A 50,327-nucleotide genomic window follows, 5' to 3' on the forward strand; every position below is an offset into this window, starting at 1 on the left:
GCCCGAAAAATGGCCTGAAAGTGTCATAAACTTACACAGTTTCACATTTGCAGCCCGTATTCGCACGTGGAGCCCGTAATTTTTCGGGTTGCCAGTTGTCGGGTCATCAGTTGTCGGGTTGCTGGTTTTTCTACTCTTCCCCCCCCCCGGGCTGTAAAAAATCGGCGTGAGGTCGATTGACCGCACACCGATTAATTAGCCGCGTTAGCTGAGCTAGCAGGTTGCCAGCTTTGCCAGTTTTAGCCGCGAACCGGCTTTTCAGCCCACTGCTTTAGCTCAGTGTTCTTCTCGTCGACACGAGCGAGCTGCTCTGCAACACGGACACCCGCAGTGCCGCCGCGAGTATCGCGGGAAGCGACAGCGCCGTCGATAGTAAGCACTTCACGGACCTTTGGAGTCAGTGCCGGGTGGACACCGGCGAGGTCCTCGTCGGAAAGCTCGTCCAGACCGATACCGCCCTTGGACTCCGCGATGCGGACGCACTGGCCGGATGCCTCGTGAGCGTCGCGGAACGGTACGCCCTCGCGGACCAGCCACTCGGCCAAGTCCGTGGCCAGGGTGTAGCCCGCCGGAGCGAGCTCGCGCAGACGGTCTTCATGGAAGGTCAGCGTTGCCACCAGGCCGGTCAGGGCCGGCAGCAGCAAGGTTAGCTGCTCAACCGAGTCCACCAAAGGCTCCTTGTCCTCCTGGAGGTCACGGTTGTAGGCCAGCGGCTGCGCTTTCAGCGTGGCCATAAGACCAGCGAGGTTACCGATCAGGCGACCGGTCTTACCGCGGGTCAGTTCTGCCACGTCCGGGTTCTTCTTCTGCGGCATGATGGAGGATCCAGTCGACCAGGCATCAGCCAGAGTGACGTAACCGTACTCCGGGGTGGCCCAGTAGATGATTTCCTCTGCCAGGCGAGACATGTCCACGGCAATCTGGGCGAAGACGAATGCCGCCTCAGAGGCGAAGTCACGCGAAGAAGTGCCGTCAATGGAGTTGTCCGTGGCAGAGTCGAAGCCGAGCTCTTCAGCAATGGCTTCCGGATCCAAGTGCAGCGAGGACCCTGCGAGCGCACCAGAACCGTACGGGGACACAGCCAGTCGACGGTCGAGATCGCGGATGCGGTCCAGATCGCGCAGCAGCGGATGCGCGTGAGCCAGCAACTGGTGTGCCAGCAATACCGGCTGCGCTGCCTGGGAGTGGGTCTTGCCCGGCATGATGGCATCCGGATGTGCCTTGGACTGAGCCACCAGGGCGGCAACCAGGTCAGTGACATCCAGTGCAACGCCGCGCACGGCATCGCGCAGCCACATGCGGAACAGAGTTGCCACCTGGTCATTGCGGGAACGACCAGCGCGCAGGCGACCGCCGACCTCCGGGCCGACGCGATCAATCAGACCGCGCTCCATGGCACCGTGGACGTCCTCATCCGTCGGCTCCGGACCAAATTCGCCGGAGGCAACGTCGCGACCGAGCTGATCAAGGCCTTCGATCATGGTGTCAAAGTCGGCATCGCTGAGCAGCCCACGGGCATGCAGCACTCGGGCGTGGGCCTTGGACGCAAGAACGTCGTAAGGCGCGAGCACCCAGTCAAAATGGGTGGACTTGCTCAATGCGGCCATCGCCTCGGACGGGCCACCGGCAAAGCGGCCGCCCCACAGGGAGCCTTCGTTGGTACCGTGCTTTTCGACCATTGTCTTTTCCAATAGGCCTTTCGCTCTAGTCGCTCTGGAGAATCTTTACAGTTTGAAGTCGCGCTTTGCGGCCATCTTCGAGGACAGGCCGTGCAGCTCGACAAAACCGCGAGCCAGGGTCTGGTCGAAGGTGTCGCCCTCGTCGTAGGTAGCCAGGTTGAAGTCGTACAGCGAGGTGTTCGAACGACGACCGTTGACGTTGCAGTGACCTGCGTGCATGACCATGCGGATGTCACCGGAAACGCCCTTCTGGGACTCCTCGATGAAGGCATCCAGCGCGCGCTTCAGCGGCGAGAACCACAGGCCGTCGTAGACCAGGTTGGCCCACTCGCCCTCGACCTGGCGCTTGTAACGAGCCAGCTCACGCTCAACGGTGACGTCCTCGAGCGCTGCGTGTGCGGTCATGATGGCAATTGCGCCCGGAGCCTCGTAGATCTCGCGGGACTTAATTCCGACCAGGCGGTCTTCAACCATGTCCAGACGACCGATGCCCTGAGCACCAGCGCGGCGGTTCATCTCTTCGATGGCCTCAAGCACGGAAACCTTCTTGCCGTCGATGGCAGTCGGCTTACCGTCCTCGAAGGAGATGATGACCTCGTCCGGGGAGCTGAAGTTCAGGGTCGGATCCTCGGTGTACGCGTAGACATCCTTGGTCGGTGCGTTCCACAGGTCCTCCAGGTAGCCGGTCTCAATGGCGCGACCGAAGAGGTTCTGGTCAATGGAGAACGGAGAGGACTTGGACTGCTCAATTGGCAGACCCTTCTCCTCAGCGAAGGCAATAGCCTTGTCGCGGGTCCAAGCGAAGTCACGAGCCGGTGCAATAATCTTCAGATCCGGGGCGGTGTTGGCGAAACCAACCTCGAAACGGACCTGGTCATTGCCCTTACCGGTGCAGCCGTGTGCGACGTGAGTGCCACCGAACTCCTCTGCGGCCTTCGCCATGTGCTTAACAATCAGCGGGCGAGACAGTGCAGAAACCAGCGGGTACTGCTTCATGTAGAGACCATTGGCCTTAATGGTCGGCAGGCAGTACTCCTCGGCGAACTCGTCCTTAGCGTCGACAACGACAGCTTCGACAGCGCCGGCGTCCAGAGCGCGCTGACGCACGGACTCCATGTCCTCGCCGCCCTGTCCGACATCGATGGAAACTGCGACGACCTCGCCGTCGGTCATTTCCTTGAGGTACGGAATAGCAACGGTGGTGTCGAGGCCACCAGAGTAAGCAAGAATAACCCGGTTGGTCATAGGGTAAGCGCTCCTTTAATCGGTGCTTTAAAGCATTTCGTGGAATAGTTTACTGGTTCGTTCCGGCGGCTAGACGCTGGGCTAGGTCAGCGCCGGAAAGTGGTTCTCTAGCCAGGCACATTACGGTGTCATCTCCCGCAATTGTGCCAACGATTTCTTTGAGTCCCGCACGGTCAATCACACTGGCTAGATACTGTGCGGCTCCCGGTGGTGTACGCACAACCGCGATGGTGCCCGAATGATCAATAGAGACCAGCAGCTCGTCTAAAACGCGCCGCATCCTGGCCACTGCCCCGCTGGAGACAGCGAGTGCATCTTCGACGATGGAATACCGCGAACCGTTGGCTCCATCGCGAATCTTTCGGGCTCCCAGCTCATCGAGGTCTCTGGACAACGTCGCCTGCGCAATCTCAATGCCTTCGTCGGCAAGCAGCTCGACGAGCTGAACCTGACTGGACACGTGATGCTGCGCCAGCAGGTCAGCGATGCGCGTCTGCCGAGCTGTGCGAGATCCTGGTTGTGCTGCGGTCATGACCTTACTGCCTCTCCACCAGCCAGGTCAGCAACGCCTTCTGAGCGTGCATGCGGTTTTCCGCCTCGTCGAAGACTACCGACTGCGGGCCATCGATGACCTCGGCAGTAACTTCGTTGCCACGGTATGCCGGCAGGCAGTGCAGGAAGATGGCATCCTCATTTGCCTTGGCCATCAGCTCAGCGTTGACCTGGTACGGCAGGAACGGAGTACGCCGATCCAGGCCGTCGTTCTCCTGACCCATGCTGACCCAGGTATCGGTGATGACAACGTCAGCACCGGCAATGGCCTCATCGACGTCCGCGGTCACGGACACGGCCGCACCGGTCTGCTCCGCGACCTTCTTGGCACGGTCGACGTAGACCTGCTCCGGCTGGAAGTCCTCCGGTGCACAGATGGTGACGTCCAGACCTGCGGTGGCGAAGCCCACGAGGTAGGAGTTGGCCATGTTGTTGGCACCATCGCCGAAGTACACAGCCTTCTTGCCACGCAGTCCCGTCTGGCCTTCCTCCGGGCACTTGTGCTCGATGATGGTCTGTAGGTCAGCGAGAATCTGGCACGGGTGGAACTCGTCGGAAAGCGCGTTGACAATCGGCACCGTCGCGGTTTCAGACATGGCTTCCAAACCGGACTGCGCGTAGGTGCGCCAGACGATTGCCGAGACAAAGCGGCTGAGCACAGCAGCGGTGTCCTGGTAGGTTTCGCCCTTGCCCATCTGCGAGTTTCCGGTTTCGACCACAATCGCGTTGCCGCCCAGAGCCGCAATACCAGCGTCGAAGGAGAAACGGGTACGAGTCGATGTCTTGTCGAACAGCACCGCAACCGACTGTGGCCCTTCAAACGGACGGCGGGAGTACGGCGCTGCCTTCAGCTCTGCAGCCAACTGCAGCACCTCAGCCTGCTCCTGTGGAGTCAGGTCATCATCGGCGAGAAAATGACGGAGCATCAGTTCCTAATTCCTTCCATTGTTGGCGACAGCCTCGGCGGCGTCGTTCAGGCAGGCATCAATCAACTCGACGGCACGGTTGACTTCCTCATCGCTGAGGTTCAACGGCGGCACAATACGCAGCACATTCGCCTGCGGAGCGTTCAGAATGACACCACGCTCATAACCGGCGTTAACCGCTTCTTTCGCCAGGTTCTCGCGCAGCACCAGTCCAAGCATGAAGCCGCGACCACGCACGTGATCGACATGGCTTAACGACGCGAGCTTGCGAGCCAGGACCTTGCCCTTCTCGGTGACTCGATTGAGCAGCTTTTCTTCTTCCAGCGTCTCGATGACGGCCAGGCCGGCAGCGGCACAGACCGGATTGCCACCAAAGGTGGTGCCGTGCGCACCAGGAGTAAACAGTTCCGCTGCGCGGCCGTTGGCGATGACAGCACCGAGCGGTAGGCCGCCGCCGAGGCCCTTGGCCAGGGTCATAACGTCCGGCACGATGCCATCGTGCTGGTGGGCAAACCACTGGCCGGTACGGCCGATGCCGGTCTGTACTTCGTCGACAATCATGAGAACGTCGAAGCGCTTGGTCAGTTCGCGGACGGCAGCGAGGTATCCCTCTGGCGGTGCGACCACACCGGTCTCACCCTGAATTGGTTCCAGAATCACCGCAGCGACACCCAACGGATCGGATTCGATGGTCTTGGTGAGGAAGTCAATGTCACCGTACGGCACGAACTCGACTCCACCCGGCATCGGTTCGAACGGGGTGCGCTTGTCCGGCTGACCGGTCATGGCAAGTGCGCCCATGGTGCGGCCATGGAACCCATGGTGGGTCGCGATAATGCGATTGCGTCCCGTCAACCGCGCCAGCTTGAACGCGGCCTCATTGGCCTCGGTGCCGGAATTGCAGAACATAATCCGGGTGTCATCAGTGTCCCAGCCAGTGAGCTCAATGAGCTTCTCGCCCAGTGCCAGCGGCGGCTCAGAGGCGAAGATGTTGGACACGTGCCCCATCGTGGAAATCTGCTTGGACACAGCTTCCACGATTGCCGGATGTGCGTGACCCAACGCGTTGACTGCAATACCGGCGAGCAGGTCCAGGTATTCCTTGCCCTCGGAATCCGTGACAATAGCGCCCTTACCCTGCACAAGCTCAATGCGCGGCGTGCCGTAATTGTTCATCATCGTGTGTTGCCACTGCTGCTTGAAGTCGCTCATGTCGTCTTTCGACCTGCCTAACGTGTGTAGCTAAATTCTTGTCAGTCTTTTCTGCCTTATCCGGGCTCTACCATTGTGCCGATACCGCCGGAAGTCATCAGCTCCAGCAGCACCGAGTGCGGCTGGCGGCCGTCGATAACGTGGGCCGCAGGCACTCCCTGATCCACTGCGTTCAGGCAGGACTCCATCTTCGGAATCATTCCGGAATCCAGCGTCGGAAGGATTTCTCGCAGATGAGAAGTGGAAATCCTTGACACCAGCGAATCGCGGTTCGGCCAATCCGTGTAGAGACCCTCGACATTAGTCAGAATCACCAAACGGTTCGCGTTAATTGCCGATGCCAGTGCACCTGCTGCCGTGTCGGCGTTGATGTTGTAGACCTCTTTGCCATCAGCGGACGGCGCAATCGTAGAGACCACCGGAATACGTCCGGCATCAATCAGATCCAATAGCGTTTCCGAGTGCACCTCGGTGATATTGCCAACCAGCCCGATATCTGTCTCCTTGCCACCGACATTTACCGTGCGTCGGGTACCAGTGAACAGTCCACCGTCCTCACCAGAGGTACCCACTGCATATGGGCCGTAGGCGTTGATGAGGTTCACCAGTTCGCGGCCGACCTGCCCGAAGAGCACCATGCGGACAATTTCCATGATCTCCGGAGTCGTGACACGGAAACCGCCTCGGAACTCTCCCTCCAGCCCCAGGCGCTTGAGCATCGACGAAATCTGAGGGCCGCCACCGTGGACAACCACCGGCTTCACACCCACGGTGCGCAGAAAAACCATGTCCTGCGCGAAGGCCTTCTTCAGTTTCAGGTCGGTCATCGCGTTACCGCCGTACTTGACCACCACAATCTTGTCGCGGTGGTGCTGCAGCCACGGTAGTGCTTCCGCCAGCACATGTGCCCGCTGTTCGAAGGACAGCCCTTCGGTCAACTGGTGAACCATTGCAGAGTCTCCTCAAAACCTTTACGACGAATAAGCCGAGTTGATGTGAACGTAGTCGTGGGAAAGGTCAGTCGTACGAATCGTGGCCTCTTCCGGATTACCAGTACCGAGGTCAACCTCAACGGCAATGTCCTTGCCGGAGAGATCCACTTCACGTGCATCTGGCGTGCCACCGGTATCGCGACAGACTACGTGACCATTGAAGGAAACCGTGATGTGCTCCGGATCCATATCCACCGGCGCAGTGCCGACAGCCGCCAGCACACGACCCCAGTTCGGGTCCGAACCGAACATCGCACACTTGAAGAGGTTGTCGCGGCCGATAATTCGAGCAGCTACCAGGGCATCTTCCGCGCCACCGGTGCCACGCACGGTCACGGACACACGCTTGGTCACGCCTTCGGCGTCCGACTGCATCTGGCGTGCGATGGAATCACACACACTGAGCACTGCCTGGTCGAGCTCCTCCTGCGAGGGTTTCACACCAGAGGCACCGTTGGCCAAAATGATGACGGTGTCATTGGTGGATGTGGAGCCATCAATATCTAGGCGGTTAAACGTAACCTCGCTAGCTTTGGCAATAGCCTCGTGCGCCATTTCTGCGCTTACCGACGCATCCGTCGTAATCACACCGAGCATCGTGGCCATCGACGGGCTAATCATGCCAACACCCTTGCCCATGGCACCGACAGTGAATCCGTCACCATGCGCAACGGCCTGCTTTGCCACCAAGTCAGTGGTCAAGATGGCTTCTGCTGCAGCCGTACCTGCGGCGGCATCGCTGCCCAGATTCTCACAAAGCTTCGGCACACCTGCCAGCACAATGTCCATCGGCAACCGGTCACCAATCAAGCCGGTGGAGCAGGTACCAATCTCGGTTACATCGACGCCGAGCTCATCTGCGACCTTCTGGCAGACTTCGAGGGCGTCGGCAATACCCGGCTGACCATTGCAGGCGTTGGCATTGCCCGAGTTCAGCACCACAGCTGACAGCTTGCCGTCAGCGATGTGCTTCTTGGATACCGTCACCGGCGCAGCCTGGACACGGTTGGTGGTAAAGACAGCCGCGGCAGTCTTCTCCGGCCCCTGGTTTACGATGAGCGCCATGTCCGGGTTTCCGCTGACCTTGATGCCTGCAATGACACCACTGGCCGCGAACCCCTGAGGTGCGCATACGCCGCCTTCGTCACCAGCGACGTTGACGAGACCTTCTTTTTCTTCCTTCATCATGGGGCAACTCCTACCAGTGGAAGTCCTGCAGTTTCATTCTGTCCAGTAACCAAATTCATGCACTGAACTGCGGCACCACCGGTGCCCTTTGTCAGATTGTCAATCGCCGAGGTCAACACTAGACGCTTGGCGCGTTCATCTACCTCAACCTGAATCTGAACCAAGTTAGAGCCAATTACCGACTGAGTCTGCGGCTGCAGCCCTTCGGCCAACACCTGCACAAACGGCTCATCCTTGTAGAACTCGAGGTAGGTCTCCCGTGCGGCTGCCTCCGTCACCCCGTCGACAAGCGGGGCGGTGATGGTGGTGAGAATGCCGCGTGACGTTGGGGCGAGCACCGGTGTGAAGCTAACGGTGAGATCCTCTGCGTACGGCTTGAGGTTTTGCAGGAATTCTGCGATGTGGCGGTGCTTGCCCGCAGTGTTGTAGGCGCGGAGATTGCCCATAACCTCGGACCCGAGCAGGGGCACAGCTGCCTTCTTGCCCGCACCGGAGGTACCGGTGACGGAAACAACGGACAGCTCCGGCTTGACCAGCCCCTTTGCAACTGCTGGCAGTGCCGTAATAGTACCGCCAGTGGGGAAACAACCCGGCACAGCAATACGCTTGGAAGCAGCCACTACTTCCCTGTTGCCCGGCAGCTCTGGAATACCGTAAGTCCAGGTACCGGCGTGCTCCGAGCCGTAGTAGTGCTCCCACTCAGCGGCATCCTGCAGGCGGAAATCCGCGCCGCAGTCAATAATCACCGTGTCATCGCCCAACTGCTCTGCAATCGCAGCCGAATGACCGTGGGGCAGGCCGAGGAACACCACGTCATGCCCGGCGAGTGTGTCACCATTAGTCGGCTCAATACGGCGGTCAGCCAAAGGTGCCACATGAGGCATAATGTCGCCCACACGAGCACCCGCGTTGGATGCTCCCGTTAGTGCGCCGATGGTCAGTTCGCCGGAAAGATACGCCGGGTGCGACAACAGGAGGCGGAGGATCTCTCCTCCTGCGTAACCGGTCGCACCGGCAATGGCAACGGAAATACTCATGCCAAACATTCAACACTTTTATTCACTGTGTTGCAAGATATTCATAGAATTCGTTGTCAAAGTGCTGGAACTCTACCGATGTGACTGGAGTGAATTATGAATATAACGCCGTCATCGGTACATACATCGCGTCCGCCGAGCACGGCAGATTACTCAACGAACGCGACGCTTGGCTCCTGCCTCATCACGCCATCTGCCCACTGCGCCACCGATGACGTCGTGGTGTAGAGATAGTAACCCGACTCCTCCGGTGCCACGCTGCCATCAAAAGCCACCGCGCCCGAGAACACCGCCGCTAGCTGGCCGTCGATAAAGAGCGGTCCGCCCGAATCGCCTACCTGCAACGCCGCGGGGCGCTCCATGCGCGCCAACACCGAGTCTTCCCGCACGCACTGTTGAAACTTCACCGGACACATCGAAGCGGTGACGGTCGCCGACGGCAGCGTGCCGTCCGCAACATCGCCGAGCAGCGAGCGTCCATAGACCGTGCCTGCCGTTTCTTGCTCCGAAAACGCTTGACGACGTTCCATTGCGGGATACCCCGGAAGAGCTGCGTCGCCCGCAAGGTGAACAAGCGCTACGTCACCGGTGGGCGCAATTTCCCAGCTATCGATAGGAACACGGTGGGAATCCTGACCGAAACCGACCTCTACTTCCCCAGCCTGCTGCGGGACATCACGCACGCAGTGGGCGGCGGTCATTACCCACTGCGGGGCGATTGCAGTTCCCGTGCAAAAGTTTCCGGTATGGGGACTGGTCTGGACCATGATTGACACCACGGAGTCCGCCGCCACACTAGGCGCAGCAGCCTCCCCGCCAACCAGCGCAGCCGCACTCGGCGCGCCGGTGAGCAACAGACCTGCCGTGACAGCAGCTGCAGCCACAGTCGCCGCAGGCTTCGCGCTGCTCACCGCGCGCACTCCAACGCGCTGCTCTCGTGCCTCTGCGCTATTCAGCCTGTTGCCGCGGTGCCGCAAGATGCCAATCATGGGTATCTCTCCCTGTGGTCTCCCCTTTTAGCCACGCAGCTGAGCGCCGTGACGGGTAGTGGCCAGCTCAATGGCCGCCTCGCGAGCCGCGGAAGCTTCCTCTTCCTTCAGCGTACGGTCCGGCGCGCGGAAACGCAGGGAGTACGCCAGTGAACGAACGCCTTCGCCCATCTGCTCGGAACGGTAAACATCGAAGATACGAATGGATTCGAGGAGCTCACCGGCACCCTCCACCAGAGTCTTCTCCACTTCTGCAGCGGAGACCTCATCGCTGACAACAAGCGCGACGTCCTGGTGGACAGCCGGGAACGGGCTGAGTACCGGCGCCGGCAGATGCCCAGTAACTGGCAACGCATCGAGATTAATCTCCATCGCGCAGGTGCGCTCCGGCAGACCAGCATCCTTGCATACCTTCGGGTGCAGCTCACCGGCGTGGCCGACGACCTCGCCGTCGACAAGCAGCTCAGCGCAGCGGCCCGGGTGCCACGGCAGCACCTCAGCATTGCGAATCTCCAGCTCGACATTGGCAGCGCGGGCAACAATGCGCGCGGCTTCGATGGCGTCCGCGACGGTGTACGCGGCCTCGTCACCCCACGGGCTATCCAGGCGGATACGACCGCAGGCGACAGTGGCGACGTGCAGCGGCTGCTCCGGCAGCGAGTCCAGCAGCTCGGCGCGCTCGGCCTCGCTCGGCAAGTCGGCAGTCGACGGCATCGGCGAGACACCGTTGCCACGCTCGATGGATACCTGCTCCACACCGTAGAGCGACAGGTCGACCTGGCCGCGAGCAACATTGCGCTTCAGCGATTCAAGCATGGACGGCAGCAGAGTCGTGCCCAGCTGAGCGTGGTCGGACTCCAACGGGTTGATGACCTTGACGGTGTTACGACGCGGGTCATCAGCGTCCAGGCCCCAGACGTCGAAGACATCGTTGGCAATGAACGGTGTCGGCAGAATCTCCAGGTAGCCATTGTGAGCCAGCGCGTGACCGACGAAGCGGCGGCGCAGCTGACGCTCGGTCAGACCGCGACCGGCCGGGGCGATTGGGAGGATAACCGGAATGTCTTCCAGGCCTTCCAGACGCAGGATTTCCTCAACCAGGTCAGCGGACATGGTCAGGTCCGAGCGCCAGGTCGGCGGAGTGACAGCCAGGCGGTCACCGTTGTCGACCACCTCGCAACCGACCTCGCGCAGGCGACCAATGACGGTCTCACGCGGGTAATCAACGCCCGCAACTTCGCTGGCGCGGTTGACGGCAAAGTCAATAGTCGGCATGGTGGCAACCTCACCGAGCAGGGTGCGACCAGTGTCGATAGTGCCGCCGGCGATGTCAGCGAGCAGCTGGCAGGCCAGATCCAGAGCCGGCTCGACCAGAGCGGTGTCCACGCCGCGCTCGAAACGTCGTGAAGCCTCGGAGCTCAGCTTGTGGCGGCGACCACTGCGGAAGACATGCAGCGGCGACCAGTTGGCGGCCTCGAAGACAACATCGGTGGTGTCGTCGGCGATCTCGGAGGTGAGACCACCCATGATGCCGGCCAGCGACTGAATACCATTGTCGTCGCAGATGACAACGTCTGCCGGGTCGAGCTTGCGGTCCACGTGGTCGAGGGTGGTCAGAGTCTCGCCGGCCTTAGCGTTGCGGATGTGCAGGCCACCAGCGATCTTGGAACCATCGAAAGCGTGCATCGGCTGACCGAGCAGCAGCATCACGTAGTTGGTGACGTCCGTGGCCACGTTGACCGGACGCTGACCAGCCAGCAGCAGGCGGCGGCGCATCCACCACGGGGTCTCGGCGTTCGGGTCGATGCCGGTGACACGGCGCAGACCAAAGCGGCGGGTGTCGGTGTCCTCGTCGATGGTGACGTTCAGGATCTCACCTTCGACCGGCAGCTCCTTGACCTTGGCCGGATCGGCGAAGTCGAGGTTGAAGGCGGAGCAGATCTCGCGGCCCAAACCGCGGGCCGACAGCGCGTAACCGCGGTCCGGAGTGATGTTGACCTCGAACTTCTCGTCATCGAGACCGATGAACTCCTTGGCGCACGAACCCAGCTCAGCCGGGGCCGACGGCAGCCTGAGAATACCGGCGGAGGAATCGGTCATGCCCAGCTCAGCTTCGGAGCAGAGCATGCCGTTGGAAACCTTGCCGTAAGTCTTCCGTGCGGAAATTTCGAACCCACCCGGCAGCACGCAGCCCGGCAGCGCGACGACGACAATGGAGCCCTCTTCGAAGTTGCGGGCACCACAAATAATCTCCTGCAGCTCGCCGGTGCCATTGGCATCACCGACATTGACCTGACAGAAGCGAATTGGCTTCTTGAAGCCCTCGAGCTCCTCAATGTGGTCGACGCGGCCGAAAACCAGCGGCCCCTCGACCTTCTCCAGCGGCTCGTGCCCCTCGGTTTCAAAACCAACGCGGACAAAGCCCTCATCCAGCTCGTCCGGAGTGACAGACCAGTCCGGGTTGATGGTGTTCTCTGGGCCGCGAACGATTTCAGTGACCCACGACTGTGGAATGAACATGTAAGTAAAACTCCTATCTGTAGGTCAGTGAATTAGCCGCGGATACCGAACGGCTGCGTGAAGCGGACGTCGCCTTCGACCATGTCGCGCATGTCGGTCAGGCCATTGCGGAACTGCAGGGTGCGCTCCAGACCCATGCCGAACGCGGAGCCCGAGTACACCTCCGGGTCAATACCAGAGGCACGCAGCACGTTCGGGTTGACCATGCCGCAGCCGCCCCACTCAATCCAGCCTGCGCCGCCCTTCTTGTTCGGGAACCAGACGTCGACCTCAGCGGACGGCTCCGTGAACGGGAAGTAGTTAGTGCGCATGCGGGTCTTGGTCTCCGGACCGAACAGCGCCTTTGCCATGTGATCCAGCGTGCCGCGCAGGTGCCCCATGGTCAGCCCCTTGTCCACAGCGAGTCCCTCCACCTGGTGGAAGACCGGGGTGTGGGTGGCGTCGAGCTCATCGGTGCGGAAGGTACGGCCCGGGCAGATAACGTAAATCGGCAGGTCACGTGACTGCAGAGTACGAACCTGAACTGGCGAGGTGTGCGTACGCAGCACCTGCTTGGACCCTTCCGGCGCAATGTGGAAAGTATCCTGCAGAGTACGAGCCGGGTGATCCGGCAGGAAGTTCAGTGCGTCAAAGTTGAAGTACTCGGCTTCGACCTCCGGGCCCTCGGCAACTTCCCAGCCCATGCCCACAAAGATGTCACCGATCTGCTCGGACAGAATGGTAATTGGATGCATGCCGCCGCGCTGGCCCCGCGTGGTGTCCACCGACACGTCGATACGCTCCGCGACCAGACGGCGCGCGTTTTCCTCTTCCTCCAGCACGGCAAGACGCTCTGCATAGTGCTTTTCGACGGCTCCGCGAACAACGTTTACGCGACGACCAGCATCCTTGCGCTCAGCCTTCGGAATGGAGCCCAGCGCGCGGCGAGCCTGCGGAATGTAGCCTTCATCCCCCAAGTGCTCACGGCGGGCGGCAGAAAGCTCATCCAGGTTGCCGGCAGCATCAAAGGCATCCGTGGCCTTCTGCGCAGCCGCCTGGAGGGCGTCCTCGGAAAGATCGATAGGATTTGGCGAATCGCTCACGTGTCAACCACTTCTATATAGGACTATCAGTTCTTGTGATGGAACAATCATAGTCGAGGATAACTGCACACGTGCATGCACCTCACCATCGAGGTTTCCTACTTACCCCGGACCGTCTCCCACAGACACATGGCCGCTGCGGTGGCGAGGTTCAACGACTCTGCCTCGCCCTTAATCGGGATGGACACACTTGCCCCCGCCGAGGCCGTAATCTCCTCCGACAGGCCATGGGCTTCGTTGCCGAAAAGCCAGGCGACGGGACCATCGGGAAGCGCATCAACGCCGAGCGTGAGAGCGCCATCCATCGCCGTGGCGAGGGTGGTAAAGCCCGCTTCCCTAACTTTCTCCATAACGACGTCAATATCGCGCTCGCGTGCGACAGGGGTATGAAAAACAGAACCTGCCGAGGAACGCACGGCCTTAGAATTCAACGGGTCAACCGAATCGCCAGCAAGGATAACCGCGCCAGCGCCGAGAGCATCAGTCATACGCACAATCGTGCCGACATTACCCGGGTCATTGCACTCCACCGGAATCACCAAACAGCCGGACTGCTTTCCAACCTCAATGGCCTCTTCCAACGAAGTGGACACCGCATTGGTGTCGCAGACGGCGAAGAGTCCGGTGGTGGTGACAGTTTCGCTCAAAGAGCGGGCAGCGGAGTCGTCGATAAGCGAAACAGACTTACGCTGCGTCCCAGATTCGAGATACCCCGTGAGCAGCTCTCGGAACTGCTCGGCGGCAGCAGCGGTGACGAAGATTTCCACGACAGCCTCTGCGCGGATAGCTGCATCGACGGAATTGAAGCCCTCAATGAGGAAGCGACCGGCCTTCTTCCGCTTGGCCGCACGGTGGAGCTGAATAGCCGCCGAGACTCGCGGAGTGCGAGGAGTAAACGGCTCGTCGTTGAAGTACAGCGCAGAGTTCATAATGATTAATCCTAGTGATGCGGCTCGGGATTCATAACCGCCAGCAAGCCAGTGCGGATACGAAAAACCACCGCCGAGGTTATTCGTTAACCCAATCGACGGTGGTTTTTCAAAGATGTTGGCAGGCGCACTGCCAGTAAGCAGACGCTTGCCGACGCTACGTACGAGTTACCTCGTAGCTGCTTTACTTAGCAGCAGGAGCGTTGACGTCCTCCGGCAGAGCGTCCTTAGCGACCTTGACCAGAGCAGCGAATGCCTGCGGGTCGTTGACAGCCATCTCAGCCAGGTTCTTACGGTCAACCTCAACGCCAGCCAGGTTTAGGCCCTGGACGAAGCGGTTGTAGGTGATGTCGTTAGCGCGGGCAGCAGCGTTGATGCGCTGAATCCACAGACGACGGAACTGACCCTTACGGTGGCGGCGATCGCGGAACTCGTAGGTCTTGGAGTGGAGCATCTGCTCCTTGGCCTTGCGGTACAGGCGGGAGCGCTGACCACGGTAGCCCTTTGCGGAATCGAGAACTTCGCGACGCTTCTTCTTAGCGTTAACAGACCGCTTCACACGTGCCACGGTGATACTTCCTTTTCGTTGTCTTTAAGAACTAGTGAAATTAAGAGGGCGATTGCCCTGGGACGAGGCTTGAAAAATTAAGCCTTGCCCAGCAGACGCTTGACGCGCTTGACGTCCGACTTAGCAACGTCCGTGGTGCCCTTCAGGCGACGGGTACGAGTGGACGGCTTGCCCTCCAGGAGGTGGCGGCGGTTAGCCTGCTCGCGGCGCAGCTTGCCGGAACCGGTAACCTTGATGCGCTTTGCGGTGCCCTTGTGGGTCTTCTGCTTCATGTTAAAACTCTCCCCTACCGATCTTTGACGCTCGTGGCGCAAAAATCTCGTTTACAACCATTTCTGGTCAGGTCGGTTACTTCTTACCCTTATTCCGAACCGGCCCCAGGACCATAGTCATGTTGCGACCGTCCTGCTTCGGGCGAGACTCGACAATGCCGTACTCTTCGACATCGGCGGCCAGACGCTCCAACAGGCGGAATCCCAGTTCTGGACGAGACTGTTCACGGCCACGGAACATAATCGTGACCTTGACCTTCGAACCCTTCTCCAAGAAACGAACAACGTTGTTCTTCTTGGTTTCGTAGTCGTGGTCATCAATCTTCGGACGGAACTTCTGCTCCTTGACCACAGTCTGCTGCTGGTTCTTTCGAGCCTCGCGTGCCTTCTGGGCTTGTTCGTACTTGAACTTGCCGTAGTCCATAATCTTGGCGACCGGCGGCTTTGCTCGCGGAGCAACCTCAACCAGGTCAAGGTCTGCTTCGTAAGCGAGCTTGAGTGCGTCACCGGTGCGGACAACGCCCACCTGCTCACCATTCGGTCCTACAAGGCGGACTTCCGGTACTCGAATATCCTCGTTAATACGAGCTTCAGCGCTGATGTGGCCTCCTAGGTTGAACCTGAACAATCTTCGTTTCAAACCGCGATAGCAAGCGGGAAAGGAAGAAAAGCCACGCGTCTACAGCGGATTACTACACACTGTATAAGGACGCCTTCCAATCGTGCGATGTGACATCACCGATTAGGGTGGACCCCGGCGCTACCGTAATTCTTTGGCGCACCTAGGGTGGGACTTAAATCCTCTTCGCTGCCGAATGCAACTAAATGCTCCCCGAAGGCAGCAAGCATCGCATTCTGGCGGTCGTAGACGAGATGTTAACACAGCTGTTCTCGCATACCAAAACCGGCTCTCACTCCGGGTTATTCACCATCGGTACCCGACGCGATACCAAGCGTCAAAAAAAGTGCAATCCGAATTGTAATCAGATTGGTAGATTCTCTCCATAGTTTTTAGGCCAAACACGATTAAAGTCGTCACCATGAATACTGGCTCCAACGGCTTTGGCCCTAAAGCCGAGAACACCAATCCTAATCAGCATTCCGCCCGATACGGCAAGCCACCGACCGGCGATTTTGTCCTGACCGGCGACTCCGTCTCAGAGCTTTCCCATGCTCTGGCAGATCTCGAGGCTAGCTCGCTTCGGCTGGCTCAGCTCACCCGTACTTGGCAGGTACGCCTTTCCCAGGCAAGCGAGCACGCGCCGACCGTACCGCGCTCGCCTCAAACTATGGGCACGGAATCTGCGCCAGCACCCCAAGGGGCTCCTCAGCACAATCCGCAACCGCCGCCAGCGCCCAGTCCACCACTAGAGCAGGCGCCTCCTCCCCGTTGGGCACCGCAGGCTGAGCAGACACTGACCACACCGCAGTATCCCCAGCAGCCTCAGCAGATGCAGGTGCCATCACCGCCAACACAAGCGGACTGGCGGAATCAACCAGCTCCCCTGCCACAGAGCGACGCAGCTGCGCAGCCGATGTTTGGCTTCCCCTCTGCCCACCAATGGCGGCGGGATTCAAAGTCACCACAGTCTTCTCCCTCGTCACAGTCTTCTCCCACAGACTCCACCCCGCCACCGAAGCTGCCAGAGGCATCGCGCGAACCTCGCGAGCCCTGGTGGCGCAACGAGAAGGCAATCATCAGAATCATCGCCATCTTCGGTGGTCTCATCACCGCTGCCGGTATCGCGTTTTTCGTCGCGGTCGCAATCCAATCCGGCCTGATTGGACCGGCCGGTCGTGTGATCCTGGCTTACTTGTTGGCCGCCGTGCTCGCGGTCGCGGCTGTGCGAGCGCACCGTCGTCAAGCACCGCCTGCTGGTGTGACGGCGTTGATTGCGACATCACTAGCCGCTGCGCACCTGACAACGATGTCGATGTCCTACCTCCTCGACTGGATTCCGGTGGCAGCGACGCTGGTCATCATGTTGCCTTTCGCCGCAGTCGGTCTATACGGCGCGCGGTGGACGAAGTCGAGTGCAACCGCGGCGTGGACAATCACAATCAACACCGGATTAATGCTGTGGGCGACGATCGGCCTCAACTTCCACGCCCGCCCGCTGAGCTCCTCGCTCGCGCAAATCCCCCTTCAACTGATGGTCATCGCCGCTATCGTCTGCCTCCTGAACGTCCCCTTCCGGAAGTACGTAGTCGCATTCCTGCTCGGCGCAAACGTTCTCATCGGCGTAATCACGACCAACAATGCACTGGTGATGCCCGCAATCGCCGCACTCACCATTGCCCTTTTCGCGTTTGCCCAGTTCGGCCCGCTGGCGATGGCTCGCCAACTCACTCCCGAGCTTGACGACGAGCCTTCGGAAACCAGCACCTGGGAAGACGATCTGGTCACCATCACGTCAGTAGTTGCCTTCTCGACTCCGGTTGTAGCTGCAGTCCCCACCATCAACGCCGCACAGTCCACCTCCAGCCTCTGGTTGCTGCTCTACGGCGGATTCGTGCTGTTCATCGCAATTGCTGCAGTATTCCTTTGGAACCGTGCCATCTTCCGCTATCTCGCCCCATTGGCCTTGGCCACGGCAATTCTGCCCTGGCTAGCGCTCGCGGTGGCAGGCCCAGAAAGGAGCTCAGGAGCCGATACTGGACCCCACACTTGGGGTCTCATCCCAATCTCCATCGGTGCCGCGCTCTTTGTCTGGGCGCTGGCCACAGCACCGAAGCACGGCGCGATTGGCGCACGACTACAGGCTCCTGAACCAACCCGGGATGCCGTGGCACCATATACAAAGATTGCGGCACTGACCTGGCTGCTCGGCGCAACGGTAGTACACCTCTACATCCTGCCCGCAGCGTTGAATGCCGGTGCTGCGGCTGGCTACTCGGCAACGTGGGCAGAAATGCTTTCGCTGTTGTTCCTGCTGTGCGCCGACGTCGGCCTGGCCGTGACGGCAGCGAGGTCGCAGCTACCGCCAGCTTTTGCACTGATTGGCCTGGCTGCACTGGGTATGCCATTTATCGTGCTGCTCACGACTATTGGCGTGAGCTTCAGCGCCGCACACATGTTGCTGAGTATTTTCTGGGCCACGATTGCCGGCATGCTGGTGCTATCGAAGAGGTTCCACCACATTCCGGCGCGACTGGCAGCGGGTTTGACGATTGCGGCGCTGTCTATCGTCAAGCTGATCTTCTACGACATGGCCACGCTCGATGGCGTTATCCGCGCCTTGGCGTTCCTCGGCTGTGGTCTGATTCTGCTGGCCATGGCGGTCTCCGGGGCGAAGCAGAAGAGTGCCGAGGAGCCGGCGGCACCGGACCGTGACGGCACCGCCAGCGATACTGACGCTGCCGACGCTGCTGCCGACGCTGCCGGTGCGAGCGGCGCAGCAGATGCCGACCCCGCTGCTGACAGAATGGAAGGCATCACCCGCACCGACGGTCCTGGAATTTCCGACGGAAACGAGCCGACTACCTAAGCTACTTAAGCAGCGGCTTCAGGTACTGCCCGGTGTGGGAGCCGGAACAGTTCGCGACATCCTCCGGCGTGCCCTCTACAACCACGGTGCCACCGCCGGAGCCGCCTTCCGGCCCCATGTCGATGATCCAATCCGCAGACTTGATGACATCCAAATTGTGCTCAATGACAATGACGGTGTTGCCCTTGTCCACCAGGCCCTGCAACACCAACATGAGCTTGCGGATGTCCTCAAAATGCAGCCCCGTGGTCGGCTCATCCAAGATGTAGACCGTCCGGCCATTGGAGCGCTTCTGCAGCTCACTGGCCAACTTCACGCGCTGAGCCTCACCACCCGAGAGCGTGGTTGCCGCCTGCCCGAGACGGACATAGCCCAGGCCGACGTCGACAAGCGTATTGAGATAACGCGCAATCGACTGAATCGGCTCGAAGAACTCCGCTGCCTCGGAGATGGGCATGTCCAGAACCTCAGCGATGGTCTTGCCCTTGTAACGAACCTCCAGCGTTTCGCGGTTGTAGCGCGCGCCGTGGCAAACCTCGCAAGGCACATAGACGTCCGGCAGGAAGTTCATCTCAATCTTGATGGTGCCGTCGCCCTTACACGCCTCACAGCGGCCGCCCTTGACGTTGAAGCTGAATCGACCGGGCTTATAGCCACGAACCTTGGCCTCTTGCGTCTCGGCGAAGAGATTGCGGATCTTGTCGAACACACCGGTGTACGTCGCTGGGTTGGAACGCGGGGTGCGACCAATCGGCGACTGATCAACTTGCACCAGCTTGTCCAGCTGATCCAACCCCTCCACGCGGCTGTGTCGACCCGGCACCTGACGAGCACCGTTGAGCTCGTTGCTCATCACCTTGGCCAGGATTTCGTTGACCAAGGTGGACTTGCCGGACCCGGAAACACCCGTAACGCAGGTCAACACGCCGAGGGGGAACTTCACGTCGATCTTCTTCAGGTTGTTTTCGCGAGCGCCCTTGACCGTCACCATGCGCGACTTATCAATCGCACGACGGTTCTCCGGCACCGCCAATACCCGACGACCCGAGAGATACGCACCTGTCAGTGACTCCTCGCAGTCAACGATGCCCGACGGTTCACCTTGGTAGACAATCTGTCCACCGTATTCACCGGCCTTTGGCCCAATGTCGACCAGCCAATCGGCCTCGCGAATCGTGTCCTCATCATGCTCGACCACAATCAGGGTATTACCCAGGTCGCGCAGGTTCTTCAGAGTCTTAATCAGGCGGTTGTTGTCGCGCTGGTGAAGACCAATCGATGGCTCATCTAAGACATAGAGCACGCCTGCGAGCCCCGAGCCAATCTGTGTGGCCAGACGAATTCGCTGCGCTTCACCACCGGACAGCGTGCCCGCCGAGCGCGACAGGGACAGATAGTCCAGCCCCACATCTAGCAGGAACTTCAGACGAGCCTGCACCTCACGCAGAACACGCCCGGCAATCATTTCCTCGCGCTTGCCCAGAGTCAGGGAATTCAGAAATGCCGAGCCATCGTGAACCGATAGCTCTGTCAGCTCGGCAATATTCTTCTGCCCGAACTCCGCCGAATCCAACGTCACCGAAAGAATCTCCGGACGCAAACGAGTACCGCTACATGCCGGGCACGGCACCTCACGCATGTATCCCTGGAAGCGCTCCTTCTGAGAGTCACTCTCCGCCTGCGACAGCTTGCGGTGCAGGTACGGCATCACGCCTTCAAACGGCGCAGTGTACTGGCGAGTACGGCCGTAGCGATTGCGGTAACGCACCGTGACCTTGTGGCTGGAACCATGCAGCAGGGCCTTGCGCTGCGGCGCTGTGAGGTCTTCGAAAGGCGTGGTCGGGTCGAAGCTCATCTCGGTGGCGAGGCCTTCAACCAGCTTTTCAAAGTACTTCTTGTTCAGCGTCTGCCGCCACGGCGCAATCGCCTCAATCGTCGGCAGCGACGGATCTGGAATCACCAGGTCCGTGTCCACCTCCAGCTTGGTACCGATACCGTCACACTCCGGGCACGCACCATACGGCGAGTTAAAGGAAAACGACCGTGGTTCCAGCTCATCGATAGCAATGCGGTGCCCATTCGGGCAGGCCATCTTCTCCGAGAACCGCTGGGTTCGACGCGGGTCGTCCGCCTCTAGCCCGACGGCGTCGATGACCACGACGCCGTCGGCAAGCAGAAGCGCCGTTTCGACGGAATCGGTGAGCCTGCGCTGCTGCGACTCCTTCACCTGGAGACGGTCAATGACCACGTCAATATCGTGCTTGACCTGCTTCTTCAGCTTCGGCGGATCCGTCAGACGGTGCATTTCACCATCGACGATGACACGCGCGTAGCCCTCGGATGCGAGGCGTTCAAATAGGTCGACGAATTCACCCTTGCGCGTGCGCACGACGGGTGCGAGGACCTGGAATTTGGTGCCCTCCGGCATCTCCATGACCTGATCGACGATCTGCTGTGGAGTCTGTGAGGAGATTACTTCCCCACAGGTCGGACAGTGCGGAGTACCGGTGCGCGCGTAGAGAAGACGCAGGTAGTCATACACTTCAGTGATGGTTCCGACGGTCGAGCGCGGGTTGCGGTTCGTCGACTTCTGGTCGATCGACACCGCCGGCGAGAGCCCCTCAATCATCTCTACATCGGGCTTTTCCATCTGCCCCAGGAACATGCGCGCATAGGAGCTCAGCGACTCCACGTAACGGCGCTGGCCCTCGGCGAAAATTGTGTCAAATGCCAGTGACGATTTACCCGACCCTGACAGACCGGTGAAAACCACCATCTTGTCTCTGGGCAAATCGATGTCAACACCCTGCAGGTTATGCTCGCGGGCGCCTCTGACCACTAGACGTTCAGCCACAGTGGGAAACCTCAATTCGTCGACGATTCACTGCCGACTAGTCTACAGTCCATAACCAATTTTTCGCACATGTGTTCAGAGACTCGTGGTTACGTTGCGCTCCTAGCGCGCCGACAGACACCTCATTACCCTGGGGCGCATGAACGACGACATTACAATCAGCCCCTACTCCAATTCGCCGAGCACGCGCGGCGTTGAGCGCATTGACTACGGCAATGTCACTATTTATAAGACCTCCGTCGGATCGATGGACAACAACGTCTACCTTTTGGTCGACTCCCGCGAGCCCGACAATTCCCTACTTATCGACGCCGCCACCGACGCCGACCATCTAATCCGCCTGGTTGAGCACGTCGGCGCGCAGGTCCGCACGATTGTCACCACGCACTCCCACGGCGATCACGTTCAGGCGCTCGGCGAGCTCCTGCAGTCATTCCCGGCCCGCCACATCACGTCCAGCCTCGACGCTACCGACATTCCCGAGCCCGCCGACCAGCAGCTCGACGGCGGCGAGACCATCACGTTCGGCCAGGGCATCACGCTGCCCACGTTCATCCTTCGCGGACACACCAAGGGCGGCCTCTGCCTCGACCTGTCCGCCAAGGAAGCCGGCGCGCTTTCCGACGACACCCCGTCACACCACCTCTTCGTCGGTGACAGCATCTTCCCAGGCGGTGTCGGCAAAACGTACTCGCCCGAGGATTTCACGCAGCTTATCGACGATGTCGAGAGCCGCGTCTTCCACGTCTACCCCGCCGACTCGGTGATTCACCCCGGCCACGGCAAAGACACCACAGTTGGTGTCGAGAGCCCCGAGGTCGAGAACTGGCGCCAGCGTGGTTGGTAGTGCTGGATGAGCGTGGTCGGTAGTGCTGGATGAGTGTGGTTGGCAGCGCTGGATGCAGCCGGAGCTTCTGAAAAACTCGTCATTCCCGCGACATAAATAGGCCGGGCTGCGTAGGATTAATAGTGAATTACAGCGACCAGATGGCCAAAAACACGGTTTCACCTGGACGACAAAGGAGATGGAATTTAGATGATTCGCAAGTTTGCCCGACCAATGCTGGCCTCGGTTTTCGTTGCCGACGGTATCGACACGCTGATGAACCAGAAGGATCATGAAGAGGGCGCACGCGACCTGATTGCCCGCGTCCGCTCCGTAACCCCGAACCAGTACAACAAGTACGTGCCAAATAGCGAGAAGCTGGTTGTCCAGGTCGTCGCTGGCACCAAGGTTGCTGCGGGTTCCCTCTACGCTCTGGGTAAGGCCCCACGCCTGTCCGCCACCGCTCTGGTCGCTGCACAAGTTCCGACGATGCTGGCTCGCCACGCATTCTGGGAAACCCAGGATTCGAAGGAGAAGGCAGCTCGCCGCACTGGTTTCCTGACCGACATCGGTCTGCTGGGTGGCCTCTTCCTAGCTACCGCTGACACCGACGGCAAGCCGGGTGTCGCTTGGCGCGCTGAGAAGGCAGGCAAGCAGCTGAACAAGAAGGTTCAGGCTGCCCTGCCAACCAAGTCTGAAACCGAGCAGCGCACTGAGGAAATCAGCGCAGCCTTCGCCTCCGCCGGCGAGAACGTCCGCGAAAAGGCCGGGCTGCTCCGCGATCGCGCATCTGAGGCCACCGATGGGGCTCGTGAATACGTCGAGGACAACAAGGACGGCTGGCGCGAGCAGCTCACCGACGCCTTCGACACCGCTAAGAGCTACGTCGAAGACAACAAGGACGACTGGATTGCCAAGGCCACCGAGCTCGCTGAGGACGCGCGGGACTATGCCGAGGACCTGGGCAAGGATCTCAAGAAGGACACTCGCAAGCAGCGCAAGGAACTGCGCAAGCGCGCAGCCAAGGCTTCCAAGGAGGCCAAGAAGTCCGCAAAGAAGGCGCAGAAGCGCCTGCAGTAAGTTTGCTGCCGCAGTTAAAGCGGTATACTTAAACGCTCCCCACGCCACTACGCGTGCGGGAGCGTTTTCATATTTTTATATTCATTCAGCACATCAGTTAGCACTAATTTTGCGATTCGTTGAGGAGACCAGGTTGGCGTCGCGCGCATCCGAGCCCGGGCAGGACCAGACAGGCCGCATTGGCCACACTGGCCAGGCAGGTCTGCCGGACCAGGCAAGTTCAGCACCACAGCGAGAAGAAGAAAGCATCCTCGCTGCCGAACAGGCCTACGTCGACCGTGCGTTCAGCTTCCTCGACCGGGCACGCGAGCGCGACCAAGAGTACCTGCGCCAGGTCATGCTCATCGACGACCCAGACCCGCAAGCCCGCGTGGAACGCGAGGTGGAATACCACCGACTACAGGCTAATCTGGACCGCTACCGCTCAGCCGAGATTGGCCTGGTCTTTGGTCGAATCGATATCGATGACACAGACCCCGACAATCCTTTGGCAGCGGAAGGGCCGGGGGCGACCGTCGATAAGCGATACATCGGGCGAATCGGCCTGTCCGATGAAGACGACGACTACCGCACGGTCATCATGGATTGGCGTGCCGACGGTGCGCGCCCGTTTTACCTGGCCACGACCGCGCATCCCGAGGGAGTCAGTCTGCGTCGACACCTGCGCACTCACGGCCGGAAGGTCCACAGCATTGACGACGAATGGCTCTCCGGCGAGGAAGCCGACAGCGCACACGAGACCGAAGTTGAAGCGGGCGTCGGTGGCGAATCGGTGCTGCGGGAGGTCATGAATCAAGCGCGCACCGGCCATATGCGCGGCATTGTGGAGACCATTCAGCGCGAGCAGGACCTCATCATCCGCGACTCCACCCGCGGCACCCTGGTCGTCCAGGGCGGTCCCGGCACAGGCAAGACGGCAGTGGCGCTGCATCGCGTCGCATGGCTTCTCTACACCTACCGCGATCAACTGGCGAAAACCGGTGTCCTCATCATCGGCCCAAACACAACTTTCCTCGACTACATCTCGCGCGTGCTGCCGAGCCTCGGCGAAACTGGCGTGGTGCTGACCACCATCGCAGATCTCTACCCCGGCGTGCGCGGTTCCAACGCGCTTATCGACGGACACAACCCCGAACCCCTGGTTGCGCAGGAAGTTAAGGGCTCGATTGAGATGCTCACTATCCTGCGCGAAGCCGTGCGGGCCTACCAGGAGCTCCCCGCGGAACCTCTTGAAGTCCGGAACGACAACATCACCCTGACGATCACACCTGACATGGTGAAAGCTGCACGCACGCGTGCGCGGCGGACTCGGAAACCCCACAATCTGGCCCGGCCGATTTTCCGCGATCACGTGGTGGAGCTCCTGGCCGCGCAGATGGCCGAGGTCATCGGCGCCGACCCGCTGGGCGGCGAGAACCTGCTGTCCGTGACCGACGTTGCCGACTTACGTGACGAAATTGACGAATCGGGAGCAGTCGCCGACATCCTCGACGAGCTGTGGCCTGCGCTTACGCCCGAGCGGGTGCTGTCGGAACTGCTGAGCTCTCGCGAGGCCATCGACTACGCCGCCACCGATTACGACGAGCTGACGCGCGAGGCTCTCTACCGGCCGGAAGGCACCGACTGGATGCCTTCCGACGCCCCGCTTCTCGACGAGCTGGCGGAACTCCTCGGCCCAGTTGGTGACGCGGAGGCCGATGAAGAGGATTGGCAGGCCCGCGTCGAGGAGGCGCAGGGCGCGTTGGATACCCTGTCCAGTTCTGCGTCCCAGGATCTTGACGACGGCTTCGAGGCCGAGATCTTGTCAGCGTATGACGTCATCGATGCCGAGGCACTGGCCGAACGCCACCGTGAGCGCGACCTGCGATCCACCGCCGAGCGGGCGGCGGCGGATCGCCTGTGGGCCTACGGCCATGTCATCGTCGACGAGGCTCAGGAACTCTCCGCGATGGCCTGGCGAATGCTGCGCCGCCGCAGCCCCAACGGCTGGATGACTCTCGTCGGTGACGTGGCCCAGACGGGCTCCCCCGCAGGTGCCGCGACCTGGGACGATGTGCTGGAACCCATCATCGGCGCGAGGTGGCATCTCCACGAGCTGACCGTCAACTACCGCACCCCAGCTGAGGTGATGGAGGTTGCCGCCAGCGTCCTGGCTCAGATTGATCCGGAGCTGGAGGCGCCGCAGTCGATCCGCGCGACCGGCCGCAAGCCTGTCCAGGCTCGCACCGTGACGGAGGCTCTGGCGCATGTGGAGCAGGTTGCGCAGCCAGACCGCCTGGTCGCTGTAATCGCGCCCGCCGAGTTGCTCGAAGCCACGCGCGCGGAGGTGCGGGAGTTCCTCGGTGGTGGAGCTGATGGAGATGGTGACCCTGATGGTGCTGGCGGGGCTAGTGCCGCCGATGACGCACCTGCTACTCGCCCCAGCAAACTCACCAACTGCGCGGTCTACGACATCACGACCTCAAAAGGCCTGGAATTCGACGAGGTCATCGTCGTTGCGCCCGACCAGATTGTGGCGCAATCCCCACAGGGGCTACAGGACCTGTACGTTGCACTGACTCGTGCGACCCAGGGGCTAATTGTTGTGGCGCCTCAGCAGTCGGGCGTTTTGCCGGAGCTGCAATGGTTAGAATGACGAGGATAGTGCCGTACAGAATGAGTGAGACATTATGTCCCAAAACTATCTACCTCAGCTAGCTGAACTTCGCGCACGCCGTCTCATTGCCCAGGGGTTAGCTGCAAGTCAAGCACGCAGCGATTGGAATACAAACCTCAAGTCGCCTGCATTATCAGCAACGCATGGCATGGTTGCTCTGCAAGGACAGAATTATTCGAACGGTGTTGATGCCATCGCCTTGCGCAGTGGCAGCACCACCGACGATGTTTTAGCAGCCATTTCTTCTTACGACATCGTTCGCTGTTGGTCGCAACGAGGCACCCTGCACTTTGTTTCAGCGCAAGACGCGGGAGCAATTATGAGGTTGACGAATCCGCGCATCGAAAAGGCGGCCGCAAGACGTCGTACGACACTCGGGCTTTCTCAAGATGATGTGCAGACCGCAAGGGCAGCATTTCATTCCGAATTGCGCTCACGTGGCCTGTCCGACCCGCTGACTCGGACTGAAGCCTATGAGGTTTTCGCAGATCATGGAATAGACCCCACGGAACAAAGAGGCCCTCACCTACTGCGCTCATTCGGCGGCGAAGGTGCTGTCGTCCAAGGGCCACGAAAAGGATCCGAAGATACCTTCGTCCTGCTTGCCGACGTAACTTTCAAAGGCGGCCTCTCAGCAAATACCACAGAGGGCTCCAGCACAGAACACTCAGCTGAATCCACGCTGGCCGACATTGCCTGGCGCTATGTTAATTCTCGCGGACCTATCTGTGTAGCTGACTTCGCGTGGTGGCTGGGGCTGACGAAAACTCAAGCGAAAAAGGCCCTTAAGCTTATCGACCACTTAATAGTTCCTTTCTCCCTCGATTCCTCTGCCTCTCCGGACGCGCCAACTGACACAGAATTCATCGGCGAAAATCTCGCGCAAAATGAGTACTTCATGCCGACATGGCAGCAGAACGTAACTGAAGCCGAGCTTGAAGCCGCGCTTTCACTGACGCTTCGACTGCCCGCTTTTGACGAGTACCTCATGGGCTACGGCAGCCGCACCGAAATTCTTCCTGAATCCCTTCGCAACCAGGTCTTAACCAGAAACGGAATTAGCTGGCCTTTTGTAGTTGAAGAAGGGATTATCACCGGCCGGCAATAGAAAAACCGGCACCTCATCTAAGAGGTGCCGGTTTAAAGCGAAGGCTAAATTGTTAGCTGACGGTCTTACTAGCTCACCGTTTTGTTAGCTCACAGTGTGAACGATCATGACGTCACAGTCCGACTGACGAGCAACATCAGCCGGCACAGAGCCCAGCAGACGACCAGTCAGCGAGTTAATGCCGCGGTTACCAACCACCAGCAGGTCAGCGCGACGGTCAGTGACCAGAGACATCAGAGCCTCAACCGGGGAGCCGGAACGAACCTCGGTCTCAACCTTGGTAGCGCCGACGGCCTCTGCGGCCTCCTTAGCAGCAGCCAGGTTCTTCTGAGCCGGATCATCACCGAGGACCTGAACCGAATCCTGGCGCAGGGTCTTGGACGCATCCTCTGCAGTCTCGTAGTAAGCGCAGCCGATAACCAGGGTGGCATCGAAAGCAGCAGCAATCGAGGCAGCGCGCTCTACTGCGAGCAGCGACGACTTAGAACCATCCGTGCCGACAACAATGGTCTTGTAATCACTCATGAAAACTATCCCTCACTGTGGAAGTTGCATTAAAACAGTTCATCGTGCGTAACGCCGTCGTTGCCCCGAACCCACTGGCCAGAGGCACTTTCGCGAATACACTGTTTTACTTCCCACAACAGTAGCAAAAAACTACTCGACACCGGCCTCAATCATCCCCTTTAGTTCCTTCTTGAGGTCGAAAATCTCATCGCGCAAGCGCCCCGCGAGCTCGAACTTCAACTCTCGCGCAGCCGCGGCCATCTGCTCCGACAAATCCGCGATAAGCGCCTCGAGCTCCGCCCTCGGCATCTGCTTACCGCTAGCACCACCGGCCGCGCCCGAGCCGTCGGCACGCGAGAGCAGCGCATCAGCGGCCGCACCGGTCTTGCCTTCGTAATCGGTGTCAGCGTTGTCGTAGACCTGATCCAGAATGTCCGCAATCTTCTTGCGCAGCGGCTGCGGATCGATGTCATGCTCAGTGTTGTACGCGATCTGCTTTTCGCGGCGACGCTCCGTCTCATCGATGGCGAACCGCATGGAATCGGTGATCTTGTCGGCGTACATGTGCACCTCGCCGGAGACGTTTCGCGCGGCACGACCAATCGTCTGAATCAACGAGCGCTCCGAACGCAGGAACCCCTCCTTGTCGGCGTCGAGGATTGCCACCAGCGAAACCTCGGGCAAGTCCAGCCCCTCGCGCAGCAGGTTAATACCGACCAGCACGTCGTACTCGCCGAGACGCAACTGCCGCAGCAACTCAACGCGCTTGAGCGTATCAACATCCGAGTGCATGTAGCGCACCTGCACGCCATTTTCGAGCAGGTAGTCGGTCAGATCCTCCGCCATCTTCTTCGTCAGGGTGGTCACGAGAACGCGCTCGTCACGCTCGGTGCGCTTTCGGATCTCGCCGATCAAATCATCGATCTGCCCCTCAGTAGGCTTAACGACGATCTTGGGGTCCACCAGCCCAGTCGGACGAATAACCTGCTCCACATACTCGCCACCGGTCTTTTCGAGCTCATAGTCACCCGGCGTTGCGGACATGAACACGACCTGGCCCACTCTGGCATCGAATTCGTCGAACGTCAGCGGGCGGTTATCCAGCGCCGATGGGAGGCGGAAACCGAAGTCGACGAGGTTGCGCTTACGGGAAGCGTCGCCTTCGAACATGCCGCCAATCTGCGGCACGGTGACGTGCGACTCATCGATGATGGTGAGGAAGTCCTCCGGGAAATAGTCGATGAGCGTCGCGGGGGCCGAGCCCGGCGCGCGACCATCGATGTGGCGCGAGTAGTTCTCAATGCCGGAGCAGAAGCCGACCTGTTCAATCATTTCGAGGTCGTACTCCGTGCGCATGCGCAGGCGCTGTGCTTCCAGCAACTTGCCGCGGTTTTCCAGATCCGCCAGGCGTTCGGCGAGTTCGGCCTTGATGTCCGCGACGGCCCGTTCCATGCGCTCCGGGCCGGCGACGTAGTGCGTAGCTGGGAAGATGCGCAGCTCCGGGACTTGGTCGATGACGTCGCCCGTGACTGGATTGAGGTAGTACAGCGAATCAATCTCGTCGCCGAAGAACTCCACCCGCACGGCCTTTTCTTCGTAGGCCGGGATGATGTCGACCACGTCACCTTTTACTCGGAAGGTGCCGCGGGTAAAGGCGATGTCATTGCGGGCGTACTGAATGTCCACCAAAAGGCGCAGGAACTGGTCGCGATCGACTTCCTCGCCCTCCTTCAGCCACACCGAACGATCGAGGTAAGACTGCGGGGTACCCAGGCCATAGATGCAAGAAACAGAGCTGACGACGACTACGTCGCGACGCGACAGCAGCGCTGAAGTAGCCGAGTGGCGCAGGCGCTCCACGTCCTCGTTGATCGACGAATCCTTTTCAATATAGGTATCGGTCTGCGCGATGTAGGCCTCGGGTTGGTAGTAGTCGTAGTACGAAACGAAGTACTCGACCGCGTTGTTTGGCAGCAGGCTGCGGAGCTCATTGGCCAGCTGGGCCGCCAGCGTCTTGTTCGGTGCCATGACCAGAGTTGGCCGCTGCACCTTTTCGATCAGCCACGCTGCGGTGGCTGACTTACCGGTGCCCGTGGCACCCATCAGGACTACCTCGCGCTCGCCTCTATCTAGGCGCTCCGACAGTTCCGCGATTGCCTGCGGCTGGTCGCCCGAGGGCTCGAACTCGCTGATGACCTCGAAGTTTCCCTCAGCGCGCTCGACTTCACCGACGGGCCGGAACTCCGAGTGCGCGAGGACGGGTTGCTCTGCTGCAAATGCCATAGTTCCCAGCGTAGCGAAGGCTGTCTTGAAAGCGGCTGGTTACGTTACTTCCTGGGGCTTTGGGCTGTCCAGGGCTGGGGCCCAGGGGCTTAGGAGCGGCTGTCGAGTTCCGGACCAACATTAAAATCGGCACAGATTTGGACAAGGCTGGCATAAAGTCGCTGCCAGGCCAGCAAAGGCGGGTTCCGCCTCACCAGCTGGCCCTTAGTGCGCATGGACTGACTCCTGGTGAAGCGCAAGCCGTCTTATCGATGGTCCGCGGCTGCGAGGCTGCGAGGCTGCGGGAGGCCTGGGTTATCCACACCCTGAAAGTTGTCCACAGATTGGACGCGGAGCCTCTCTCACAGAAAATCCCCTGGGCCGCAAAAGCTTAGAGTCCCGACCATGGGAAGCTTCACCACGGCCGAGTTACGTGCACTCGGCATCGGAGAGAAAAAGACCAGAGCCCTCCTACAACAAGGCAGGCTAATTAAATTGGTACGTGGCCTCTACATTGACGACCACTCTCCCGCCTCAGTCGCCCGAGCAATCACGGGGCATTACAAAAGCATTGCGCTAAGCGGCAAAAGCGCAGCTCAAATCCACTTGAGACTTCCCCTGACACTTCCTATCCAGGCAGAGGGCGCGGGATCAGTTCAGGCCGAGACCTTCTCCATTAGGCACAGTCGTCTGCCGGCCTACACCGACATCAATGGCCTCCCAGTTGCCGAAGCCCTCTGGGCAGCACGCGCTTCAAAAGACTATGCACACAGAATCCTGGAAACACACTACGCCGGCCGGGACGGCGAGAAGCGACTCAACCACGACCTCAGCCGGATGCGGAAAGTCCCCGCATGGCTGCGTGAAACCATCACCACCACGCCGATTGGCTCATGCAGCGAACTCGAGCGCAAGCTGGCCCGTCCACTAATCAAGCGCGGGTACCGCATCCGAATGAACCAGTACATCGGCCCCTACTGCTTCGACATCCTGCTTGACCAGTGGAAAATAGCTATCGAAGTCGACTCAGAGACGTACCACGCTAACGAGGACTCGTTCATCGCAGATCGCTGGAAGGCCAACTCCGGCACGCTGCACGGCTGGATAATCCTAAGGTTCACAGACTCATGCATCAATTGGAATCTCGACAGCGTCCTCGACGAGGTTGAGCAGGCAATCCGATGGGTACAAAAGCGCCGTCCCCGCGTGGACTATAAACCAGGATGGCCTGCCTGCCAGAAAGTCTGGGAGTGGAATCCAACGGTTGGCTACGCCAACAAGCAATGACACCTGTCATGGGCAATTCGTGACACCACCTATACGTCCATACCTCTAATCCGCGCTGAACTTGGAACTATGAATCCGGACGTAATTCTCGAGTTCTCCAATATCACCAAGCAATTCAGCAAAGGCCAGGTAACCGCACTCGATGATGTCAGCGCCACCGTCCGCCGCGGTGAGGTCGTCGCCATCCTCGGTGAAAACGGCGCAGGCAAAACCACACTTATCGATCTCATCCTCGGCCTGACCACACCCACCGCCGGCCGCATCGAAGTCAACGGCCAATCATCCAGGAACGCGGTCAATGCTCAGCAGGTCGGCGCTATCTTGCAGACGGGCGGTTTGCTTCCCGACGTAACGGTCGAGGACACACTCAAGATGATTGCCAGTGGCTATTCGGAGCATGTGGCGTTGGCGGACGTCGTAAAGCAAGCGCGGCTGGAACCCTTGCTGAAGCGGAAAGTCGGTAAGTGCTCGGGCGGTGAGCAGCAGCGATTGAAGTTTGCGTTGGCCCTGCTCGGTGATCCGGAGTTGATTGTGTTGGATGAGCCGACAGCGGGGATGGATCCGAGTGCGCGGCGCAATTTTTGGGCGGATATTCATGCCCGGGCGGAGCGTGGCACGACGGTGTTGTTCACCACGCATTACATGGATGAGGCGGAGGATTTTTCGAAGCGAATCATCATGCTGCACAAAGGGCGTATCATGGCGGACTTGGATACGCCGAGCATGCTTGCGCTGAGTAAATCAGTGCTGGTTGAGGCTAATTTTCCGGGTGCGGCACCGGAGCTTTCAGAGCGCACTGAGGTCGATGAGGTCACCTGGTTGAGTAGCGCTGCTGGGGAACCGGCCGGGACCAGTAGGCGCGTGCGGCTGCGGACACGGGATTCGGACTCACTGCTTCGTCACTTGGTAACGGAGACGGATGCGACCGACTTCACGGTCCAGCGCGCGAAGCTTGATGACATTTTCATTTCTATGCAGCGTGACGCAGATGTTGCAGCTGATGCCACGCCCGATGTCGCCGTGGCTGCTGGGAACTAAAGGAAATAACTGGAAAGGATTGCCATGACGTACACCGCGACTGAAACTTCGTCCGACATACCCGGCGCGACTGCTGGTACCAGCGCAACAAAGCTAACCGAATCCCACGGCCTGTCGACATACATCGCCATTCAGATCAAACGCTATCTGTCCGACTGGTCGAACCTGTTCTTCTCCATCGGCCTGCCCATCTTGTTCTTTCTGGTGTTCGGTGCCTCGCTCGACCGCGGCGGCGATGCCTTCCCTCACGGCAATGTCACCGCCTACGTGATGATTGGCATGGCTATTTACGGCGGCGTCACAGCAGCGGTGGCCAGCGCCGGACAAACGATTATGGAGCAAACCACGGGATGGGGTCGCCAGCTTGCGCTGACACCAATGTCGACGTCGCGTATTGTACTAAGCCAGGCAATTCTGGTGCTCTTCGCCGCAGTGTTGCCGATTGCGGCAATGTATCTTCTCGGCCTCGTCATCGGCACCGAGATGGAGCCACGGGCCTGGATTGTCAGCTTCATTCTCTGTGTTGTAACCTGTCTGCCGTTTGGTTTCTACGGCTATGCCTGGGCACTGCTGCTGCCGAAGCCGTCAGCGCTCAGTATCGCGTCGGGCTCGATTGTCGTGCTGTCTTACCTCGGCAACCTCTTTATCCCGATGCAGGGCGCGTTGCTGGCAATCAGCCGCTTCACGCCGCTGTTCGGTTCTGTGACTCTGTCGAGGTATCCGCTGACCGCAGGTCTTACTCCCAGCACGGATACTGGTGCAGGACTCTACACCGAGCCACTGTGGGTGCCCATTGTCAATGTTGCAGTTTGGAGCATCCTGCTAATCGGCTTCTGCATATATCTGAACAAGCGCGAGAAGTCGCGGCTGTAAATAACGCGGCGAAACACGGCTAGATAGCAAACCCAAGCGATAGCCATCGCCTCCATCTAACCTGTGACTAACGAGACCAACTTCCCTCTGCCACCGACCGAGACCGCCTAGGCATCTATGACAACCACTTTGCGACGCAGCTTCAGCCATCCTTTCCAGGGATTCCATGTCTACTCCGCACTGTCGGCTGGCATCTGGATTGTGGTTTTACCCTTCGTCTTCTTCGGTTTCGGCGCCGAAAAGGTCGCTCAGATAACTGCGCTGATTGTCAGCTTTGCGCTGGTGTACATCTTCATCTGGGGCTCACTTCACTACTATCCTCGCGGCTGGTTGCAACGAGCTCGCAACATACTTGCCCTGTGCATAGTCGCAGCGTTCGGCCTGCTCTCCATCCCGCTTGTGGGAAACGGCGCCAGCGCATTCCTGCCATTTGTCGCAGCATTGCTCAGTTGGATGCTGCCCATCATCCCCGCCATCCTCAGCATTGGCGTGCTCGGCGCAACAATCGTTACCATTAGTCATTTCTTGGCTCCGGAAAGCGGTCTCATCTTACCCATCGATGCCCTGTTTTGGGCCGTCGTTGTCTGCTGCGTTGTTCAACTCAGCAGGTTCTCCCAGGAACGAGCCCAGCTCAACCAGGAAATTGAGCTCAGCCAGCAGCGCGACTCCATCGCCCGCGATGTCCACGACGTGCTGGGCCATTCGCTGACGGTCATCTCGCTCAAATCTGAAGTCGCGCGGCGTTTGGTCCACACCAACCCCGATGCCGCCGCTGCCGAACTCGAGGCCATCACCGCTCTGTCGCGCACATCGCTTGCCGAAGTCCGCTCAACAGTCACACGCATGCGCCAGCCGGATCTCGCAGGCGAGCTCGCCGCCGCCGCGCGGGCATTCCACACCGCACACATTGAGGCTTCACTTCCCGACGATTCCAGCGGTGTAACCACCAATGTGAAACTCTTCTCCTGGGTGATTCGCGAGGCCACCACCAATATCATTCGGCATTCTGAGGCGGAGAATGTCTCAATCGAACTCACACCATCCAGCGTGGAAATCATCGACGATGGCATCGGCTTCGACATTTCCGACCTAGGCTGCGATTCCTCCGCGGCTACCACGGGCGAAGGCCAAACTGTCGCCGCTGGTGGATTGGCTGGGCTGAAGCAGCGTGTCCAGGATGCTGGCGGTGACCTCATTATCGAGTCCGCACCAGGTCGCGGCACTCGCCTTGTGGCCACGATGACGCAGTCACGCTTGCAGCGCTCGCACCGCTCCCACCACGCGGGCCGTTCATCCACCACAAGCTCCAAAAACCACCTCACTGACACAACCGTCACCGAATATGCGCGGGAGAATAGATGATTCGCGTTCTCATAGCTGATGATCAGCACCTAGTTCGAGGGGCTTTAAAGGCTCTACTGGAAACCGAACCGGACTTGGACATCGTGGCTGAAGCCGCCGACGGCATTGAAACAACGCAAAAAGTCACCGAGCAGGACGTCGATGTCGCGCTTATTGACATCGAAATGCCGCGCCTCAACGGCATTGACACCATCGCGAAAATTTCTGACCACTGCCGCTGCCTCGTCGTCACTACTTTTGCTCGCCCCGGCTACCTCAAACGCGCACTTCAGGCCGGTGCCAGCGGATTCCTGGCAAAGGACACGCCTCCTGAGCAGCTCGCAGAAGCTATTCGACGCGTCCACTCCGACCTCCGAGTCATCGATCCGGCCTTGGCCGAGGCCTCACTTTTCACGGCCGACTCTCCCCTGACCGACCGCGAAGTCGAGATCGCTCGACTGATTCTCCAAGGCGCTGATACGGGCACAATCGCCGGCCAGCTCTTCATTGCCAAGGGCACGGTGCGCAATCAGGTGTCGTCAATTATCACGAAGACGAATACCTCAAACCGCGTCGAGGCCGCGAAAACTGCTCGCGACAATGGTTGGCTCTAGAAAACAGGTCGAAATACCGCCCTGATTTTCATCGAATCGTTATTACTTTCATAGTGCGAAAACTCCCTACTGCCCACTGCGTGACGCCTACGAACACCCACCACACCTTTGCTTCACGACGTGCACTCATCGCCGGTATCCTCGCCACAACCGCATTGACCTTCACCGCCTGCTCTCAAAACGACGGCGCAGTAACTAGCCAATCGGCAGCTGACACCGCCACCATGACTCAGACTGACGGCAACGCATCAAACGCAAACTCAGAGAATAGGCCGAACCCAACCGGCTCAAACTCTGATGCTGGCGGCAGCAATAACGGTGGCGCTGCCGGAAACTCCGACGACACCTCCGACGATGCAAATTCTTCCGAGACGGCCCCATCACAAAATGGTGGACAAACCAATGGGGATACCGAAACCACGTCTTCGTCGTCAAGCGAAAATGCAGACATCGGCCAGGCGATGAGGGACATCATTTACAGCAACTCGTCGCCGGGGACCACGTTTACCGGGGGCGAGGAGATGACTGTTTACGTGTATGGCGATGGTTACCGCACGAATCTGGTCGTTGCCGGGCCGAATACCAGCTGTGAGTTTACCACCGAGGTCTTCCATCAGCAGACCGACGGTCTCAACGCCACCGCTGATAACATTCGCGATAATTTGAAGCCGAATATTCAGGCAACGAGCCCTGCGACCGGCCAGACCTACGATGTCAGCTGCGGCACGCAGGGCGATGGTGTCGTGGCGTGCAGCGGCGGAAACGACGCACGGATTTATATCAATTAGCGTTGATTGCCATTTCGGGAGCAGGCATTTCGTCTTCACTCGTTGACAGCGCAATTGCTGAATACTGCCCTGGCCGATTGATCAGTTTCGACAGACTTGCGGTAATGGCAGGCAACGATTTCACATCGGTGTAGGTCAAGTATCGAGACTTCCATACAGGCTTGAACTTTTCCTTGTAATTACGCAGCCCGCGGAAGTTATAAATCCGGCCTCCGTAGTTGTACACCAAATAGATGGTTTTTTCGCTGAGCCTGGAATGCGGCCGCGCACCGGTATTCGACATTGGTGCCATACCAAAGTTGAACTCGGTATATCCACGGTCTTTTGCCCATTCCATCAGATTCACGAAAATGCCATCCATCACTCCATCTGGAGCATCAGGTCGAATGCGCATCAAATCCACTGACGCAACCCTTTGCCCTTGCGGCATTATCGAAGCAAATCCTTCGACACGGTCTGAATCCGCCGATCGAACAACTGCAATCGGTGCACGTGACAGATAATTCTCATCAAAGAAACCGAGCGAGAAGCTCATTTCCGTGCGTTTTCCGAGCCACTCCTGCGATGCGTCTCGCAATTCCATAATGAATTCTGGGCTGTACGGTGCCTCGGCAATTTCAAAAGTACAACCAGAGCTTTCTAACTTGTTGTACATACGTCGGAACGTCTTGCCCTTATTACCGACTCGGGTGAAACCCGAAATATCAACCGTCGCATCTTCACCGAGTTTGACCAGGCTCATGCCCTCATTTACACATCGAGCCAAATGGTCTTCGCCCACTTCATAGAATGCGACCGAGCACTGAAAGGTATCCGCATAGTCAATAAAGTCCGCGAACAGTTGATTGAAGGCATCCGGGTCGCCGAATGGATCACCGAGTGCAATCAAGGTCGTGCCATGGGGGCGGTACAGCAACGCTGCACGGTCCGCACCATTTCGCTTATCGACGGTAAAGAAAACCTGCTTATCGCCTAGGTAATACAGATGCGAAAAAGCATTCCCGCCCCATTTTTCAATCAGGGCCTCGAATCGACGTGTCTGCTCTTCGTTTGGGGCTTCGAACTCCGGAGCGCGACAGCGAGAAAACAATACTGCAATTGCCACAGCACATGCGAGCATTACGTAGAAAAGAACCATTGGCCAGTGAGTATTGGCATGCGGGGATGGTGCGGGTACATTGACCACCTTATTTACCCGAAGCGCATGCCAACTCGAAAGAACGATTGGAATAGCAATCGCCAGAGCTGCCGTTGGTACGAAACTACTCCACTTTAATGGGAGTGGATCTCGATCAAACGCACTGCGAGACGCGAATAGTGCAAGTGCAAAGACCCCAAGATAAATAGCCTCTTCGTAGTCGATTCCGCGCACTAGACACGCAACCGCTGCCACCCCAAGCAGCACTAAAACCAGCTGGTAGCAGCGTCTGACTCGTTGGTTAATTCCGCGAGCCAAGATAAGCAACATGACGGCGATAAACAGCACTGTCAAATGCGATGCACGCCGGACAGTGCTCGGCAAAACTTCTTCGATAATCCGAATACGTGAAGCAATTTCAGGTGTCAGCGCCGAAACAAAGAGCAAAAGACTAGAGAAAACGGTGATAACTGCGAGTATCCGAGCCATGACACGGTGCGGAAAATCGGACTCGAGTTCTTTCACGCTGTCGGAGACCCAAAAGACCGCCGCCAGCAGCCACGGAACGATGTAATAGAAAACGCGGTACAGTACAAGGCCAAGCAGAATATGGTTAGTGTCGAGGCCAACTTTGGCGCACAGCGCAAACACTGTGAGGTCGAAGCTACCAGCTCCTGCAGGCAGGAAAGATAGCAATCCGGCCAGAGTGGCGGTTGCAAAAATAAAGATAGCAATCGGGAGTGAAAACTCCGGTGTGAACACCCGAACGCATACCCAGAAGAACAGCCCAGCTGCTGCCCAATCAACGACTGAGGTGCCGAGAAGATACCACTTTTCCCGCTTTCCTATCTGCGCAAAAGTCGTTTTTCTTAAATCAATTACGCCAAGTTTAAATCTATCCGCTAAGAAAAACAGCGGCAGATAAAAACATGAGATTATGGCGACGACAATTAACCAGCCATCGAAATGCACTGCGTACGGCAACGTTATTGCCAACATTACGAATAACCCGAGTAGGTTGGCAGCCCACACACTTGCCGAAACACCAATGGACTTACCTCGGTCCGCACCCGCCCAGGTATAGTATTTCGCACGGATTGTACCTCCGGTGAGCCCACCGAATCCGGCGAAATTATTAAAGGCCTGCGCAATCCAGCCAATCTTCAATGCTTCGCGTGGCGACACCTCCACACCGGCATATTTGGAGGCGACCAAGTCGTAGAGTCCCGTCGCACTGAACGCAATCAGACCTAACACCATGATGATTGCGTTTACGTGCATCGACGTATCAGCAAAAATTTCTCGAAGTTGGCTTCCTGAAATGGCGGCAAACTGGCCACGAGCCACAAGCACGATAATGGAGATTATCGCGATATAGAAAACAATCTTTAAGATTTTTCCGTGCGCCTTAAGCCACTGGTACAAGGATTGCATCGTCATACCTTTAACTCCGATCTTTAATTTCGCAGATGATCTAAACCAGACAGCCATACTTTTGATGGCCGCATCGAGAAAAATAGTGTTCTTGTGTTCTAGTGGCTTTGCGCCCGGATAAGATTCATTTTCTCCGCAAGCCAGGGGAGCTCGTCGTCAAGCGCGCGATCCCACACTTTCCATTCGTGCGTACCGGAATAGGTGCGCTCTTGGACGTCCATTCCCTGTTCCCGTCCGGCTCGGCAGACTTTCCACAGCCCTTCGATGACATCTTTAGATTCCTCATCGCCTATGGAACAGAATGCGGAATAACCTGTGAAGTCTTCGCCAGAAGCGAAAATCGATAACGGATTATTTGCCTCAAACGTGGCCTTGTCGCCACCAAAGCCCTTCTCGATTGTCGTCTCAAGGTTGTGCAGATTTGGGAACTCCTCGCCTGACATGTCCAGCACGGTACGATACGGGCCTCCCTTACGGCTGAGAACTTGCATCGCGCAGGTACCACCATTGGACAATCCACCTACTGCCCACGACTGCGGTCGAGTATCTACTTGGAAATGTTGCTCCAACCACGCCGGTACGTCATGTTCCAAATAGGTTGCGACCGCCCCATTTTCAGTGTCGGAGCAGAGCGGATTCTTGAAGCTCGAAGATAGCTGATCAACTATCGCCACAATCGGCGCCAAACCATTGTGTTGCTCAGCAAAGCGATCCATAGTATTTTTCAGGTCGCCGTTTACCAGCCAATCCTTCGACGTACCCGGCTGTCCTGGCATCAGTACAAGCACAGGCAGCAGAGGACGAGGTCGAGCGAAATAGGCAGCTGGAACATAGATAATGGAGGAGCGCGGAGAAAAGTCAGTAGCAGGGATATCTGCTTGCACGAGAACGCTGCTATCAGAGCTCAGTTTTTCGACTTGGCGTGGCCGCCACCGTTGTTCCAAGGATGTTTGTTTTGCCGACTCACTGTCACCGGGACGATAAACATCCGCGACCGGCGCGAGCCCATCTACCTCGCCAAAAGCCTGCACTTTGCCTGGTCCGCGTAGCACCTGGGCCAAGTTTGCATACGTGCCATAGTGAATATTGGGAACGGCATAGGCGCCGAGTACTGATAATGAGCAGACGAGAAGACCCGCAATGATGCGCCTAGGCTTCTTGGAAAACGCAATTACAACTAGAGCAACGATGCCGGACAAGCCAGATGCGAATGGTCCGAAAACTTCAATACCGATGTAGTCCGGGATCGGTCGCCACACCTTATTAAGCACATACCAGCCGATGGTGCTCACCACAGAGACAGCCACTACAATCGCGCAAACTTGAATTAGTCCCGATTTTCTAGAGCTGTTCCCCTTTGCAACCAGCCAAAGGAGAAACCCGAGAGTCAGCAGCATTAGTATAACTGCGATAATTTCTGGAACTCTGCCACGCAGCTGTACCAATTTGGCAGCCTCAAGGGCGTACCACGACCAATCTTGCATGCGGTAAAGACTATTTTTTAAAAGGAAGAGAATGCACAGAATATCTGAAGCTCTTATCTAGAATTGTCGCTTCGATTTGTAGCGCTCAGAGATGGCACGCCAAAGCTGGTGTACACAGCTTCGCGGACTGACGACCATCACATCCTGCAGCTTCATGCTTCGAACTCATGAGATTCCACCTACAGTAAATACCATGACTGTTTCCCGCTTGCGCCCCTTCGGCGAGACCATCTTCGCCACCATGTCCCGCCTCGCTACCGAGCACGAGGCAATCAATCTTGGGCAGGGCTTCCCCGATTGGGATGGGCCGGCGGAGGTGCTCGCGGAGGCGCGACATCAGATAGCTGGAGGAAACAACCAGTACGGCCCCGGCCGCGGCATGAAGGTGCTCCGCGAGGCTATCGTCGCCGATCGCGCCCGCCGCACGGGGCAGGTCTACGACGCCGACGCCGAATGCCTCGTCACGGTCGGCGCCACGGAGTCGATTGCCGCCACCGCCTTGGGGCATCTCGAACCCGGCAGCCACGTCATCGTCATCGAGCCGTACTACGACTCGTACAAAGCCGTCATCGCACTGGCTAACTGCACATATACCGCGGTGCCGCTCATCCCCGCAGCTTCCGGCACGGCACGCTCCTGGTCGCTCGACCGCAGCGCGCTTGCCGATGCCGTCACCGCTAAAACGGCCATGATTATCATCAATTCGCCGCACAACCCCACCGGCACCGTCCTCACGGAGGAGGACTTGCAGGCCATCGCCGATGTCGCCATCGCAAACAATCTACTCGTGCTTGCCGACGAAGTCTACGAACGCCTGTACTTCAACGGATTGTCACACTCTTCCATCAGCGCTCTGCCCGGCATGCGCGAGCGAACCATTGTCGTGTCCAGCGCCGCAAAAACCTTCAACGTCACCGGATGGAAGATCGGCTGGGCGCTGGCCCCGACCGAACTACTCGATGGCGTCGTCAAGGCCAAGCAGTTCTTGAGCTATGTCGGCGCCACTCCCCTTCAGCCCGCAGTCGCCCGTGGCCTGCAGGAATGTGCCCCATGGGTGGACGAGCTGGCGGGTCAGCTCGAGGGCAACATGCGGCTCCTCGCCGATGGGTTGGAGGGCCTTGGCGCCGACGTCTTCACGCCGCAGGCAGGGTATTTTGTCGTCGCCGATGTCTCGAGCTGGGGGCTTGGCGACGCCCTGGAGACCTGCACCCGACTGGTCAAGGAGTGCCGCGTCGCAGCCATCCCCGTCACCGCTTTTGTGGATGACCCGGAGTCAGAAAAGTACCGCTACCTGGTGCGGTTCGCTTTCTGCAAGCGCGCCGAGGTGATTGAGGAGGCTATCATCCGGCTGCGGAATTATCTTGCTGCCCGGCCTGCAGCTGACGAATCTGATTCAGCGGCTGAATAATCCGCTCCCAAATCCGGTCGACCTGGCGCACAAGGTCCTCCTCGGTGCCTGAGTTTTCCATAACCACGTCGGCGAACTGCAGGCGCTTGTCATCGCTGATTTGCTTAGCGATGCGCTGCTTCGCATCCTCTCGGTCTACACCGCGGCTTTCCACCAGACGGTCGAGACGGACCTCCACCGGGGTATGCACAACCACGACGAGGTCTTGCGCTTCCGACTGCCCCATTTCAATCAACAGCGGAGAGTCAAAAACAATGATGGCGTCACCTGCCGCGTTGAACTGCTCTTCGGTGCGCTGCTCAATACGCGGGTGGGTAATGGAGTTCAGCAGCTCCGTCTTCTCCGCTGATACGAAGGCCCGCTTCGCAAGTTCGCCGCGATTGAGGGAGCCGTCGTCAAGCAAAATGCCCTCGCCGAAAGCTTCGGCGAGTTCGGCCAGCGCCGGTTCCCCGGGTTCGACGACATCGCGAGCGATCTGATCAGCGTCGATGATGACAGCACCGAGCTCGGCAAACCTACGGGCGACCGTAGATTTCCCACTGCCCATGCCGCCGGTTAGTCCTACTTTGAGCATGTCTCTAAGGGTACGTGGACACGCCCCCGCACGTTAGTGCTTTACGACGAGATCCTCGATGCGGTGACCCTCTTCAACGGGATCTGGGTTGACTGGGGCCGGGGCGGTGCCGTTACCGAATGGGCTGCCACCAAGGGTCTCGCGGCCGTGCGGCTGGAGCAGGTCAGAGAGCTCCGGCCCCTTCGGGACGATCCCTAAAGGATTGAGGTCGCGGTGGACTTCGTAGTAATGGCGCTTGATATCGACGAAGTCAGTGGTGTCGCCGAAGCCCGGAGTCTGGAAGAGATCACGCAGGTAGTTGTATAGAACCGGCATCTCGGAGATTTTGCTCCGGTTGCACTTGAAGTGGCCGTGGTAGACGGCATCGAAGCGGATGAGGGTTGTGTAAAGGCGAATATCGGCCTCAGTGATGTGGTCGCCCATGAGGTAACGGCGGGTCTCTAAGCGCTCAGAAACCTGGTCTAGGGCACTGAACAGTCGGTCGTAGGCCTTGTCGTAGGACTCCTGCGAGCCTGCGAAACCGCAGCGGTAGACGCCATTATTGATTTCGGCGTAGATGAACTGCATGAGCTCATCCATTTCCTCGCGCATCTCCACCGGGTAAAGATCCGGGGCGCCTTTGCGGTGGAACTCGGTCCACTCGGTAATGAAGTCCAAGGTGATCCAGGGGAAGTCATTGGTCACAACCTCACCCGACTCGATCTCGACGATGGCCGGAACAGTAATGCCGCGCTGATAGTCCGGGAAACGCTTGCGGAATGCCTCCTGGAGGCGCTCGTAGCCTAGTACTTCGTCACGGCCACCTGGTCCCTTGTCGAATGTCCAGGAGCGGGCATCGTGAACTGGCCCTGGAATTCCGACTGAAATTGCATCTTCCAAGCCGAGCAGCCTGCGAACGATAAGCGTGCGATGTGCCCATGGGCACGCGCGAGCCGCGATGAGGCGGTAGCGACCGGCTTCAACGGGCCACGTCTTAATCCCCTCGCCTACTTCGCGACCATCCTTAACAATCCGGTCATTGATATAGCGGGTGTCGCGGTTAAAGTCCTTGCCCTTCTGGGAGTACACCCCACCGGCGGAGTGTGCGGAATCCTCTACGTGATTAGCGTTATCTACCTGTTTGGCTTCGTCCTTTGTTGTCATGTCACCAATCATATGGGCAGAAAGATAGGCTGTCAACGGCAGTAAAGACCGCCAGAGCCACCAAAATCGACAGGACCACCGGGGCATTAGAGTCATTAGGGCCATTAGGACGGCTTGCGCTTCGCCAGTAGCCGGTTACTGTGCAGCAAACTACTTCTGGTGAAGCGTAAGCCCGCCCTAGACAACAGCGGTGCCCCCTTCATGGCCCAAAGCCCCAACACCAGGACCAAAAATGCAGCAAGCTCCCAAGCCGCCGCTATAAGAACAAGGCCGAGCAGGTGCCCGTCGTAAAGCAAAGAAAGCACGAAAAAGCCCCAGCGAGGAAAACCTCGCCGGGGCGATTTCTCAAAGGGACGTATAAGCCCTTAGCGGCCTAGCTTAGTTGCCAGCCAGCTTCTCGCGCAGAGCAGCGAGCTGCTCGTCGGAAGCCAGGGTGCCGCCTGCGTTGTCTGCAGCCGGTGCGGCCGGAGCAGCCGGAGCTGCCTCGCCGGACTCGGAGGAGTAGTTCGAAGCGGTCTCTGCAGCCTCGGCAGCTGCAGCGCGGTGACGCTCGATCTGGGCAGCGTGCAGCTGGTGGTGACGCTCTGCCTCTGCGTAGCGAGCCTCCCACTCTGCGCGCTGAGTCTCGAAGCCTTCCATCCACTCGTTGGTCTCCGGGTCGAAGCCCTCCGGGAAGATGTAGTTGCCCTGCTCGTCGTAGGAGTCGCCCATGCCGTACTTGGTCGGGTCGAACTCTTCGGTGAAGTCCTCGTCAGCCTGCTTGAGGGACAGGGAGATACGACGACGCTCGAGGTCGATGTCGATGACCTTGACCATGACCTGCTCGTCGACGGAGACGATCTGGTCCGGAACGTCGATGTGGCGGGAAGCCAGCTCGGAGATGTGAACCAGGCCCTCGATGCCCTCCTCGACGCGGACGAACGCACCGAACGGAACCAGCTTGGTGACCTTGCCCGGTACAATCTGACCGATTGCGTGAGTGCGGGCGAAGACGCGCCACGGGTCTTCCTGAGTAGCCTTCAGGGACAGGGAAACGCGCTCGCGGTTCAGGTCGACCTCGAGAACCTCGACGGTGACCTCGTCGCCAACCTGGACAACCTCGGACGGGTGGTCGATGTGCTTCCAGGACAGCTCGGAAACGTGAACCAGGCCGTCAACACCGCCGAGATCGACGAATGCGCCGAAGTTGACGATGGAGGAAACGACACCCTTGCGGACCTGGCCCTTCTGCAGCTGGTGCAGGAACTCAGAGCGGACCTCAGACTGGGTCTGCTCGAGCCATGCACGGCGGGACAGAACGACGTTGTTGCGGTTCTTATCGAGCTCGATGATCTTGGCCTCGATCTCCTGGCCGATGTACGGCTGGAGGTCGCGGACACGACGCATCTCGACGAGGGAAGCCGGCAGGAAGCCGCGCAGGCCGATGTCGAGGATCAGGCCGCCCTTGACGACCTCGATGACGGTACCGGTAACCGGCTCGTCGTTCTCCTTGAGCTGCTCGATGGTGCCCCAAGCACGCTCGTACTGAGCGCGCTTCTTGGACAGGATGAGGCGGCCTTCCTTGTCTTCCTTGGTCAGGACCAGCGCGTCGATCTCATCGCCAACTTCGACCACTTCGTCAGGGTCGACATCGTGCTTGATGGACAGTTCGCGGGAAGGAATGACACCTTCAGTCTTGTAGCCGATGTCGAGAAGAACCTCGTCGCGGTCAACCTTAACGACGGTGCCTTCAACGATGTCACCATCGTTGAAGTACTTCATCGTCGAGTCGACAGCGGCCAGGAAATCCTCAGCGGTGCCAATGTCGTTGATGGCAACCTGAGGGACGTTAGAAGTGGACATATAAGATGTGCTCCGAAGCGGATAGAAATCGAAAAACGGACAATTTCGGCCTTGCCCCTCAAAGAAACACCTGGACAACCGGGCCAAATCCGCTTTCGGCGAATCTCGCCATTGGCAATTAGTTAACCCGATGTCCCTGGAGCTCGAGGCTGCAAAGTCGGCACGCTAATGCATACCTAGCGAACAATACCGATTTGAGCTGCGACATTCAAGTCCGCAACACATCCGCGGCAAGCCCGCAACAAGTCCGCCGACCAGCACTACGGCCCGACCTTCGCACCACTAATGCGCAGCAGTACCCCAATTCACACCAGCACCGATAGAAACATCCAACGGCACCAACAATTCAGCCGCCGAGTCCATCTCCCGATGCAGCAGCTCCTTGATGGCCGCCTCTTCCCCATCTGCAACTTCAACAACCAATTCGTCATGAACCTGCAGGAGGACACGTGAGCGCAACCCGCCCCGTCGTAAAGCATCGTCGACCCGGAGCATCGCGATTTTAATAATGTCTGCCGCCGACCCCTGGATCGGCGAGTTCAATGCCGCGCGTTCCGCATTATCGCGAGCGATGCGGTTGTCGGCGTTGAGTTCCGGCAGGTAGCGACGCCGATCGAACATCGTGGCCGTAAAGCCGTCCTTACGCGCCTGCTCAACAACCTTGTGCAGATAATCGCGCACGCCACCGAAGCGCTCGAAGTAGTCCTCCATGAGCTTCTTCGCCTCGCGCTGCGGAATGTCGAGCTGCTGCGCCAGACCAAAAGCACTCAGACCATAAGCCAGACCGTAACTCATCGCCTTCACACGACGACGCAGCTCGGGCGTGACCCCATCAATGCCGACGCCGAAGACCTTCGAGCCGACGTAATTGTGCAGGTCCTCGCCCTGGCGGTAGGCCTCAATCAACCCCGGATCCTGCGACAGGTGCGCCATCACGCGCATCTCAATCTGCGAGTAGTCCGCGGTGATCAGCTGCTCATAGCCATCGCCGACCACGAACGCCTCACGAATCCGTCGCCCGAACTCCGTGCGCACCGGGATGTTCTGCAGATTCGGCTCCGTCGACGACAGACGCCCCGTCGCCGCGACCGTCTGATTAAAAGTCGTATGAATACGGCCATCATCAGCAACAGCCTTAATCAGCCCCTCCACGGTCGTCTTCATCTTCTGCGACTCGCGGAACTTCAGCAGGTAGTCCAGGAACGGATGCGGGTTGACCTTCGCCAGTCCCTCAATCTCCTTCGCCGCCGTGGAATAGCCCGTCTTCGTCTTCTTTGTCTTGGGCATTCCCAGCTGATCAAACAGGACCTCTTGCAACTGCTTCGGCGATCCGAGATTCAGCTCAGGCTTATCGACGAGGTTGCGAGCCTCACTCTCCGCCTCATCGGTAGCCGCCTGCGCCTGCTTGCGGAGCTCCTCGAGCGCATCAACATCGACAGCGATACCGGCGCGTTCCATCCGACCCAGCACTGGGGCGAGCGGGACTTCCAGGTCGGCGTACACGCTGTAGAGCCCGGCCTCGTCGAGTTCGACAGCCAATCGCTCAGCCAGGTCGATGACGGCGGCGACATAGGAAGCGTCTTCGGCCGGGCCATCGAGCAGGGTCATCTGGCCCTCGGCCTGCGAAAGAGTCTGGCCCAGGTGACGCTGGACGACGTTGTCCAAGCTGTAGCTGCGCTGGCTTGGGCGCAGCAGATACGCGGCCAAGAAGGTGTCGTGGATGACCCCGGCCAGCTCGAAGTCGTAGTTCCAGAGTGCATGCATGGCCGTTTTAGAGTCATGCACCAGCTTCGGATGGTCGCCAGCGAGCCACTCGCGCAGTGCGTCGGCATCTTCGGCGGAAAGATCACCCAAGTCGAGAGAAACAGCCTGGCCGGAGGTCTTGCCCTTCTCATCTGCGGAGCCAATCATCAGGGTGTGCTCCCCGACCTGCAACGCGGCCGGCTCGTGCAGATTATCGAGCCAGGCAGCCAGGGCGCCGTCGTCAAGCGAAACAGCCTCGAGCTTTGTCGCACTGTCGCTGGTGGAGGCGGTGACGCCCGCGCCTTCGATGGAAAGGGTGCGGAAGACGCGTTCGCGAAGGTTGTCGCCGAATTCAAGGCGGTCGAAGAAGTCGATGATGCCCTGGGCGTCGGCGGGACGGAGCTCGAGCTCGTTCGGACCATACGGCAAGGGCAGGTCCTTGACCATTTCGGTGATGTCGCGGTTCAACTGAACGTTTGCGACGCGCTCGCGGAAGTTGTCGCCGACTTTGCCGCGGATTTCGTCAGCGTGGTCGATGAGGTTTGCCAGCGTGCCGTACTGAACGATCCACTTCGTCGCGGTCTTCTCGCCGACCCCCGGAATGCCCGGGAGGTTGTCGGAGGGGTCGCCGCGGAGAGCCGCGAAGTCCGGGTACTGAGTCGGCGTCAGACCGTACTTCTTCTCGATAGCAGCAGGCGTGAAGCGATGCAGCGTGGTGACGCCGCGCATTGGATAAAGCACCGTGGTGGTGTCGTTGACCAACTGGAACGAGTCACGGTCACCGGTGACGATGAGCGTTTCGAAGCCCTCAGGCTTGGCTTGGGTAGCCAAAGTCGCGATAATGTCGTCGGCCTCATAGTTGTCCTTTTCCAGCGTGACGATGCCCATCTCTTTCAGCACCTGCTGAATAAGCGGCACCTGACCACGGAATTCCTCAGGAGTCTTCTCACGCTGGGCCTTATACTCCGGGAAAATCTCGTTGCGGAACGTCTCGCGGGCGACGTCGAAGGCGACCGCCACGTGCGTGGGCTTTTCCTCGCTGAGGATATTGGACAGCATAGAAAGGAAGCCGTACACCGCGTTCGTTGTCTGACCACCGGTGGTTGAGAAATTATCCACCGGAAGGGCAAAGAACGCGCGGAAGGCCATGGAATGACCGTCGATAAGCATGAGGGTCTTCTTCATGACATCCCAGTGTAGGAAAATATTGAACAGCGTAGGAAAACTGAGATGCGCGCTGAGGAATCGCGAGCTGCGGAGGATGAGCTGTTGGCCGGTCAGCTTCAGTGAACAATAATTACGGTAATCAGGCTGCATTTTGAAACGGATTCAGCAGCCCCTTAGTCCACCTGAACAGTGATTCGCAAGAGTGAGCCTCTCGAGCGTCGCTTGGCACCTGGTTTCAGTTTCCGAAATGCTGTAATCCAACTTTAATATTCGCCTTATTTTCCTGGAGTTTTTCCATATTTTCCAGCGATTGTTCAACAGCATGCACGGAACCTGCCCCAAATGAGGCACCTAGAAATTACCCCCTCTTTGAGGTGGCCGCGAAAACATATCACCACGTCCTGCGCATGCCTCTGAAATCAATTGGCGTAGTTACGCTTTCATGGCTTTAGACTCTTCAGCATGAGTGAGTTCGATTCGACCGATTTCCAACGGAGCGCCCAGTCCACCCGCGAGCGCATCATCGCGGCTGCAGCTCGGCACTTCGCGCGCAAGCCTTTGCGAAGCGTGCCGCTGAAGGAAATTGCCAGCGATGCGGGCGTTAGCGCGCCGCTCATCATCAAGTACTTCGGCTCCAAAGAAGGTCTCATGGCCGAACTGATTGACTTCAGCCAGTTCAAAGGCACACTCAGCCGAGCTCCCTTCAATGAACTTGGCCAGCGGATGGCCAGCGCTATTTTGACTGGTCAAGGAATGGCCGGACAGTCCATGATTCCGCTGATTGTCGGATCCCTCGACTCCGAGGAAACCGCAAAAGTCATCGCCGAGCGGTTCAATGAAGCTGTTGCAAATGACTTGATTCGCCGCGTCGAAGAGGACGGACCGGAAGACGTTAGCCACGATGCTGCTGTGCACCGCAGCCAGATGGCTATTTCCCTCTGCGTCGGATACCTAGTTCTTTCTGATACTGGTCTGATCGATGAGGCCAACGCGCCGAGGATTTCGGTGGAGGCCCTGGGCAGCTGCCTGCAGCAGATCATCGAACACGGCTAAGAACTGAGCACGGCCAAGGAAGCGGCTCCACTGCCCACCGCCTACTGCCCCCCCCTGCCACCGACTACTCCTGCGTAACTCACTGAATCAGCAGCGCCACCCCAGGCGCTGCTTTTTTGTTTTGTGTCCTTAATCGCACCCCGAAGCCACTAATACACACACGGAAATACGCTTCTTCTCAGGTGGAAGACATACAATGGCCTGCGATGTCTACTGAAAATACGAGCGCTCCTGGCGCAGAGTCGACCACGCTGCCGACCACGAGCCCCTACTCTGAAATCCCGAAGCCGACCCCGCTGGGTGTCATCGCCAACGCAGTTCGCGGTGGCCTCATTGGTCTCGCCGAGACGATTCCGGGGGTCTCCGGCGGCACTCTTGCGCTGATCACGGGCATCTACGGACGCCTGATTGAATCGGCCAAGCGCATCACCGACCTGCCGCGGGCAATTTCGAAGGGCACCTTCAAGGAGGACCTTCGCAGAATCGACTGGTGGCTGCTCATCCCGGTGGCTATCGGCATGGTTGCCGTGGTCTTCTCCATGGCAGGCGTCATGGAGAACTTCGTCACCAACCAACCAGTCGCTTCTCGAGCACTGTTCATGGGCATGATCGCCGCCTCGATTACCATGCCGCTGAACGAGCTACCGCCAGGCGCTCTGCGTCAGCCGGGCATGCGCGGCAAGGCCATCGCCGTCTTCCTGTTCTTCAGCATCGCCCTGTTCGCGCTTACTTCCCTGCCACAGGCCGCGCCGACGCAGCCGCCTCTCTGGCTTGTACTCATCGCCGCCTCGATTGCCGTGTGCGCACTGGTTCTGCCGGGCGTTTCGGGCTCTTTCTTCCTGCTGGTCATCGGACTCTACGCACCGACCATGGGCGCAATTCACGACCGTGACTTCGCCTACATCGGCACGTTCTTCGTCGGCGCGCTGATCGGCATCGTCCTGTTCATCCGCCTCCTCGAATGGCTGCTGAGTACGCACCAGGCGCTCACGTTGGTCGCCATGTCCGGCCTCATGCTCGGTTCGCTGCGCGCTCTCTGGCCGTGGCAGACCGAAAACAACGAGCTCCAGGGCATCGGCTCCGACTGGGGACTCGCCCTCGGACTGTTCATTCTCGGCGCCGCAATCGTCAGCGTCGTCGCTTATGCGCAGCGCCGTTTTTCTAATTCGGGGTCGATGGACTAAACTAGTCAAAGTCGCTTCGATAGAGCATTTTCGCTTATCGACGGCTTTGCGCCCCTGTAGCCCAATTGGCAGAGGCAACGGATTCAAAACCCGTCCAGTGTGAGTTCGAGTCTCACCGGGGGCACGATTTTAAAACCCGCTTTCACCTGGCTTTTAGCCTGGTGGGGGCGGGTTTTTACTTGTCTGAGTATTCACTATCTTTCACTCTTTTTCACGCACTTTCACGCACTTTCACGGGTATTTT

38 protein-coding genes and 1 tRNA gene are annotated in these 50,327 nt (G+C 58.9%); 15 read left to right on the forward strand and 24 right to left on the reverse strand.

Features of this window, described 5'->3' with window-relative positions; genetic code table 11:
• Positions 1-239: 239 nt before the first annotated feature.
• From argH to infC, 15 genes are all read right to left on the reverse strand, one after another.
• The gene (gene argH / locus CRD20_RS00750) at positions 240-1,679 is read right to left on the reverse strand and encodes an argininosuccinate lyase (protein WP_016422893.1); all 1,440 of its coding nucleotides are present in this window, start codon (positions 1,677-1,679) and stop codon (positions 240-242) included.
• A gap of 45 nt (positions 1,680-1,724) precedes the next feature.
• On the reverse strand, positions 1,725-2,924 hold the full coding sequence (locus tag CRD20_RS00755; RefSeq protein ID WP_016422894.1) for an argininosuccinate synthase: 1,200 nt from the start codon (positions 2,922-2,924) through the stop codon (positions 1,725-1,727).
• Between the two features lie 49 nt (positions 2,925-2,973).
• Positions 2,974-3,456 carry an arginine repressor gene (locus CRD20_RS00760; RefSeq protein ID WP_005511719.1) on the reverse strand — a complete coding sequence of 161 codons (483 nt, stop codon included), beginning with the start codon at positions 3,454-3,456 and terminating at the stop codon, positions 2,974-2,976.
• A gap of 4 nt (positions 3,457-3,460) precedes the next feature.
• Entirely contained in the window at positions 3,461-4,402 is a 942-nt protein-coding gene (gene argF, locus CRD20_RS00765; protein WP_016422895.1) for an ornithine carbamoyltransferase, read from the reverse strand.
• A 6-nt stretch (positions 4,403-4,408) separates the two neighbouring features.
• Positions 4,409-5,614 carry an acetylornithine transaminase gene (locus CRD20_RS00770; RefSeq protein ID WP_187404676.1) on the reverse strand — a complete coding sequence of 402 codons (1,206 nt, stop codon included), beginning with the start codon at positions 5,612-5,614 and terminating at the stop codon, positions 4,409-4,411.
• Between the two features lie 56 nt (positions 5,615-5,670).
• The gene (gene argB, locus CRD20_RS00775) at positions 5,671-6,564 is read right to left on the reverse strand and encodes an acetylglutamate kinase (protein ID WP_187404677.1); all 894 of its coding nucleotides are present in this window, start codon (positions 6,562-6,564) and stop codon (positions 5,671-5,673) included.
• 21 nt (positions 6,565-6,585) lie between these two features.
• Complete coding sequence (argJ, locus tag CRD20_RS00780; protein ID WP_005511724.1) at positions 6,586-7,794, reverse strand: bifunctional glutamate N-acetyltransferase/amino-acid acetyltransferase ArgJ; 1,209 nt, start codon at positions 7,792-7,794, stop codon at positions 6,586-6,588.
• A complete protein-coding gene (gene argC, locus CRD20_RS00785; RefSeq protein WP_187404678.1) occupies positions 7,791-8,831 on the reverse strand; it encodes an N-acetyl-gamma-glutamyl-phosphate reductase in 1,041 nt (346 codons plus the stop codon). The genes argJ and argC overlap by 4 nt, the downstream gene beginning before the upstream one ends.
• Before the next feature lie 149 nt (positions 8,832-8,980).
• Positions 8,981-9,820: a trypsin-like serine protease gene (locus tag CRD20_RS00790; protein WP_187404679.1), complete on the reverse strand. Its 840-nt coding sequence runs from the start codon at positions 9,818-9,820 to the stop codon at positions 8,981-8,983.
• 27 nt (positions 9,821-9,847) lie between these two features.
• Positions 9,848-12,340: a phenylalanine--tRNA ligase subunit beta gene (gene pheT, locus CRD20_RS00795; RefSeq protein ID WP_187404680.1), complete on the reverse strand. Its 2,493-nt coding sequence runs from the start codon at positions 12,338-12,340 to the stop codon at positions 9,848-9,850.
• Positions 12,341-12,372: 32 nt separating this feature from the next.
• Positions 12,373-13,422, reverse strand: coding sequence for a phenylalanine--tRNA ligase subunit alpha (gene pheS, locus CRD20_RS00800; protein ID WP_187404681.1), 1,050 nt, complete (start codon positions 13,420-13,422; stop codon positions 12,373-12,375).
• Between the two features lie 98 nt (positions 13,423-13,520).
• Positions 13,521-14,351 carry an RNA methyltransferase gene (locus CRD20_RS00805; RefSeq protein ID WP_070858864.1) on the reverse strand — a complete coding sequence of 277 codons (831 nt, stop codon included), beginning with the start codon at positions 14,349-14,351 and terminating at the stop codon, positions 13,521-13,523.
• A 184-nt stretch (positions 14,352-14,535) separates the two neighbouring features.
• The gene (gene rplT, locus CRD20_RS00810; RefSeq protein WP_016422904.1) at positions 14,536-14,919 is read right to left on the reverse strand and encodes a 50S ribosomal protein L20; all 384 of its coding nucleotides are present in this window, start codon (positions 14,917-14,919) and stop codon (positions 14,536-14,538) included.
• A gap of 77 nt (positions 14,920-14,996) precedes the next feature.
• Positions 14,997-15,191: a 50S ribosomal protein L35 gene (rpmI, locus tag CRD20_RS00815; RefSeq protein WP_005511726.1), complete on the reverse strand. Its 195-nt coding sequence runs from the start codon at positions 15,189-15,191 to the stop codon at positions 14,997-14,999.
• Positions 15,192-15,267: 76 nt separating this feature from the next.
• Positions 15,268-15,819 carry a translation initiation factor IF-3 gene (infC, locus tag CRD20_RS00820; RefSeq protein WP_172954614.1) on the reverse strand — a complete coding sequence of 184 codons (552 nt, stop codon included), beginning with the start codon at positions 15,817-15,819 and terminating at the stop codon, positions 15,268-15,270.
• A 412-nt stretch (positions 15,820-16,231) separates the two neighbouring features.
• Between infC and CRD20_RS00825 the strand changes: the two genes are divergently transcribed.
• On the forward strand, positions 16,232-18,679 hold the full coding sequence (locus tag CRD20_RS00825; RefSeq protein ID WP_187404682.1) for a DUF2339 domain-containing protein: 2,448 nt from the start codon (positions 16,232-16,234) through the stop codon (positions 18,677-18,679).
• A gap of 1 nt (position 18,680) precedes the next feature.
• Here CRD20_RS00825 and uvrA read toward each other — a convergent pair whose 3' ends face one another.
• A complete protein-coding gene (gene uvrA, locus CRD20_RS00830; RefSeq protein WP_070437626.1) occupies positions 18,681-21,533 on the reverse strand; it encodes an excinuclease ABC subunit UvrA in 2,853 nt (950 codons plus the stop codon).
• A gap of 139 nt (positions 21,534-21,672) precedes the next feature.
• Between uvrA and CRD20_RS00835 the strand changes: the two genes are divergently transcribed.
• The 4 genes from CRD20_RS00835 (at position 21,673) to CRD20_RS00850 (ending at position 27,203) form a co-directional block, all read left to right on the forward strand.
• A complete protein-coding gene (locus CRD20_RS00835) occupies positions 21,673-22,380 on the forward strand; it encodes an MBL fold metallo-hydrolase (RefSeq protein ID WP_187404683.1) in 708 nt (235 codons plus the stop codon).
• A 189-nt stretch (positions 22,381-22,569) separates the two neighbouring features.
• Complete coding sequence (locus CRD20_RS00840; RefSeq protein WP_187404684.1) at positions 22,570-23,439, forward strand: DoxX family protein; 870 nt, start codon at positions 22,570-22,572, stop codon at positions 23,437-23,439.
• Positions 23,440-23,572: 133 nt separating this feature from the next.
• Positions 23,573-26,074, forward strand: coding sequence for an AAA family ATPase (locus CRD20_RS00845; protein WP_187404685.1), 2,502 nt, complete (start codon positions 23,573-23,575; stop codon positions 26,072-26,074).
• 34 nt (positions 26,075-26,108) lie between these two features.
• A complete protein-coding gene (locus CRD20_RS00850) occupies positions 26,109-27,203 on the forward strand; it encodes a DNA glycosylase AlkZ-like family protein (RefSeq protein WP_187404686.1) in 1,095 nt (364 codons plus the stop codon).
• 84 nt (positions 27,204-27,287) lie between these two features.
• Here the strand turns inward: CRD20_RS00850 and CRD20_RS00855 are convergent, their stop codons facing one another.
• Positions 27,288-27,728: a universal stress protein gene (locus CRD20_RS00855; protein ID WP_005511992.1), complete on the reverse strand. Its 441-nt coding sequence runs from the start codon at positions 27,726-27,728 to the stop codon at positions 27,288-27,290.
• 132 nt (positions 27,729-27,860) lie between these two features.
• Positions 27,861-29,993, reverse strand: coding sequence for an excinuclease ABC subunit UvrB (uvrB, locus tag CRD20_RS00860; protein ID WP_049193953.1), 2,133 nt, complete (start codon positions 29,991-29,993; stop codon positions 27,861-27,863).
• 585 nt (positions 29,994-30,578) lie between these two features.
• Here uvrB and CRD20_RS00865 point away from each other — a divergent pair.
• From CRD20_RS00865 to CRD20_RS00890, 6 genes are all read left to right on the forward strand, one after another.
• Positions 30,579-31,259 (forward strand): endonuclease domain-containing protein, encoded by a 681-nt coding sequence (locus CRD20_RS00865; protein WP_255468660.1) that lies wholly within the window; start codon positions 30,579-30,581, stop codon positions 31,257-31,259.
• 69 nt (positions 31,260-31,328) lie between these two features.
• Complete coding sequence (locus CRD20_RS00870; protein ID WP_005511996.1) at positions 31,329-32,297, forward strand: ABC transporter ATP-binding protein; 969 nt, start codon at positions 31,329-31,331, stop codon at positions 32,295-32,297.
• A 24-nt stretch (positions 32,298-32,321) separates the two neighbouring features.
• Positions 32,322-33,170, forward strand: a complete 849-nt coding sequence (locus CRD20_RS00875; protein ID WP_048732182.1) for an ABC transporter permease — start codon at positions 32,322-32,324, stop codon at positions 33,168-33,170.
• A gap of 117 nt (positions 33,171-33,287) precedes the next feature.
• The gene (locus CRD20_RS00880) at positions 33,288-34,532 is read left to right on the forward strand and encodes a sensor histidine kinase (RefSeq protein ID WP_048732180.1); all 1,245 of its coding nucleotides are present in this window, start codon (positions 33,288-33,290) and stop codon (positions 34,530-34,532) included.
• Positions 34,529-35,125 carry a response regulator transcription factor gene (locus CRD20_RS00885; RefSeq protein WP_048732178.1) on the forward strand — a complete coding sequence of 199 codons (597 nt, stop codon included), beginning with the start codon at positions 34,529-34,531 and terminating at the stop codon, positions 35,123-35,125. Before CRD20_RS00880 ends, CRD20_RS00885 begins: the two co-directional genes overlap by 4 nt.
• Before the next feature lie 80 nt (positions 35,126-35,205).
• Positions 35,206-35,913, forward strand: a complete 708-nt coding sequence (locus CRD20_RS00890; protein ID WP_016422918.1) for a hypothetical protein — start codon at positions 35,206-35,208, stop codon at positions 35,911-35,913.
• Here CRD20_RS00890 and mprF read toward each other — a convergent pair.
• The gene (gene mprF, locus CRD20_RS00895) at positions 35,906-38,491 is read right to left on the reverse strand and encodes a bifunctional lysylphosphatidylglycerol flippase/synthetase MprF (protein ID WP_048732175.1); all 2,586 of its coding nucleotides are present in this window, start codon (positions 38,489-38,491) and stop codon (positions 35,906-35,908) included. The two genes, CRD20_RS00890 and mprF, sit on opposite strands and share 8 nt — an antisense overlap.
• A gap of 92 nt (positions 38,492-38,583) precedes the next feature.
• Positions 38,584-39,969 carry an esterase family protein gene (locus tag CRD20_RS00900; protein ID WP_016422920.1) on the reverse strand — a complete coding sequence of 462 codons (1,386 nt, stop codon included), beginning with the start codon at positions 39,967-39,969 and terminating at the stop codon, positions 38,584-38,586.
• Positions 39,970-40,162: 193 nt separating this feature from the next.
• Here CRD20_RS00900 and CRD20_RS00905 point away from each other — a divergent pair, with 193 nt between their 5' ends.
• On the forward strand, positions 40,163-41,377 hold the full coding sequence (locus CRD20_RS00905) for an aminotransferase class I/II-fold pyridoxal phosphate-dependent enzyme (protein ID WP_187404688.1): 1,215 nt from the start codon (positions 40,163-40,165) through the stop codon (positions 41,375-41,377).
• Here the strand turns inward: CRD20_RS00905 and coaE are convergent.
• The 4 genes from coaE to polA form a co-directional block, all read right to left on the reverse strand.
• Positions 41,310-41,951 (reverse strand): dephospho-CoA kinase, encoded by a 642-nt coding sequence (gene coaE / locus CRD20_RS00910; protein WP_187404689.1) that lies wholly within the window; start codon positions 41,949-41,951, stop codon positions 41,310-41,312. The two genes, CRD20_RS00905 and coaE, sit on opposite strands and share 68 nt — an antisense overlap.
• Positions 41,952-41,984: 33 nt before the next feature.
• Positions 41,985-43,094 carry a glutathione S-transferase family protein gene (locus CRD20_RS00915; RefSeq protein ID WP_370545773.1) on the reverse strand — a complete coding sequence of 370 codons (1,110 nt, stop codon included), beginning with the start codon at positions 43,092-43,094 and terminating at the stop codon, positions 41,985-41,987.
• A 378-nt stretch (positions 43,095-43,472) separates the two neighbouring features.
• Entirely contained in the window at positions 43,473-44,936 is a 1,464-nt protein-coding gene (gene rpsA / locus CRD20_RS00920) for a 30S ribosomal protein S1 (protein ID WP_005510285.1), read from the reverse strand.
• A gap of 282 nt (positions 44,937-45,218) precedes the next feature.
• Positions 45,219-47,849: a DNA polymerase I gene (gene polA, locus CRD20_RS00925; RefSeq protein ID WP_187404692.1), complete on the reverse strand. Its 2,631-nt coding sequence runs from the start codon at positions 47,847-47,849 to the stop codon at positions 45,219-45,221.
• Between the two features lie 459 nt (positions 47,850-48,308).
• Here polA and CRD20_RS00930 point away from each other — a divergent pair, with 459 nt between their 5' ends.
• From CRD20_RS00930 to CRD20_RS00940, 3 genes are all read left to right on the forward strand, one after another.
• The gene (locus CRD20_RS00930; RefSeq protein ID WP_187404691.1) at positions 48,309-48,899 is read left to right on the forward strand and encodes a TetR/AcrR family transcriptional regulator; all 591 of its coding nucleotides are present in this window, start codon (positions 48,309-48,311) and stop codon (positions 48,897-48,899) included.
• Positions 48,900-49,105: 206 nt separating this feature from the next.
• Positions 49,106-50,083 (forward strand): DUF368 domain-containing protein, encoded by a 978-nt coding sequence (locus CRD20_RS00935; protein WP_076771965.1) that lies wholly within the window; start codon positions 49,106-49,108, stop codon positions 50,081-50,083.
• Positions 50,084-50,133: 50 nt separating this feature from the next.
• A tRNA-Leu gene (locus tag CRD20_RS00940) sits at positions 50,134-50,207 on the forward strand.
• The last annotated feature ends 120 nt before the right edge of the window (positions 50,208-50,327 follow it).

This window comes from Corynebacterium sp. LK33 (genome assembly GCF_014334955.1).
Taxonomy (GTDB): Bacteria; Actinomycetota; Actinomycetes; order Mycobacteriales; family Mycobacteriaceae; genus Corynebacterium; species Corynebacterium jeikeium_D.

Excerpts from the sequence above, each read along its gene's own strand:
- CRD20_RS00855 (WP_005511992.1), bottom strand. The coding sequence starts at position 27,728 with ATGAGTGATTACAAGACCATTGTTGTCGGCACGGATGGTTCTAAGTCG.
- CRD20_RS00790 (WP_187404679.1), bottom strand. The coding sequence starts at position 9,820 with ATGATTGGCATCTTGCGGCACCGCGGCAACAGGCTGAATAGCGCAGAG.
- CRD20_RS00885 (WP_048732178.1), top strand. The coding sequence starts at position 34,529 with ATGATTCGCGTTCTCATAGCTGATGATCAGCACCTAGTTCGAGGGGCT.
- rpsA (WP_005510285.1), bottom strand. The coding sequence starts at position 44,936 with ATGTCCACTTCTAACGTCCCTCAGGTTGCCATCAACGACATTGGCACC.
- pheT (WP_187404680.1), bottom strand. The coding sequence starts at position 12,340 with ATGTTCATTCCACAGTCGTGGGTCACTGAAATCGTTCGCGGCCCAGAG.
- CRD20_RS00930 (WP_187404691.1), top strand. The coding sequence starts at position 48,309 with ATGAGTGAGTTCGATTCGACCGATTTCCAACGGAGCGCCCAGTCCACC.
- CRD20_RS00825 (WP_187404682.1), top strand. The coding sequence starts at position 16,232 with ATGAATACTGGCTCCAACGGCTTTGGCCCTAAAGCCGAGAACACCAAT.
- CRD20_RS00850 (WP_187404686.1), top strand. The coding sequence starts at position 26,109 with ATGTCCCAAAACTATCTACCTCAGCTAGCTGAACTTCGCGCACGCCGT.
- CRD20_RS00835 (WP_187404683.1), top strand. The coding sequence starts at position 21,673 with ATGAACGACGACATTACAATCAGCCCCTACTCCAATTCGCCGAGCACG.
- coaE (WP_187404689.1), bottom strand. The coding sequence starts at position 41,951 with ATGCTCAAAGTAGGACTAACCGGCGGCATGGGCAGTGGGAAATCTACG.
- mprF (WP_048732175.1), bottom strand. The coding sequence starts at position 38,491 with ATGACGATGCAATCCTTGTACCAGTGGCTTAAGGCGCACGGAAAAATC.
- CRD20_RS00880 (WP_048732180.1), top strand. The coding sequence starts at position 33,288 with ATGACAACCACTTTGCGACGCAGCTTCAGCCATCCTTTCCAGGGATTC.
- argC (WP_187404678.1), bottom strand. The coding sequence starts at position 8,831 with ATGAGTATTTCCGTTGCCATTGCCGGTGCGACCGGTTACGCAGGAGGA.
- argH (WP_016422893.1), bottom strand. The coding sequence starts at position 1,679 with ATGGTCGAAAAGCACGGTACCAACGAAGGCTCCCTGTGGGGCGGCCGC.
- CRD20_RS00905 (WP_187404688.1), top strand. The coding sequence starts at position 40,163 with ATGACTGTTTCCCGCTTGCGCCCCTTCGGCGAGACCATCTTCGCCACC.
- CRD20_RS00840 (WP_187404684.1), top strand. The coding sequence starts at position 22,570 with ATGATTCGCAAGTTTGCCCGACCAATGCTGGCCTCGGTTTTCGTTGCC.
- CRD20_RS00900 (WP_016422920.1), bottom strand. The coding sequence starts at position 39,969 with ATGCAAGATTGGTCGTGGTACGCCCTTGAGGCTGCCAAATTGGTACAG.
- argF (WP_016422895.1), bottom strand. The coding sequence starts at position 4,402 with ATGCTCCGTCATTTTCTCGCCGATGATGACCTGACTCCACAGGAGCAG.
- rpmI (WP_005511726.1), bottom strand. The coding sequence starts at position 15,191 with ATGAAGCAGAAGACCCACAAGGGCACCGCAAAGCGCATCAAGGTTACC.
- CRD20_RS00870 (WP_005511996.1), top strand. The coding sequence starts at position 31,329 with ATGAATCCGGACGTAATTCTCGAGTTCTCCAATATCACCAAGCAATTC.
- CRD20_RS00755 (WP_016422894.1), bottom strand. The coding sequence starts at position 2,924 with ATGACCAACCGGGTTATTCTTGCTTACTCTGGTGGCCTCGACACCACC.
- uvrB (WP_049193953.1), bottom strand. The coding sequence starts at position 29,993 with ATGGCATTTGCAGCAGAGCAACCCGTCCTCGCGCACTCGGAGTTCCGG.
- argJ (WP_005511724.1), bottom strand. The coding sequence starts at position 7,794 with ATGATGAAGGAAGAAAAAGAAGGTCTCGTCAACGTCGCTGGTGACGAA.
- CRD20_RS00805 (WP_070858864.1), bottom strand. The coding sequence starts at position 14,351 with ATGAACTCTGCGCTGTACTTCAACGACGAGCCGTTTACTCCTCGCACT.
- CRD20_RS00770 (WP_187404676.1), bottom strand. The coding sequence starts at position 5,614 with ATGAGCGACTTCAAGCAGCAGTGGCAACACACGATGATGAACAATTAC.
- CRD20_RS00915 (WP_370545773.1), bottom strand. The coding sequence starts at position 43,094 with ATGACAACAAAGGACGAAGCCAAACAGGTAGATAACGCTAATCACGTA.
- CRD20_RS00875 (WP_048732182.1), top strand. The coding sequence starts at position 32,322 with ATGACGTACACCGCGACTGAAACTTCGTCCGACATACCCGGCGCGACT.
- polA (WP_187404692.1), bottom strand. The coding sequence starts at position 47,849 with ATGCTTATCGACGGTCATTCCATGGCCTTCCGCGCGTTCTTTGCCCTT.
- CRD20_RS00760 (WP_005511719.1), bottom strand. The coding sequence starts at position 3,456 with ATGACCGCAGCACAACCAGGATCTCGCACAGCTCGGCAGACGCGCATC.
- argB (WP_187404677.1), bottom strand. The coding sequence starts at position 6,564 with ATGGTTCACCAGTTGACCGAAGGGCTGTCCTTCGAACAGCGGGCACAT.
- CRD20_RS00935 (WP_076771965.1), top strand. The coding sequence starts at position 49,106 with ATGTCTACTGAAAATACGAGCGCTCCTGGCGCAGAGTCGACCACGCTG.